Annotated in this window: 62 protein-coding genes (2 of these 62 running past the window's edge); 53 read left to right on the top strand and 9 right to left on the bottom strand. The window is 29.6% G+C overall.

Annotated features, from left to right (window positions below):
• The 5 genes from CQA69_RS01135 to CQA69_RS01115 all read left to right on the top strand — a co-directional run.
• Positions 1-267: the 3' end of a lysophospholipid acyltransferase family protein gene (locus tag CQA69_RS01135; protein ID WP_137620005.1), read on the top strand. The gene continues 438 nt to the left of window position 1, outside the view; 267 of the gene's 705 nt are visible here — the last part of the coding sequence; the start codon falls outside the window, past its left edge; its stop codon occupies positions 265-267.
• A complete protein-coding gene (gene crcB, locus CQA69_RS01130) occupies positions 255-623 on the top strand; it encodes a fluoride efflux transporter CrcB (RefSeq protein ID WP_137620004.1) in 369 nt (122 codons plus the stop codon). The genes CQA69_RS01135 and crcB overlap by 13 nt, the downstream gene beginning before the upstream one ends.
• A gap of 62 nt (positions 624-685) precedes the next feature.
• Positions 686-2,515: a molecular chaperone HtpG gene (gene htpG / locus CQA69_RS01125; RefSeq protein WP_137620003.1), complete on the top strand. Its 1,830-nt coding sequence runs from the start codon at positions 686-688 to the stop codon at positions 2,513-2,515.
• The gene (locus CQA69_RS01120) at positions 2,512-2,829 is read left to right on the top strand and encodes a rhodanese-like domain-containing protein (RefSeq protein WP_137620002.1); all 318 of its coding nucleotides are present in this window, start codon (positions 2,512-2,514) and stop codon (positions 2,827-2,829) included. Before htpG ends, CQA69_RS01120 begins: the two co-directional genes overlap by 4 nt.
• Entirely contained in the window at positions 2,829-3,269 is a 441-nt protein-coding gene (locus tag CQA69_RS01115; protein ID WP_137620001.1) for a hypothetical protein, read from the top strand. The genes CQA69_RS01120 and CQA69_RS01115 overlap by 1 nt, the downstream gene beginning before the upstream one ends.
• Before the next feature lie 15 nt (positions 3,270-3,284).
• Here CQA69_RS01115 and CQA69_RS01110 read toward each other — a convergent pair whose 3' ends face one another.
• The 5 genes from CQA69_RS01110 to mltG form a co-directional block, all read right to left on the bottom strand.
• A complete protein-coding gene (locus CQA69_RS01110) occupies positions 3,285-5,087 on the bottom strand; it encodes a peptidoglycan D,D-transpeptidase FtsI family protein (protein WP_137620000.1) in 1,803 nt (600 codons plus the stop codon).
• A 5-nt stretch (positions 5,088-5,092) separates the two neighbouring features.
• Positions 5,093-5,392, bottom strand: coding sequence for a flagellar hook-basal body complex protein FliE (fliE, locus tag CQA69_RS01105; RefSeq protein WP_137619999.1), 300 nt, complete (start codon positions 5,390-5,392; stop codon positions 5,093-5,095).
• 6 nt (positions 5,393-5,398) lie between these two features.
• Positions 5,399-5,893 carry a flagellar basal body rod protein FlgC gene (gene flgC, locus CQA69_RS01100; protein ID WP_137619998.1) on the bottom strand — a complete coding sequence of 165 codons (495 nt, stop codon included), beginning with the start codon at positions 5,891-5,893 and terminating at the stop codon, positions 5,399-5,401.
• A 9-nt stretch (positions 5,894-5,902) separates the two neighbouring features.
• Positions 5,903-6,334, bottom strand: coding sequence for a flagellar basal body rod protein FlgB (gene flgB / locus CQA69_RS01095; protein ID WP_137619997.1), 432 nt, complete (start codon positions 6,332-6,334; stop codon positions 5,903-5,905).
• 67 nt (positions 6,335-6,401) lie between these two features.
• Positions 6,402-7,400, bottom strand: coding sequence for an endolytic transglycosylase MltG (mltG, locus tag CQA69_RS01090; protein WP_137619996.1), 999 nt, complete (start codon positions 7,398-7,400; stop codon positions 6,402-6,404).
• Between mltG and CQA69_RS01085 the strand changes: the two genes are divergently transcribed.
• From CQA69_RS01085 to CQA69_RS00970, 24 genes are all read left to right on the top strand, one after another.
• Positions 7,315-9,888 carry a YhdP family protein gene (locus CQA69_RS01085; protein WP_137619995.1) on the top strand — a complete coding sequence of 858 codons (2,574 nt, stop codon included), beginning with the start codon at positions 7,315-7,317 and terminating at the stop codon, positions 9,886-9,888. The two genes, mltG and CQA69_RS01085, sit on opposite strands and share 86 nt — an antisense overlap.
• A gap of 116 nt (positions 9,889-10,004) precedes the next feature.
• Complete coding sequence (locus tag CQA69_RS01080; RefSeq protein WP_137619994.1) at positions 10,005-12,209, top strand: NADP-dependent isocitrate dehydrogenase; 2,205 nt, start codon at positions 10,005-10,007, stop codon at positions 12,207-12,209.
• On the top strand, positions 12,206-13,114 hold the full coding sequence (locus CQA69_RS01075) for a malate dehydrogenase (protein WP_137619993.1): 909 nt from the start codon (positions 12,206-12,208) through the stop codon (positions 13,112-13,114). Before CQA69_RS01080 ends, CQA69_RS01075 begins: the two co-directional genes overlap by 4 nt.
• Positions 13,115-13,193: 79 nt before the next feature.
• The gene (locus CQA69_RS01070) at positions 13,194-13,505 is read left to right on the top strand and encodes a 4Fe-4S binding protein (RefSeq protein WP_137619992.1); all 312 of its coding nucleotides are present in this window, start codon (positions 13,194-13,196) and stop codon (positions 13,503-13,505) included.
• Positions 13,506-13,514: 9 nt separating this feature from the next.
• Positions 13,515-14,639, top strand: a complete 1,125-nt coding sequence (locus tag CQA69_RS01065) for a 2-oxoglutarate synthase subunit alpha (protein WP_137619991.1) — start codon at positions 13,515-13,517, stop codon at positions 14,637-14,639.
• Position 14,640: 1 nt separating this feature from the next.
• Positions 14,641-15,486, top strand: coding sequence for a 2-oxoglutarate ferredoxin oxidoreductase subunit beta (locus CQA69_RS01060; protein ID WP_137619990.1), 846 nt, complete (start codon positions 14,641-14,643; stop codon positions 15,484-15,486).
• Entirely contained in the window at positions 15,483-16,043 is a 561-nt protein-coding gene (locus CQA69_RS01055; protein ID WP_137619989.1) for a 2-oxoacid:acceptor oxidoreductase family protein, read from the top strand. Before CQA69_RS01060 ends, CQA69_RS01055 begins: the two co-directional genes overlap by 4 nt.
• A 104-nt stretch (positions 16,044-16,147) precedes the next feature.
• Positions 16,148-16,411 carry a DUF2018 family protein gene (locus CQA69_RS01050; RefSeq protein ID WP_137619988.1) on the top strand — a complete coding sequence of 88 codons (264 nt, stop codon included), beginning with the start codon at positions 16,148-16,150 and terminating at the stop codon, positions 16,409-16,411.
• On the top strand, positions 16,411-16,932 hold the full coding sequence (locus tag CQA69_RS01045) for an exporting protein (protein WP_137619987.1): 522 nt from the start codon (positions 16,411-16,413) through the stop codon (positions 16,930-16,932). Before CQA69_RS01050 ends, CQA69_RS01045 begins: the two co-directional genes overlap by 1 nt.
• A 17-nt stretch (positions 16,933-16,949) precedes the next feature.
• A complete protein-coding gene (locus CQA69_RS01040) occupies positions 16,950-17,843 on the top strand; it encodes a polyprenyl synthetase family protein (protein WP_137619986.1) in 894 nt (297 codons plus the stop codon).
• Positions 17,843-19,138: a glutamyl-tRNA reductase gene (gene hemA, locus CQA69_RS01035; RefSeq protein ID WP_137619985.1), complete on the top strand. Its 1,296-nt coding sequence runs from the start codon at positions 17,843-17,845 to the stop codon at positions 19,136-19,138. The genes CQA69_RS01040 and hemA overlap by 1 nt, the downstream gene beginning before the upstream one ends.
• The gene (locus CQA69_RS01030) at positions 19,128-20,834 is read left to right on the top strand and encodes a proline--tRNA ligase (RefSeq protein WP_407924061.1); all 1,707 of its coding nucleotides are present in this window, start codon (positions 19,128-19,130) and stop codon (positions 20,832-20,834) included. The genes hemA and CQA69_RS01030 overlap by 11 nt, the downstream gene beginning before the upstream one ends.
• Positions 20,831-21,220, top strand: a complete 390-nt coding sequence (locus tag CQA69_RS01025) for an FxsA family protein (protein WP_137619984.1) — start codon at positions 20,831-20,833, stop codon at positions 21,218-21,220. The genes CQA69_RS01030 and CQA69_RS01025 overlap by 4 nt, the downstream gene beginning before the upstream one ends.
• Entirely contained in the window at positions 21,217-22,143 is a 927-nt protein-coding gene (hemC, locus tag CQA69_RS01020; RefSeq protein ID WP_137619983.1) for a hydroxymethylbilane synthase, read from the top strand. Before CQA69_RS01025 ends, hemC begins: the two co-directional genes overlap by 4 nt.
• Positions 22,140-23,945, top strand: a complete 1,806-nt coding sequence (locus tag CQA69_RS01015) for a menaquinone biosynthesis decarboxylase (protein ID WP_137619982.1) — start codon at positions 22,140-22,142, stop codon at positions 23,943-23,945. The genes hemC and CQA69_RS01015 overlap by 4 nt, the downstream gene beginning before the upstream one ends.
• Positions 23,946-24,086: 141 nt before the next feature.
• Positions 24,087-24,443 carry a FlaG family protein gene (locus CQA69_RS01010; protein ID WP_137619981.1) on the top strand — a complete coding sequence of 119 codons (357 nt, stop codon included), beginning with the start codon at positions 24,087-24,089 and terminating at the stop codon, positions 24,441-24,443.
• A gap of 2 nt (positions 24,444-24,445) precedes the next feature.
• Positions 24,446-26,395, top strand: a complete 1,950-nt coding sequence (fliD, locus tag CQA69_RS01005; protein WP_137619980.1) for a flagellar filament capping protein FliD — start codon at positions 24,446-24,448, stop codon at positions 26,393-26,395.
• A gap of 11 nt (positions 26,396-26,406) precedes the next feature.
• Positions 26,407-26,790 (top strand): flagellar export chaperone FliS, encoded by a 384-nt coding sequence (gene fliS / locus CQA69_RS01000; RefSeq protein WP_137619979.1) that lies wholly within the window; start codon positions 26,407-26,409, stop codon positions 26,788-26,790.
• Positions 26,774-27,049: a hypothetical protein gene (locus tag CQA69_RS00995; protein WP_137619978.1), complete on the top strand. Its 276-nt coding sequence runs from the start codon at positions 26,774-26,776 to the stop codon at positions 27,047-27,049. Before fliS ends, CQA69_RS00995 begins: the two co-directional genes overlap by 17 nt.
• 161 nt (positions 27,050-27,210) lie before the next feature.
• Positions 27,211-27,891, top strand: coding sequence for a F0F1 ATP synthase subunit A (locus CQA69_RS00990; protein WP_137619977.1), 681 nt, complete (start codon positions 27,211-27,213; stop codon positions 27,889-27,891).
• A complete protein-coding gene (locus CQA69_RS00985; protein ID WP_137619976.1) occupies positions 27,888-28,070 on the top strand; it encodes a hypothetical protein in 183 nt (60 codons plus the stop codon). Before CQA69_RS00990 ends, CQA69_RS00985 begins: the two co-directional genes overlap by 4 nt.
• A 121-nt stretch (positions 28,071-28,191) precedes the next feature.
• Positions 28,192-29,610 carry an Asp-tRNA(Asn)/Glu-tRNA(Gln) amidotransferase subunit GatB gene (gene gatB / locus CQA69_RS00980; RefSeq protein WP_137619975.1) on the top strand — a complete coding sequence of 473 codons (1,419 nt, stop codon included), beginning with the start codon at positions 28,192-28,194 and terminating at the stop codon, positions 29,608-29,610.
• Positions 29,610-30,506 (top strand): NAD(P)H-dependent glycerol-3-phosphate dehydrogenase, encoded by an 897-nt coding sequence (locus tag CQA69_RS00975; protein WP_137619974.1) that lies wholly within the window; start codon positions 29,610-29,612, stop codon positions 30,504-30,506. Before gatB ends, CQA69_RS00975 begins: the two co-directional genes overlap by 1 nt.
• Positions 30,507-30,514: 8 nt before the next feature.
• Positions 30,515-31,687, top strand: coding sequence for a metal-dependent hydrolase (locus CQA69_RS00970; RefSeq protein WP_137619973.1), 1,173 nt, complete (start codon positions 30,515-30,517; stop codon positions 31,685-31,687).
• A 309-nt stretch (positions 31,688-31,996) separates the two neighbouring features.
• Here CQA69_RS00970 and CQA69_RS00965 read toward each other — a convergent pair whose 3' ends face one another.
• On the bottom strand, positions 31,997-33,523 hold the full coding sequence (locus CQA69_RS00965) for an inorganic phosphate transporter (protein ID WP_137619972.1): 1,527 nt from the start codon (positions 33,521-33,523) through the stop codon (positions 31,997-31,999).
• Positions 33,524-33,664: 141 nt separating this feature from the next.
• Between CQA69_RS00965 and CQA69_RS00960 the strand changes: the two genes are divergently transcribed.
• Positions 33,665-34,468, top strand: coding sequence for an inverse autotransporter beta domain-containing protein (locus CQA69_RS00960; protein WP_137619971.1), 804 nt, complete (start codon positions 33,665-33,667; stop codon positions 34,466-34,468).
• On the opposite strand, the gene CQA69_RS00955 is transcribed toward CQA69_RS00960, so the two are convergent.
• Complete coding sequence (locus CQA69_RS00955) at positions 34,465-35,841, bottom strand: cation:dicarboxylate symporter family transporter (protein ID WP_137619970.1); 1,377 nt, start codon at positions 35,839-35,841, stop codon at positions 34,465-34,467. The two genes, CQA69_RS00960 and CQA69_RS00955, sit on opposite strands and share 4 nt — an antisense overlap.
• Positions 35,842-36,098: 257 nt before the next feature.
• Between CQA69_RS00955 and cetC the strand changes: the two genes are divergently transcribed.
• The 16 genes from cetC (at position 36,099) to argS (ending at position 52,274) form a co-directional block, all read left to right on the top strand.
• Positions 36,099-36,593, top strand: coding sequence for an energy taxis response protein CetC (cetC, locus tag CQA69_RS00950; protein ID WP_137619969.1), 495 nt, complete (start codon positions 36,099-36,101; stop codon positions 36,591-36,593).
• Positions 36,594-36,742: 149 nt separating this feature from the next.
• The gene (gene cetA / locus CQA69_RS00945) at positions 36,743-38,119 is read left to right on the top strand and encodes a bipartate energy taxis response protein CetA (protein WP_137619968.1); all 1,377 of its coding nucleotides are present in this window, start codon (positions 36,743-36,745) and stop codon (positions 38,117-38,119) included.
• Positions 38,120-38,131: 12 nt separating this feature from the next.
• Positions 38,132-38,626: a bipartate energy taxis response protein CetB gene (gene cetB / locus CQA69_RS00940; RefSeq protein WP_137619967.1), complete on the top strand. Its 495-nt coding sequence runs from the start codon at positions 38,132-38,134 to the stop codon at positions 38,624-38,626.
• Between the two features lie 84 nt (positions 38,627-38,710).
• Positions 38,711-40,570 carry a tRNA uridine-5-carboxymethylaminomethyl(34) synthesis enzyme MnmG gene (mnmG, locus tag CQA69_RS00935; RefSeq protein ID WP_137619966.1) on the top strand — a complete coding sequence of 620 codons (1,860 nt, stop codon included), beginning with the start codon at positions 38,711-38,713 and terminating at the stop codon, positions 40,568-40,570.
• Positions 40,571-41,839 (top strand): arsenic transporter, encoded by a 1,269-nt coding sequence (locus CQA69_RS00930; RefSeq protein ID WP_137619965.1) that lies wholly within the window; start codon positions 40,571-40,573, stop codon positions 41,837-41,839.
• Positions 41,840-41,928: 89 nt separating this feature from the next.
• Positions 41,929-42,429: a ubiquinol-cytochrome c reductase iron-sulfur subunit gene (gene petA / locus CQA69_RS00925; RefSeq protein ID WP_137619964.1), complete on the top strand. Its 501-nt coding sequence runs from the start codon at positions 41,929-41,931 to the stop codon at positions 42,427-42,429.
• Between the two features lies 1 nt (position 42,430).
• A complete protein-coding gene (locus CQA69_RS00920) occupies positions 42,431-43,678 on the top strand; it encodes a cytochrome b (RefSeq protein ID WP_137619963.1) in 1,248 nt (415 codons plus the stop codon).
• A complete protein-coding gene (locus tag CQA69_RS00915; protein ID WP_137619962.1) occupies positions 43,678-44,790 on the top strand; it encodes a c-type cytochrome in 1,113 nt (370 codons plus the stop codon). The genes CQA69_RS00920 and CQA69_RS00915 overlap by 1 nt, the downstream gene beginning before the upstream one ends.
• Before the next feature lie 188 nt (positions 44,791-44,978).
• Complete coding sequence (gene rpsB / locus CQA69_RS00910; RefSeq protein WP_137619961.1) at positions 44,979-45,770, top strand: 30S ribosomal protein S2; 792 nt, start codon at positions 44,979-44,981, stop codon at positions 45,768-45,770.
• Positions 45,770-46,843 (top strand): translation elongation factor Ts, encoded by a 1,074-nt coding sequence (tsf, locus tag CQA69_RS00905; RefSeq protein WP_137619960.1) that lies wholly within the window; start codon positions 45,770-45,772, stop codon positions 46,841-46,843. Before rpsB ends, tsf begins: the two co-directional genes overlap by 1 nt.
• An 11-nt stretch (positions 46,844-46,854) precedes the next feature.
• A complete protein-coding gene (locus CQA69_RS00900) occupies positions 46,855-47,490 on the top strand; it encodes an ABC transporter ATP-binding protein (protein ID WP_137619959.1) in 636 nt (211 codons plus the stop codon).
• Positions 47,477-48,244: a flagellar biosynthetic protein FliR gene (gene fliR, locus CQA69_RS00895; RefSeq protein WP_137619958.1), complete on the top strand. Its 768-nt coding sequence runs from the start codon at positions 47,477-47,479 to the stop codon at positions 48,242-48,244. The genes CQA69_RS00900 and fliR overlap by 14 nt, the downstream gene beginning before the upstream one ends.
• A 55-nt stretch (positions 48,245-48,299) precedes the next feature.
• On the top strand, positions 48,300-49,814 hold the full coding sequence (locus tag CQA69_RS00890; RefSeq protein ID WP_137619957.1) for a hypothetical protein: 1,515 nt from the start codon (positions 48,300-48,302) through the stop codon (positions 49,812-49,814).
• Positions 49,815-49,817: 3 nt separating this feature from the next.
• Positions 49,818-50,435, top strand: coding sequence for a guanylate kinase (gene gmk / locus CQA69_RS00885; protein ID WP_137619956.1), 618 nt, complete (start codon positions 49,818-49,820; stop codon positions 50,433-50,435).
• A 4-nt stretch (positions 50,436-50,439) separates the two neighbouring features.
• Positions 50,440-50,673, top strand: a complete 234-nt coding sequence (locus tag CQA69_RS00880) for a Sec-independent protein translocase subunit TatA/TatB (protein WP_137619955.1) — start codon at positions 50,440-50,442, stop codon at positions 50,671-50,673.
• An 8-nt stretch (positions 50,674-50,681) separates the two neighbouring features.
• A complete protein-coding gene (argS, locus tag CQA69_RS00875; protein ID WP_137619954.1) occupies positions 50,682-52,274 on the top strand; it encodes an arginine--tRNA ligase in 1,593 nt (530 codons plus the stop codon).
• Between the two features lie 18 nt (positions 52,275-52,292).
• Here the strand turns inward: argS and CQA69_RS00870 are convergent, their stop codons facing one another.
• Positions 52,293-52,607 carry a DMT family transporter gene (locus CQA69_RS00870; protein ID WP_137619953.1) on the bottom strand — a complete coding sequence of 105 codons (315 nt, stop codon included), beginning with the start codon at positions 52,605-52,607 and terminating at the stop codon, positions 52,293-52,295.
• Positions 52,604-52,945 (bottom strand): DMT family transporter, encoded by a 342-nt coding sequence (locus tag CQA69_RS00865; RefSeq protein ID WP_137620031.1) that lies wholly within the window; start codon positions 52,943-52,945, stop codon positions 52,604-52,606. Before CQA69_RS00865 ends, CQA69_RS00870 begins: the two co-directional genes overlap by 4 nt.
• Positions 52,946-53,060: 115 nt before the next feature.
• Between CQA69_RS00865 and CQA69_RS00860 the strand changes: the two genes are divergently transcribed.
• The 7 genes from CQA69_RS00860 to CQA69_RS00830 form a co-directional block, all read left to right on the top strand.
• Positions 53,061-53,768, top strand: coding sequence for a YebC/PmpR family DNA-binding transcriptional regulator (locus CQA69_RS00860; RefSeq protein WP_137619952.1), 708 nt, complete (start codon positions 53,061-53,063; stop codon positions 53,766-53,768).
• Between the two features lie 8 nt (positions 53,769-53,776).
• Positions 53,777-54,262 carry a peptidylprolyl isomerase gene (locus tag CQA69_RS00855; protein ID WP_137619951.1) on the top strand — a complete coding sequence of 162 codons (486 nt, stop codon included), beginning with the start codon at positions 53,777-53,779 and terminating at the stop codon, positions 54,260-54,262.
• 106 nt (positions 54,263-54,368) lie between these two features.
• Entirely contained in the window at positions 54,369-55,784 is a 1,416-nt protein-coding gene (gene omp50 / locus CQA69_RS00850; protein WP_137619950.1) for an outer membrane tyrosine kinase, read from the top strand.
• Positions 55,785-55,796: 12 nt separating this feature from the next.
• Positions 55,797-56,024, top strand: coding sequence for a hypothetical protein (locus CQA69_RS00845; RefSeq protein WP_137619949.1), 228 nt, complete (start codon positions 55,797-55,799; stop codon positions 56,022-56,024).
• A 129-nt stretch (positions 56,025-56,153) separates the two neighbouring features.
• Positions 56,154-56,930, top strand: a complete 777-nt coding sequence (locus CQA69_RS00840) for a threonine/serine exporter family protein (protein WP_137619948.1) — start codon at positions 56,154-56,156, stop codon at positions 56,928-56,930.
• Positions 56,927-57,421, top strand: coding sequence for a threonine/serine exporter family protein (locus CQA69_RS00835; protein ID WP_137619947.1), 495 nt, complete (start codon positions 56,927-56,929; stop codon positions 57,419-57,421). Before CQA69_RS00840 ends, CQA69_RS00835 begins: the two co-directional genes overlap by 4 nt.
• 86 nt (positions 57,422-57,507) lie before the next feature.
• Positions 57,508-57,671, top strand: partial view of a cation diffusion facilitator family transporter gene (locus CQA69_RS00830; RefSeq protein WP_137619946.1) — the 5' end (the start) only. The gene runs 778 nt beyond the window's last position; the window shows 164 of its 942 coding nt (coding positions 1-164); its start codon is at positions 57,508-57,510; the stop codon falls past the right edge of the window.

The following is a 57,671-nucleotide window of genomic DNA, read 5'->3' as shown; positions in this document are numbered from 1 at the left end:
ACGCGTTCAAAAACAGCAAAAATGCTTAAATTTCAAAGCGGGGCTAAAGTTTTGGCTGAAAAATTGAATTTAAAAGTTCAGCCTATTTTAATTGTAGATTCTGCTAACATTTTAGATACAAAAAGTTTTAGCGTGGGAAGTGGTGGAATTTTAAGGATTATTTGCATGGATTTAGTAGATACTAGCGATGAGAGATGGCTTGAAAGTACTAGAAAAAAAATGCAAGAAATACTAGATCAAGAAAGAATAAAATTATGCTCAATATGATTTTAATTGTGGGCATAGGTGGTTTTTTAGGTTCTGTATTTAGAATGTTAAGCATTAATTTTATCAATAAAATTTTTCCACATTCCATTGGCTTTGGTACTCTTTTTGTAAATATTTTAGGCTCGTTTGCCATAGGGCTTTGTTTTTCTTATGCACAAAATAAAGGTTTATCTTTAAATATTAAAAATTTTATTAATACTGGATTTTTAGGGGCTTTTACAACTTTCTCTACTTTTTCTTATGAAAATTTAATGCTTTTGCAAAATGGAAATTATTTTTATCTTTTTCTTAATATTGTTTTTAATGTCATTTTGTGTTTATTGGCAGTTTGGTTTGGTTTTGTAATTTTTAAATAAATTTTTTAGAATTTTGTATTTTTTGCTAAAATAACGCATTTGAAAAATACAAAGGAGAAAAAATGCAATTTCAAACTGAAGTTAATCAACTTTTACAATTGATGATTCATTCTTTATATTCAAACAAGGAAATTTTTTTAAGAGAGCTTATTTCTAATGCTAGCGATGCTTTAGATAAATTGAATTTTTTAAGCGTCAGTGATGATTCTTATAAGAGCTTAAAATTTGATCCTAAAATAGAAATTACAATAGACAAAGATAAAAAAACTCTAACCATTGGTGATAATGGTATAGGTATGAATAAAGAAGATTTGGTAAATAATTTAGGAACTATTGCAAAGAGTGGTACAAAAAGCTTTTTGGAGAATTTAAGTGGCGATGCTAAGAAAGATTCTCAACTTATAGGGCAATTTGGCGTTGGATTTTATTCTGCTTTTATGGTAGCCGACAAGATTGAAGTTTTAAGTAAAAAAGCTTTGGATGATAAAGCTTATCTTTGGACTTCTGATGCTAATGGCTATGAAATTGAGGATGCTAAAAAAGAAGATCAAGGAACTACAATCACTCTTTATTTAAAAGATGATGAATTTGTTAATTCTTATAAAATTGAAAGTATTGTAGAAAAATATTCAAATCATATACAATTTCCAATTTTTATGGAAAAAGAAGAATATATTCCTGCTAAAGAGGGCAAAACAGAAGGAAAGAGTGAGGTAAAAATCACTCAAATTAATAAAGCCAATGCTCTTTGGAGAATGCAAAAATCAAGCTTAAAAACTGGAGATTATGAAAAATTTTATGAACAAAATTTCCACGATTCTAATAAACCTTTGTTATATCTTCATACTAAAAGTGAAGGAAAATTAGAATACAACTCCTTATTTTTTATCCCAAAAAATGCCCCTTTTGATCTTTTTAGAGTGGATTATCAAAGCGGACTTAAACTTTATGTAAAGCGTGTTTTTATCAGTGATGATGACAAAGAACTTTTGCCAACTTATTTGCGTTTTGTTAGAGGGATTATCGATGTTGAAGATTTACCGCTGAATGTAAGTCGTGAAATTTTACAAGAAAATCAAATTTTGAAAGCAGTAAAAGAAGCTAGCGTTAAAAAAATACTTAGCGAGCTTGAAAAATTAAAAAATAAAAATAAAGATAAATATTTGGATTTTTTTAAAACCTTTGGAAAAGTTTTAAAAGAAGGGCTTTATGGTTTTGGAACAGAAAAAGAAAATTTACTAAAACTTATGTTTTATAAAAGCACCAAAGATGAAAATTTACGTTCTTTAGAAGAATACAAAAATGATTTGCAAAAAGATCAAAAAGAAATTTTTTATATTACAGGAAGTAATGAAAGTTTGCTTAGAAATTCGCCTTTATTGGAAGAATATAAACAAAAAAATGTAGAAGTATTGTTAATGGATGATGAGATTGATTCTTTAGTAACCCCTATGCTTGGAGAATATGAAGGATTAAAATTTGTAGCTATCAATCAAGTTGAAGATAAAAACGAATTTAGCGATGAAGAGAAAAAAGAATATGCTCCACTTGTAGCTAAATTTAAAGAGCTTTTAAAAGATGAGGTTGAAGATGTAAGATTAACCAGTCGTTTGAAAGATAGCCCAAGTTGTATTGTTTTTGATAAAAATAAACCTGATTTTGCTATGCAGCAACTTTTAAAACAAATGGGACAAGAACAAAATATAAAACCTATTTTGGAGATCAATCCAAAACATGCTATTTTTTCAGGACTCAAAAATAATGAAACATTCTATAGCGATATTGCAATTTTAGTATTAAATATGGCTAAACTTAGTGAGGGTATGGGTATTGAGAATGCTTCTGAATTTAATGCAAGTTTGGCTAAAATCATTACAAAGGCATTTTCATGATAGAAAATATTCCGGCTAATATTTGGACAAAACAAGATTTAAGCGAATATCAAATTTTTGATGTTCGCACTCCTTTGGAATGGGAAGAAGGGGTTTTGGCTAATGTAGAGTGTATTTGGTTGTATGACAATAAAGGCTTTTTGAATGAAAATTTTTTAGATGAATTCCAAACTAAAAGAAATAAAGATAAAAAAATAGCTTTTATTTGTCGTAGTGGATATAGGAGTATGATGGCTGCCCAACTTGTACAAGAACGATTAAATTTAGATAGTGCTAATTTAGATGGTGGAATGTTAGCGTTTCAAGGAAATTGATGATAGGAATATACTTATTAATAACTGCTTTGTCTTTTTTATTTCTTTATTTTGCTGTTAAAAAAATAACTTCAAATATTGATGAAAGAGTATTATTTGAACCTATAAAAGCAGATATTTATCCCAAATTTTGTGATTTAATCGATGAGAAAATTAGAGAATTTAAAGATCGTGTTCAAAATCAGAATTTAATATTAAAAATTCAAGAAAAACAAGATGAATTTTTAGAAAAACTTGGAGATTTAAGCAGAGAGCTTACCTTTATCCAAACAATGAATTTGAGCAATAAAAGCGATGATATTTGGCAAAATGAGCTTTTTAATTTTTTAAAAAAATTAGAAAATGTTTTACTTGAGTTTTTAAAAAATGGCGAAGAAGAAGCTGAAAATTTAAGAGATTTTTTAATGAATGAATTTGAAAAACTGAAGGTAAATAATTAGATGCTTTATTTTGAGTTATTTTTTAGTTTGATTATTGTCCGTAATTGGTTTTAAAAAATCCTCATTGATTAAAATGTCAACTACATCTTTAAACATAGGCAAAGCACTTTGAGCTGCATAATAGCTGTAAGGTTTGGTTGGATTTCTTACTAAAACCCCTACGGTGTAAGCGTGCGATGCGTCATTAGCAAAGCCAAAAAAAGAAGCATTATAGCGATTTGAAGTGTAGCCTTGTCTTTCGGCAATCCTAGCTGTTCCTGTTTTGCCTCCTAAAATAACTCCTTTTGTGAAAGCTTTTCTTCCTGTTCCTTTTTCTATAACATCGATCAATATTCTTTGCATAAGTCGAGCCGATTGAGAGCTTAAAATAGTTTCTTTTCTTATATTGTTATCTAAATTTACAAAACGTCCATCTTGATAATATTTTTCAGCCAAACGAGGCGTAATATAAACTCCATTATTATTAAAAACATTATATGCAGCAAGTAATTGCATAAAAGTAGTTTTAAGTCCATATCCATAACTTAGAACAGATTTTTCTATTTCTCTTAAGTGTTTAGGATTAGGTATTTCTCCTTTTTGTTCATAGGGAAGATCAATACCACTTTTATCTCCAAAATTAAAAATTTTTAAACCCGTGATTATTTCTATATTGCTTAATCTTTGAGCAATTTGTATCATTCCTATATTAGAAGAATATCTTATAACCTCTTCGGCAGTCATTTTGCTCATTTTATGATCATCTCTAATGGTAAAGCGACCAAGTTTATATGAGCCTCCATAGGTATTGATTATTTCATCAAGCGTTGTTTTTCCAAGTTTTAATGCGGTGATAAAAATAAAAGGTTTGATAACAGAACCTGCTTCGTATCCGTATTCAATAGCACTTGCATTTAATACAGATAAATCTTTACCGCGATTTTCAGGATCATAACGTCTAGAACTTGCTAGAGCTAAAATTTTACCAGTTCTACTATCCATAACCCCAACAATGATTTCATTAGCTTTCAAATCTTCATTACGTTCATCAATAGCTCTTTCAATACTTTTTTGAAGTTTTAAAGAGACGCTAAGGTATAAGTCGCAACCATTTATTTTTTTTTGTTGCAACGAATTTAGATTTAAAATAATATTTCCACCTATATCTTTTAAACCCTGAATTCTTTCATTTTGTAAAGGACTTAGACATTGATCATAATATTTTTCTAAACCTTTAACTCCAACATTTTTTAAAATTTCGCTTTCTGAGTCTAAAACAACTTTTGTATAGCCTATAGCCGGAGTAAAAGAATCGTGCGACATATAAATTCTATCTTCTTCATGTTCTATAATATTTAAACCTCTAGTTTCGACTTTACCAATGCTATTTGTAAACGCTTTAAAAAATCCTTGTATGTATAATTTTTTAGCAAGGTCTTTAAGATAACTTGCCTGTTTGGAGTCCAAATTTTGAGAAAGGATAAAATTATAAGAATGTTTTTTTTGATTTTGAATTCTTTTTTTAATTGTTATTATTTCTTTATCACTAACTCCACTATAAATTTGAAAAAGCTTTAAAAAAAGATCAAATTTATCCTTATTGATACTTCTTAAATCAATTTCTGCACGATATATTTGCTTTGAAGTAGAAATTGTAAAATTATCTTTTGTTATAATATTTCCGCGTAAGGCTAAGGAATATTGATCTTTTTCCGTATTAGGAATATGACGTTTAGATGTGAGAAAAAAAGTTGAACTAAGAAAAATAATCATAAACAAAAGCGCCATGCAGTAAGCAAAAGCAACTTTTGAAACACGATTTTTTTTATACTCTTGCATAGAGTTTAGATTTGTGTTCTTGTAATTTCTTTATAGGCGTTAAGAGCTTTATTTCTAACCTCTAGCATAAATTTCATACTGCTTTCAGCTTTTGTGATAGCAATAGCTGCTTGATGTAAATCTTTAACTTGTCCTGTAGCAATATCTGTCATTGCAGCTTCACCAGTTTTTTGAGCTTTATTTAAATCATCAATTTCATTTTTAAGCATTTTTGCAAATTCTTCGCCGATTCCGTTTTGCGAATTTTGACTCACGTTTGTTTTCGAAACGTTGTTATTTAGTCTTAAATCATTAATATTGTTCATTTTTTATTATCCTCTTAATAAATCGATTGCACTTTGTGCAATAGTTTTAGCACTTGTAAAAGCACTAACGTTTGCTTGATAAGCTCTTGTAGCTTCAATTAAATCCGCCATTTCTATTACAGGATTAACATTAGGATAAGCAACATAACCTTCAGCGTTTGCATCTGGATTGCTTGGATCGTATTTCATTCTAAAATCCTTATCATCTCTTACAACTTTATCCACAACAACACTTTGAATAGCTGGTTTAGCTTCTTCAGGTGAGCTTGGATCGTTTAAAGGATTTTCATATTTTAGAAAATTATTATCCTTGCTAATTTGCTCATTTAAAAGCTTATCAAAATCAGTTGCCTTAAAGATCACTTCGCGTCTTCTGTAAGGTCCGCCTTCTGCTGTTCTAGTTGTGTTTGCATTAGCTATATTAGAGCTAATAACATTCATTCTAAAACGTTGAGCACTTAAACCGTATCCGCTAATATCAAAATCACTTAAGTATGCCATAATTTACCTTTAACTTAATTTAGAGCTTGCATCAATTATAGAACTAAATATATTACTTTGTTTTCTTAAAACTCCGTCAAGAGCTGTAATCATAACTGTATTTTTGCTCATTTCCGTTGTTTCAACATCTAAATCTACAGTGTTTCCATCGTTTCTTGCTAAATGTCCATCTCTTAAATAAATTGTTGATTTATTAGGATCTGGAAATTTCCAAGGCTCTTGATGTCCCTTTTCTGTAATTGCTAATTCTAATTCTTTATTATCGTTTTCCCTAAAAATTTCATTAGCACGATGTACTAAAGCAGTTTCAAATTCTATATCTCTTGCTTTATAAAAAGGAGTATCAACGTTTGCAAGATTAGCATTGATAAGTTGATTTCTAAGATTTCTACCCGCTAAAGCGCTAGTAACAAGTTCTTTCGATTTAAATGGGTCGATCATTTTCTATCCTTTTTATTTATAATTTTCAATTTAACAAGCAAATAGTGTTCCAACTTTTATAAATTTTTTAGTTTTTTTGTAAATTAATAGCTTTATTGTGATCATTTAAATTTGTAGTAAAAATATGAACTCCAGTATTTTTATCACGTACAAAATATAAATAATCAGTCTTTGCTGGAAAAATCGCTGCACGAATAGCAGCTAAAGATACATTACAAACTGCTTCCTTTGGCAAACCTTCAAATTTATAAGTATTATAAAAACTATTGTCTTCTCTTATTCTTTGAGGTGTGATTTTTTCATGAGAATAAATCCCATAGTTTAAGGTTCCATCCATTTGAAGTCTCATTCCTTTTTTAATGCGATTATAAATTACACTTGCAACTACAGGCATTTCGGCTTCATTGGCGGCCTCTTTTTGAATAATAGAAGCTGTTATGATGTATTGATGCCATTTTTTAGGGTTGTATTCTCCAAAAATTTTTTCAGAAGTTTTTTGATTTGATTTTTCTGAATAGTTGAGTAAAATTTGTATTAATAAATTTTCAGTTATTCCTTTTGGAATTTTATAAGTTTCTGGTAAAAAAACTCCTTCAGAGTAAGGAGATTGTTTTTGAAATTCAAATAAAAGTAAATTTTTATCAAGTTTTAATTTCTTAGCAGTTTGTTCTAAAAAAACGATACTAGTTTCTCCTGGAATTAAAGTGATTGTTTCAAGTGCAGCTTTAGCTACAGTTAATTTATGTAAAAATTCTATTCTATTTAGTTTTTGCGTACCTATATTAATCCAACCAGATTGAGGATGTCCTAGAAAAAATAAAATATATTTATCAATCGGACTCATTTCATATTTATTTTGTTTTAGATGTGATATAATTTGACCAATAGAACCTTGTGGTAAAAAAACAACAGGATTGCTTTTTAAAGGTTGAATAAGATAATAAAAAATTCCCAAAATAAATATTAATAAGAAATTACGAATGAAGAAAAAAATTTTATACACATTTGCAGTATTATTTGCATTATTGTTGATTACATTTTTAGCATTAAAGAATGGGTTGTTCATCTCTAGTATCCAATTTGATTTTTTAAAACTTGAACAATTATATATTAAATTAGATAAAAAACTTATTTTACGAGCGAAAAATATTACTATAAAAACAGATGAATCTTCACGCAATGAAGCTAATTTTGGTTCTAAAGAATTTTTAGATATTGTTAAAAATTTAAAATATTTTTATGCTTTTTTCGAAGAGGTTGATATTCAAAGTTTTAATGTAAAAGATAATCAAGCACGTTTATTATTTAAAAATAATGAATTTTTTATGGACAATGATTTATTATTTGTCAAACTTTCTTTATTTGAACAAAATAAAAATATCAATGCTGAAATTAAAAAAGTATTATTTAAAGATTATAATTTAAGTATTGTTGGAAATTTAAGTATTAATACCAAAAGTGAATTTTATAATTTTAATGGTATAGCAAGAAGTGATTTTATCGATTTTAATGTTAGTATTTCTTATAAAAATAAAAATTTAGCTTACAAGATAGAGGATGTTAATATTAAAGATTTTATTGGCATTATGAGCAAGATAAAAAGAAAGGTAGTTTTGCCAAAAAGTGTAGATCTTTGGATAACACATAATGCTGTAGGCGGTTTTTATCATTTTGATTTTATACAAGGTTTTATCGATTTTGCTAGAAATAATTATTATTTTGATAATATCAGTGCTTTTGGTTATGTAAATAATGTAAAAGTTCGTTTAGATAATTATATGAATGCTATTGAATTTCCAAGGCTTGATTTAAATTTAAGTAATCAAAAATTAGATTTTCAATTTCAAAAAGCTTCATATAATGGAGCAGATTTAAGTCAAAGTAAAGTTTATTTATTCGATTTATTTGATGAAAAAAAAATTGGAATTTATTTGCGTATAAAATCAGATAATTTAAAATTTGATCAAAAACTTGCACGAGCTTTGCAAAATTATCATTTCAAATTGCCTTTTTATCAAACAAGTGGAAATCTTAAAGGAGATTTAGAGCTTAAGGTTTATTTTCATGAAAAAGGTCAAGTCATCCATAACGGTATATTTTTTTTAGAAGATGCTAATTTATCTTTAGAAAATACCAATTTATCTTTATTCGATTTTAACATTTCTAAAGCTTTAATTAGGCTTAATCAAAATGATTTAAATATAGAAAATGCCAACATAAAAAATGATTTTTTACAAGCTAATTTCAATGCTAAAATAGATTTACAAAATCATAAAGGAGTGTTTGATACTCAAATTTCAAGATTTTATTTTGATGATGGAAAGCTATTGGATATGAAAAATCAAAATATTATCATTAATTTGGATTATTCTCAAAATTTACAATTAGATATACCAAATTGGAATTCAACATTAAATTTCAAGGATAAAATAGAGGTAAATTTAAATAATCCTAATGTTTTTATTACCCATTCTCCCATACTTAAAAAATTTGGTTTTTTAGATGCTAAGAATATTTATTTTAATGGGGAGAATTTTCAAAATTTTAATTTGCAAGCACAAGATATTTCTTTTGATGGTAATTTATTAACTAAAGATCAAGTTCCTTACAGAGATAGTTTGAGTATAATGAAACAAAAAGATACTATTAATATTAATACCCAAAGTGATTTAATAAGTGCTGTAATTACCCCGCTAAAAAAAGAAATTCAAGTTAAGAATTTAACCTATATTTACAAAAAAGATACAAATTCTTCCGACTCTATTTTTGATATTAATAAAAATAAACAAAATATTGTTTTTGGCGGTGCCAATTTTTCTTTAGTATTGGGAGATTTAAATAAAACTTTGGCTTTTGATAAAATAGAAGTTAAGTTAAATGAAAATGTTTTAAGTGCTAGAGGTTCAAGAGGCAATACAAATTTAAGTTTTTATTATAGTCCAAATGATTTGAAATTCTTTGCTAAAAACATAGATGATCAATATTTGAATGAATTTTTACAAAAGCAAGCTGTACAAGATGGTATTTTTAATTTAAGCATAGTCGGAAGCGGAGTTGATTATTTTGATGGAGAATTTGATTTCAAAAACACTTTTATTAAGGATTTAAAAGGAATTAATCAATTGATTTCTTTTATAGATACAGTTCCTAGCCTATTAATGTTTAAAACCCCAACCTTTAACCAAAAGGGTTTAAATTTTCAAGATGGAAGAATTATTTTTAACCGAAAAAAAGATTTATTAAGCTTTAGTGCGATTAAAATAAATGGGGATAGTGTTGATATTTATGGATTAGGAAGTGCAAACTTACGTCTTTATACTATAGATTTAGATTTGGAATTAAGGACATTAAAATCAGCTTCTGAAACGATTTCAAAAGTTCCAATTTTAAATTATGTAATTTTAGGAAAAAATCAGCAAATCAGCACAAATATTAAAGTTGATGGAACACTTGATAATCCGAGCTTTCATACTCAAATTTTAAGCGATACTTTAAAAACTCCATTTAATTTAATTAAAAATATTATACAACTTCCTGCAAATTTATTTAATTAAAAAAGTAATAAAATTTTGCTAAAACTAAAATAAACTTTAAAATTACTCTTGCATTTTTTTATAATTGTAATATACTTAAGTTATATAAAAAATTAGCACTTTAAGAAGGATAAAAAATGCAAATTACTTACACTTTAACAGATGAATCTCCCGCATTGGCTACTTATTCGTTCTTGCCAATAGTAAAAGCTTTTTTAAGTAGAGCACATATAGGGGTTAAAACCTCTGATATTTCTTTATCTGGAAGAATTTTAGCAACCTTTAATGACTATTTAAAAGATGAACAAAAATGTGAAGATGCCTTAGTGTTTTTAGGAGAACTTGTAAAAAAACCGGATGCAAATATAATCAAAACTCCTAATATTTCAGCTTCTATTCCTCAGCTGAAATCAGCCATTAAAGAATTACAGGATAAAGGTTATATGTTACCAAATTACCCAGATGAGCCAAAAAATGATGAAGAAATTCAAATAAAAGCAAAATATCAAAAAGTTTTAGGCTCAGCGGTTAATCCTGTTCTTAGGCAAGGTAATTCAGATCGTCGTTCTACCAAGGCTGTAAAAGATTATGCTAAAAATAATCCTTATCGTATTAGCGATTTTGATCCAAAATCTAAAACTTGTGTTTCTTATATGAAAGAAGGAGATTTTTTCTCAAACGAGAAAGCTGTTTTGGTTGAACAAGATTGTATAGCCAGTATTGAATTTTTATCAAGAGATGGAAAGAATGAAGTTTTAAAAAAAGATTTAAAGCTTGAGAAGAATGAAATTTTAGATGCTACTTTTATGGATGTAAAAAAACTAGAGAAATTTTTTGCTAAAGAAATTCAAGTAAGCAAAGATAACGATGTACTTTTTTCACTTCATTTAAAAGCAACTATGATGAAAGTTAGTGATCCTATACTTTTTGGTTATGCTCTTAAAATATTTTTTAAAGAATTATTTGATGAATTTAGTGAAGAATTTGAAAAAATAGGAATAAATCCGAATAATGGTTTAAGTGAGCTTTTGGTAAAAATTGAAAATTCTGCTAAAAAAGAAGCCATTTTAAAGAAATATAATGAAATTTTGTCTCAATCTGCTGAAATTTCTATGGTTAATTCTGATAAAGGTATTACAAATTTACATGTTCCAAGCGATGTGATTGTAGATGCTTCTATGCCGGCAATGCTTAAAAATGGAGCAAAATTATGGGATAAAGAAGGTAAATTAAAAGATACCAATGCGGTTATTCCTGATCAAACCTATGCAACTATTTATGAGGCAGTACTTGAAGATTTGTGCAAAAATGGCACTTTAAATCCTGCAAAACTAGGTAGTGTTTCCAATGTAGGTTTGATGGCAAAAAAGGCACAAGAATATGGCTCACACGATAAAACTTTTGTCGCTAAAGAAGACGGAATTTTTAAAATTGTTTTTAATGGCAAAATTTTACTTGAGCATAAGGTAAAAAAAGGGGATATTTATAGAGTAAATCAGGCAAAATTTGATGCCGTACTTAATTGGATAGATTTAGGTATTGAAAGAGCTGAATTAACTGGAAATGAAGCAATTTTTTGGCTAGATTCTAAAAGAGCAAGTAATAAAATTATGATAGATTTGGTTCAAAATCGCTTAAAAGAGAAGGGTAAAGTTATAGCTATTATGTCTCCAAAAGAAGCATGTTTGAGAAGTTTAGAACTTATTCGATCCGGCAAAGATGTTATTTCTATTACGGGTAATGTTTTAAGGGATTATTTAACTGATCTTTTTCCTATTTTAGAACTTGGAACAAGTGCTAAAATGCTTTCAGTTGTACCTATGTTAAACGGGGGTGCTATGTTTGAAACAGGAGCAGGTGGATCAGCACCTAAGCAAGTAGAACAATTGGTTAAGGAAAATCATTTACGCTGGGATAGTTTGGGTGAATTTTTAGCTTTGCAAGCGAGTTTGGAATTTTATGCCAATAAATGCAACAACCATAAAGCTAAAGTTTTAGCAGAATGTTTAGATGAAGCTATTGGAGATTGGCTTGAAAATAACAAAACTCCTTCAAGAAAAGTTAAAGAAGATGATAATCGCACTAGTCATTTTTATTTGGCTATGTATTTTTCAAATCATTTAGCAAGACAAGCAAATGATATAGAACTTCAAACTTTTTTTAAAGATATTGCTTTAGAATTCTCTTCTAATGAAGAAAAAATTAGATCTGAATTTAATAATACTCAAGGAATCGAGATTGATTTAGGCGGATATTATAAATTTGATGATAAAAAAGCAGAGAAAATTATGCGTCCAAGTGTAACTTTTAATGCTATTATACAGAAAATAGAGCAAAGATGAAAATTACAATTATAGGTGCAGGTAATATCGGATCAAGTCTTTCTTATGGCTTGATTTTGCGCGAGTTAGTAAGTCAGATTGTTTTGATTGATATTAATGAAGAATTATTGATTGCAAAAGAATTGGAACTTGCTCAAAGTATAGCTGCTTTGAATTTAGACATTGATTTAATTTGCACTCAAGATTATAAATATACTCAAAATTCCGATATAGTTGTTTTTGGTGCAGGTTTTACGAGAAAAGACGGGCAAAGCAGAGAAGAACTTTTGCAATTAAATGCAAGTATTTTATTAGATTGTGCAAAAAAAATTAAAGAGTTTATCCCTGATCCACTTTTTATTGTTCTAACTAATCCTGTAGATTTTTTGCTTAATACCTTATATGAAAGTAGGCTTTTTTCGTCTAAAAAAATTGTTGCAATGGCTGGAATTTTAGATAACGCGCGTTTTAAATACGAAGTTGCTAAAAAATTAAATGTCAAAGTATCAAGAGTAGATACTAGACTTATAGGCTTTCACAATGATGATATGGTTTTGGTGAAATCTTATGCAAAGGTTAATAATAAAAGCATAGATGATTTTTTAAGTGAAGAAGAGTTTGAAGATTTGGAAAATGAAGTTAAAACAGGTGGCGCTAAAGTTATAAAATACTTAAAAAATTCAGCTTATTTAGCACCTGCTAGTGCTTGCATTAGGATGATAGAATCAATTAGAAGCGGAGAATTTCTACCTATGAGTGTTATTTTGCATGGAGATTTTGGTGTTAAGAATAAAGCTTTAGGAGTTATGGCAAGATTGGGATTTGAAGGCGTTATTGAAATTATGAAAATGGAACTCAGTGTACAAGAAAAACAAAAGTTGGAACAATCTTTAAGTAAATATCAATATAAAGGAGATAAAGAATAATGATTGAGAAAAAGAATTTTAAATATAATTTAAAAAAATAATTATATGATATAAAAAATTAATTTAACAAAGGAAATATATGAGTGTAGTAGCTCCAAAAAATATCCCAGTTTGGGTAGATGAATTTCGGTGTAAGGCTTGTAATATTTGCGTAAGCTATTGTCCAGCAGGAGTTTTAGCTATGCGTGATGATGTACATGCAGTTTTGGGACAAATGATAGAAGTTGTGCATCCAGAATCTTGCATAGGTTGTACTGAATGTGAAACACATTGTCCAGATTTTGCAATTATGGTGGCAAAAAGAGATGAGTTTAAATTTGCTAAACTTACTCCAGAAGCTAAAGATAGAGCTTTAGCCGTAAAAAACAACAAGTATAAAAAATTGGCATAGGAAAAAATAATGAGAGAAGTTATAGCAACAGGTAATGTTTTAATTGCACAAGCAGCAATTGATTGTGGATGTAAATTTTTTGGTGGTTATCCTATTACTCCAAGTAGCGAAATTGCACACGAATTAAGTCACATGCTTCCTGCAAATGATGGGACTTTTATACAAATGGAAGATGAGATTTCAGGAATTAGCGTAGCAATCGGTGCAGCAATGAGCGGAGTAAAGGCTATGACAGCAAGTAGCGGTCCAGGAATTTCTTTAAAAGCAGAGCAAATTGGACTTGCGTTTATTGCCGAAATTCCACTTGTGATTGTCAATGTTATGCGTGGAGGCCCATCAACAGGTCTTCCAACAAGAGTAGCACAAGGAGATTTGTTTCAAGCAAAAGCACCTACTCACGGAGATTTTGCAAGTATAGCTATCGCGCCTGCTTCTCTTGAAGAGGCGTATTTAGAGACTATAAGGGCTTTTAATTTGGCTGAAAAATATATGACTCCAGTATTTTTGCTTATGGATGAAACTGTTGGACATATGAATGGAAAAGCAGTATTGCCAGATTTAAAAGATATTAAAATCTATAATCGTAAAAAATTCGAAGGAAATAAAAAAGATTATAAACCTTATGCGGCTAATGAAAATGAACCAGCAACTCTAAATCCTTTCTTTACAGGTTATCGTTATCACGTAACAGGACTTCACCATGGAGATATAGGCTTTCCAACTGAAGATGGTACTATAGTAAAGAAAAATATAGAAAGACTTATAGGTAAGATTAATAACAATCGTGAAGATATTTGCGCCTATGAAGAATATATGCTCGAAGATGCTGAATTTTTAATCATAGCCTATGGAAGTGTGAGTCGTTCTGCAAAAGAGGCTATTATTAGACTTAGAGAAGAAGGTATCAAAGCAGGACTTTTTCGTCCTATTACTCTTTATCCTGTAGCAGAGAAAAAAATTGCCGAAGTGGTAAGTAAATTTAAAAAAGTTATGGTAAGCGAACTTAATATGGGACAATATCTTGAAGAAATTGAGAGAGTGTCTTCACGTCGCGATTTTATTAGCTTACATCGTGCAAATGGTCGTCCTATAACCCCTAGTGAAATCATTGCAAAAGTAAAGGAGAATATATAAAATGGCATTTAATTATGATGAATATTTAAGAACAGATAAACTTCCAACTCAGTGGTGTTGGGGATGCGGCGATGGTGTTGTTTTAAAATGTATTATCCGTGCAATAGAAAAACTTGGTTGGAATATGGATGATGTTTGTCTTGTTTCAGGGATTGGTTGTAGCGGTAGAATGAGTTCTTATGTAAATTGCAATACTGTACATACTACACATGGTAGAGCTATTGCCTATGCAACAGGAATAAAACTAGCAAATCCTACAAAACACGTGATAGTTGTAAGTGGAGATGGTGATACTTTAGCAATTGGTGGAAATCATACTATACATGGTTGTCGTAGAAATATAGATTTAACCCACATAGTGATCAATAATTTTATTTATGGACTTACAAATTCTCAGACTTCTCCAACAACTCCAAAGGGTTTTTACACGGTAACTGCACAATTTGGAAATATCGATCCGAATTTTGATGCTTGTGAATTAACAAAGGCTGCAGGAGCTTCTTTTGTTGCAAGAGGAAATGTTATAGAGGCTAATAAACTTGAGAATTTAATTTATAAGGCTTTAGCTCACAAAGGTTATAGTTTTGTAGATGTTTTTTCAAATTGTCATATCAATCTAGGAAGAAAAAATAAAATGGGAGAAGCAACTGCAATGCTTGATTGGATTAAAAATCGCGTTGTAGATAAGACTAAGTTTGAAAGTATGGATTTTGAAGAAAGAAAAGATAAATTTCCAACAGGAATACTTCACGAGGATAATTCTCAACCAGAATATTGCCAAGCTTATGAAGAAGTGCGTCGTGCAGCTAAGGAAAAAAGAATGGTAGATTTAGGAGCTTTAAAATGAAATATCAATTAAGATTCGGTGGTGAAGGTGGTCAAGGAGTGATCACTGCGGGAGAAATTTTAGCTGAAGCAGCCATTAAAGAAGGACGTCAAGCTTTTAAAGCCTCTACTTACACTTCTCAAGTGCGAGGAGGTCCTACAAAAGTAGATATTATCATAGATGATAAAGAAATTCTTTTTCCTTATGCTATAGAAGGAGAAGTTAATTTTATGCTTTCAACTGCTGATAAGGGTTATAAGGGTTTTCGCAGTGGTGTAAAAGAAGGTGGAATTATCGTTGTAGAACCTAATTTAGTACATCCTGAAAATGAAGATTATAAAAGATGGCAGATTTTTGAAATTCCAATCATTACTATAGCCAAAGATGAGGTAGGCAATGTCGCAACTCAATCTGTTGTAGCTTTAGCCATTGCTGCTTATATGAGTCAATGTATTGATTTAGAAGTTTTAAAAGAAACAATGCTTCATATGGTTCCATCAAAAACCCGTGATGCAAATTCAAAAGCCTTTGATTTGGGCATTAAATATGCAAAAGAAACTAAACCGAAGTCTTTGTAATTTTTTGAGGTTTAAAAACCTCAAAATCTTTTCTAGTTTTTTAATTTAGCTACTTTTAACGATTAAAATTTTATAATCAAAAACTTATATTTTCAAGGAAAACAATGGATATTTTTGATGAAATGTTTAACAAAACTCCTAAAGAAAAATTTATAGAAATAATACAGAATGGAAATTTGGGAGCTTTGGAGAAAGTCTTTGAAAATTTTTTCTCTGAGTATATTGCTATGATAGAACTTTTGGAAAAACAAGGTTTAAATGAAATAGATGTTAAAAATTTCATACTTGAAAATGGAGATTTTATAGAACAAAGACAAAATGATATTTATATAGAATTGGGTGTAAAAATTTTAGGACACGAAGGCTAATGCAAAAATTTTTGAGTAATTTTTTTATATCATTATTTTTTTTAAGCAATTTGAATGCAGCTCCTACTTTTGAATATACTTATAAATTTGTTCTAAAAAAAGACGAAAGGGCAAGTGTTCAAATTAAAGAAATTGGTTATGAAGATAAGATTCAAAATTTTGATTTTTATTGGACTTTATTTGATAATACAAATATAATTGTACATTCTAAATTTCGAAAATATCCACGTCAATTTGTAATGAGTTTGCGTAGAAATTTAGACTGGGTAACACAAACTTTAATTCCTGATTATACTAATCCAAATATAGATAGAGCAAGACTTATTTTAGAATTTAGTGGTTATAATAAAGGTTTAGCAACTTTTACAGTTTATATTGAAGATAAGGAGTCTCGTGTGATGGTGGAATTTTTAGATCCAAGAAAAAAACCACTTACAAATCCGCCAAAAAATAATCAAGTCGTTCCTATGATTGATTTAAATAAACCGCAAGTGAAACCACTTACAAATTGGGAAAAATAGTAAATAAGGGATTAAATATGGAAGCAATTGATGATTTAATAAAACAATTTTTAAAAGAACTTAATTATGAGCCTATTTTAGAAATGCTTTCTAATGTTAGATCGGGTAAAAAATTGCGTTCAAAATTACTTTTAGCTATTGCAGGAGAAAGCAAAGAGTCTTTAAAAATTTGTGCAGCAATCGAGCTTATACATTTAGCCAGTTTGTTACATGATGATATTATCGATGAAAGTAATCTTAGAAGAGGTTCAAAATCTGTAAATTATGAATTTGGGACTAAAAATGCTTTAATGCTAGGGGATATTTTGTATTCTAAAGCTTTTTATGAACTAAGCCAGATGAATGCTCGATTTGCAAGTATTATTTCTGATGCGGTTGTAAAACTTGCTATAGGTGAGCTTATGGATGTAAATTTAAGCAAAAATTTTAATACAGATAAAGAAAAATATCTTACAATGATTTATAATAAGACAGCAGTTTTGATCGAGGCAAGTGCAAAATGTGGAGCTATCTTAGCAGGTTATGATGAGAGTTCCTTTGGAGAATATGGAAAGAATTTAGGACTTGCTTTTCAGATGGTTGATGATATTTTAGACATTAAGGGTGATGATAAAACCTTAGGTAAGCCTGCTATGGCTGATTTTAAAGAAGGAAAAACTACCTTGCCTTATATTTATCTTTTTGAAAATCTAGATAAGGAAGAAAAGGTTAAATTAAAAAATTTATTTCGAAAAGATCTAAATGAAGAAGAAAATTTGTGGATAAAAACTCGATTTAAAGAAAAAGAAATTTTAGAAAAATCAGTTTTAGAAGTCAAAAAATATACTAAAAATGCAATAGATGCTATAGATAAATATTCTAATCAAAAGTTAAAAGATATTGTTAAAGCAATAACAGATAGGGATTTTTAATGTATTATTGTATTTCTTTTACCCATAAAAATACAGACATTGCTTTAAGAGAAAGATTAAGTTTTTCAGATGAAGCAAAAAAATATGAATTTTTGCGTATGTTAAAAACTTATGAAAATATTGAAGAATGTTTAGTCATTAGTACCTGTAATCGTGTTGAAATTATAGCTTTTGTTAAAAAATCTTGTGTAAATTTTATTATAAAATCTTTAGCTTTATTGTGTGATGTCGATCAAGATGAATTATTTAAAAAAGCCGATATTTTTGAAGATAGCGGAGCCATACACCATCTTTTTTCAGTGGCAAGTTCTTTAGATAGCCTTGTTATTGGAGAAACTCAAATTGTAGGTCAAATTAAAGATGCTTTTTCTTTTTCCATAAAAAATGAATTTTGCAAAACCCATCTTTCAAGAGCTGTGCATTATGCTTTTAAATGTGCTGCTAAGATTCGCAATGAAACTCAAATTTCAAAAAATCCTATTTCTGTGGCGAGTGTAGCTGTGGCTAATGCAAAAGAGCTTTTAGATTTAGCACAAAAACAAGCTATAGTTATAGGTGCAGGAGAAATGGCAGAACTTACGGCAAAACATTTAATTGCTAGTGGTGCTAGAGTTATTATTTTAAATCGTGATATTCAAAAAGCGAGCCAACTTTGCGAAAAATTAGGAAATTCAAGTAAATATGATAGCTTAGATAATTTAAAAAATTATTTAGATAGTTATGAACTTTTTTTCTCAGCCACTAATGCACCTGATGCCATTATAACCAATTCATTGATTGATGAGGTTCAACATAAACGATATTTTTTTGATATTGCCGTTCCTCGTGATATTGATATAGATAAAAATGATAAAATAATTGTTTTTGCAGTTGATGATCTTCAAGAAGTTGTACAAAAAAATATGACTTTAAGAGAAAATGAAGCTCGTATGGCATATAGCATTATAGGCCAAGAAACAGCAAATTTTTTTAAATATTTAAATGATTTAGCACTTAGTCCTATTATTAAAGCAATTCGTTTGCAAGCTAAAGAATGTGCAGAAGTGCAACTTAATATCGCATTAAAAAAGGGATATTTAAAATATTCTGATGAAAACGAAGCACGAAAGCTTATTCATCAGGTGTTTAAAGCTTTTTTACATACACCAACTATAAATTTGAAACATCTTCAAGGAAAAATTCAAAGCGATACAGTAATTAATGCTATGCGTTATGTTTTTGACTTAAATAATGATCTTGAAGGTTTAAACCAATATAAATGTGAATTTGATATGGAGAATGATAATGAAATTTAGCCAGCTATATGCACCAAGCACAAAAGAAACCCCAAAAGATGCAAGTTTGCCAAGTCATATATTTTTAATGCGTGCAGGGTTTATAGAGCAAATTGGTAGTGGACTTTATAATTTTTTGCCTTTAGGAAAAAGAGTTTTAGATAAAATTCGTATCATTGTTAAAGAAGAAATGGATAAAGTTGGTGCACAAGAAGTAAATTTAAGTTTTGTTACGCCGGCTAATTTGTGGCAAGAAAGTGGGCGTTATAATGTTTTTGGAAAAGAGCTTTTGCGTTTTAAAGATAGAAAGGAAAATGATTTTGTTTTAGGACCAACTCATGAAGAGGCTATGCTTTCTTTGGTTAAAAATAAAATTACAAGCTATAAACAACTTCCTTTGCATTTATATCAAATTGGTTGGAAATTTAGAGATGAAGCACGTCCGCGTTTTGGGCTTTTAAGATGTAGAGAATTCTTAATGAAGGATGGCTATAGCTTTCATAAAAATGAAGAAGATTTAACGCGTGAATTTGATCTGATGTTTGAAACATATTCTCGTATTTTAACAAGAATGGGGCTTGAATTTAGAGCCGTTGAAGCTGATAGTGGAGCAATTGGTGGGAGCGGATCTAAAGAATTTATGGTTTTGGCAAAAAATGGAGAAGATGATATTTTACTTTGTGAAAATTGTGATTATGCGGCAAATATTGAAGCGGCGAAAAGAGCTAAACAAACTTGTAAAAATGAACGCCCAGAAGCTAGCTATGCGAGTAAATTTCATACGCCTGATGTTAAAAGCATTAAAGAATTGGCCGATTTTTTCAAGATTGATGAATTTTACACTATCAAAGCTGTTGCAAAAAAAGCTATCTATGAGAATGAAAGCAAATTGGTCGTATTTTTTATACGTGGATGTGATGATTTGCAAGAAGTTAAAGCACAAAACGCTTGTAAGGCTTTAGAGCTTATTGATGCAGATGAAAGCGAACTGATTGATGCGGGATTAATTCCTGGTTTTATCGGATTTGTAGGGCTTAAAAATGTAGATTTTTATCTCGATCAAGAGCTTGAAAATGAAAAACAAATGATTGTTGGTGCAAATGAAAAAGATTATCATTTAATAGGAATTGATGTTGTTAATTTAAACAAAGATCGCTTTAAAGATTTAGTAGAGGTTAAAGAAAACGATTGTTGTGTAAAATGTGGCGGAAAACTAAAAAAGAGTAAAGGCATAGAAGTAGGGCATATTTTTAAACTCGGTCAAAAATATTCTAATGCTATGAATGCATATTTTTTAGATGAAAATGGTAAAAGTCAAGCTTTTCATATGGGATGCTATGGAATAGGAGTTTCACGTTTAGTTGCTGTTGCAGTTGAAGCGAGTCACGATGAAAAGGGTTGTATTTGGAATCAAACTCTAGCTCCTTTTGTGGTTGATATTATAATTTCAAATATCAAAGATGAAGAAGCTTGTAAATTTGCAAACGAGCTTTATATGCAATTGAAAGATTTAGGTATAGAAGCATTACTTGATGATAGAAATGAACGTTTTGGTGTAAAAATGAATGATTTTGAACTAATGGGTTTTCCTTATGCGTTGATAATTGGTAAAGGTTTACAAAATAATGAAATAGAACTAATTCAAAGAGAAAATTTAAATAAAGAACTTGTTAAAACAGAACATATCATAGAAATTTTAAAGAAGAAAATATTATGAATTATAAACTTAAATTAAGTCCTTTATTTATTTTAGAAATCGTTTGTAGTTTTTTATTTATTATGTTTTTTGGCTTTGGAAATTTCTTAATTTTTATTTTATTAAGCCTGATATTTGGTGTTATACTTTTAGGAATTTTTTGGAAAAATATGCTTGAATTTCAAATGACAAGTTTTAAAAATATGTTAACACAATTTTCCTTTGTGGTTGCAGGGTTTTTATTTATTTTTCCAGGAGTGATTACGAGTATTTTTGGATTTTTAGTTTTTTTATTTGGTCTTTTTTTAGAAATTATGACAAAAACAAAATATAAATATACGCATAAAAAAAGCCAAAATTCTAACGAAGAAATCATTGATGTTGAAATCATAGAGGAAGAAAAATGAATCAATTAATTATAGCTACAAGAAAAAGTGCATTAGCTCTTTGGCAAAGCGAGTATATAGCTCAAATTTTAAAAAATGAACATAATATAGAAGTTATTTTAGAGGGATTTAAAACAAAAGGAGATGTTTTACTTGATTCTCCTTTGGCTAAAATTGGTGGCAAGGGGCTTTTTACAAAAGAACTTGAAGAAAGTATGCTTCGTAATGAAGCTCATTTGGCAGTGCATAGTTTAAAAGATGTTCCAAGCTTTTTTCCAAAAGGTTTAGTCTTAGCAGCTGTAAGTAAAAGAGAAAAAAGTAATGATGCAATGCTTAGTCAAAAATATCAAGATTTTTCTTCATTACCCAAAGGAGCAAAAATAGGCACAACAAGTTTAAGACGTAAAATGCAACTTTTATTATTAAGACCTGATTTAGAGATTATTTCTTTACGCGGAAATGTAAATTCTCGTATAGAAAAATTAAAAAATGGTGATTTTGATGCTATTATACTTGCTATAGCAGGTATTAAACGTTTAGGCTTAGATAAGGAAGTTAATTTTATTTATGAATTTAGCAAAGATGAATTAATTCCCGCTGCATCTCAAGGAGCTTTAGGTATAGAAAGTATTGAAGATGTGAAAATTTTAGATTTGCTAAAATGCTTAAATGATGAAAATACTTTAATAGAAACTACCATAGAAAGAGAATTTATCGCCACTTTAGAGGGTGGATGTCAAGTTCCTATAGGGATTAATGCAGAACTTAAAGAAGATACAATTTGTATTCGTGCTATACTTGGCTTACCTGACGCAAGTCAAATTTTAAAAGATAAAAAAATAATCAAAAAAAATGATTTTAAAGGTTTTGGAAAAATTTTAGCAAGAGAATTTATAAATAAAGGCGCTAAAGAACTTTTAAAAAAAGCAGAGGGTATGATATGAAAGATTTTATCCAGATTTTAAAGGAGAATAATTTATTAAAAATTATAGAAGATCCTGTAGATGTAAATCTTGAAATTCCACATTTAGCTTATATAGAAGCAAAAAAAATGGAAGAGGGAAAAGCTTTACTTTTTAAAAATCCCATAGATAAAAAGTTGGAAAAAAAATATAAATTTCCAGTTTTAATGAATACTTTTTGTAATAAAAAAGCTTTAAATTTAGCTTTTGGAAGAGATTTTAATGAGGTGGCTAATGAAATTTCAAAATTAACCAAACTTCATATTCCTACAAATTTTAAAGCGAAAATGGATTTTTTCTTAAATTTGTTAAGCCTTAAAAATGTTCCGCCTAAAAGATTAAAAGACGATAAAGCTTTATATAATTATGAAATTTTAACTTCTCTTAAAGAACTTCCTATACTCAAAACTTGGGCAGATGATGCTGGAAAATTTATTACAATGGGGCAAGTTTATACTCATAATTTAGATAAAACTCAAAATAATCTTGGAATGTATCGTTTGCAAGTAAGTGGAGAAAATGAACTTTTGATGCATTGGCAAATCCATAAAGACGGTGCTAATTTTTATCATGAGTATAAAAAGGCAGGTTTTAAAAAAATGCCTGTTAGTGTAGCTATTGGAGGAGATCCACTTTATATTTGGTGTTCTCAAGCTCCATTGCCAAAAGGAATTTTTGAACTTTTGCTCTATGGTTTTATCAAAAAAAATCCCGCCAAGCTCACACCTTGTGAAAATGGTGTTTTTGTTCCTTTTGATAGTGATATAGTTATAGAGGGTTATGTAGACTTGGAAGAATTTAAGATAGAAGGACCTTTTGGAGATCATACAGGTTTTTATACCCCTGCAGAGCTTTTTCCTGTAATGAAGGTTGAAAAAATTTATGCTAAAAAAGATGCCATCTATCAAGCAACTGTTGTAGGAAAACCTCCTTTAGAGGACAGGATTATGGGGCTTGGAACTGAGCGCATTTTCTTACCTCTTTTGCAAACTTCTGTTCCGGATCTGATTGATTATAAAATGCCTGAAAATGGAGTTTTTCATAATCTTATTTTAGCTAAAATCGATGCAAAATATCCCGCACACGCACAACAGATTATGCATGCTTTTTGGGGAGTGGGGCAAATGAGTTTTGTTAAACATGCAATTTTTGTTGATAAAAATGCACCAAATTTAGACGATTATGATACATTAATCCCTTATATACTCAATCGTTTTTGTGTAGAAAAACTCCTTATTAGCGAAGGAATTTGTGATCAACTTGACCACGCTTCGCCTAATTCTTGTTTTGGTGGAAAAGCAGGACTTGATGCTTGTGATAAAAATGAGATAGAAGAGCTTGAAATTTTAGAAGACGAAAAATTGCTAGAACTTTTTAGAACCGAAGTGGAACTTATCGGTTTAAAACAATTTTATAAAGAATGTAAGAGTCCTATAGTTTGCATTTTACTTGATAAAAAAGAAAGAAATTCTCAAGTTTTTGAAAAACTATTGAAATTTAAAAAGCATTTTAGAATTTTAGTGTTTTTAGATGCAAATAATAAATTAGAAAATCCTTATATGCTTATATGGCGTGTAGTTAATAATATAGATGCAAAAAGAGATTTGTTTATACAAGAGTGCAGATTAGCTATAGATGCAAGCACTAAAGGCGAAATCGAAGGTTATGCTAGAACTTGGCCTAAACAGACTGATTGTAATGAAAGTGTAATAAAAGATCTTATTTTGCGAAATATCTTAGAAAACGATGCGCAATTGTTTAAAAAGTTTGAAATTGTAGGTTAAAAATTTATTGGCACACTTTTTGCTTGTAAAAAATATATAAAAATTTTTGAAATTTTTATTAAAAGAGTGTTTATAAATTTATTTTTTTGCCGATATAGACTTTAACTAGCAATAAATTAAAATTTTAAAAAGGATTTTAAAATGGAAATTTCGAAGGCAAATGAACAAAGGGACGTGGTTTTGACTAATGCTAGTCAAAGGACAGAGAAGGCACAAAAAGCTAATTCAGACATTCAAATTGAAAAGCAAGGTAATGATGGTAATGAGCAAAATTTGAATGATCAATTAGCGGATATTGCAAAAAAATTAAATGAACAAATGGATTCATTAGATACCAATATTCGTTTTGGTTATAGTGATAAACTTGATTCATTATACATCAGTGTAACTGAGAAAAGCACAGGTAGAGAAATTCGTAAGATTCCTAGCGAGGAAGCTATGAGATTGCGTGAATATTTTAAAGATGTAATCGGTATGATTTTTGATAAGGAGAGTTAAAAATGGCATTAGGTACTTTATCGAGTTTGGGTTTTGGTTCCGGAGTTTTAACACAAGAGACTTTAGATAAGTTAAAAGAAGCAGAAGAAAAACAACGTGTAGATTCTTATACGACAAAAATAGAAGAAAATACGACAAAACAAAAAGATTTAACTGAGATAAAAACAAAATTACTTGCGTTTCAAACAGCAGTTTCTTCTTTAGGAGATGCAACCGTTTTTGCAAAAAGAAAAGTGAATGCGAGCGTAAGTACAAATCCTCCAGCAAGTTTAACAGCTAGTAGTGGTGTTTCTTTACAGAGTATGAAGGTTAATGTTACTCAACTTGCACAAAAAGATGTTTATCAAAGTAAGGGTTTAAAAAATGATAGTGGTTATATTAATGCGAGTTTAAAAGAAGCAACAAATTTAACTTTTTTTTCCAATGGTAAAGAATATACCGTAACCATTGATAAAAATACAACCTATAAAGATTTAGCACAAAAAATTAATGATGCGAGTGGTGGTGAGATCGTTGCAAAGATTGTAAATACTGGAGAAAAAGACACTCCATATCGTTTGACTTTAACAAGCAAAGAAACTGGAGAAGATCACGCGATCAGTTTTTATCCTGGAAAAAAGGATGCTGATGGAAAATACCAAATTGATGAGAATGCAAAAAATGTTTTTGAAAATCTTGGTTGGAAATTAGATGATAAAGCTTTAGTAGAAGAAGGTTATGATCCTTCTAAAAGCAAAAATGGTGTTGGAATTATAGATAATGAAGAAAATCCTTTACATATTCAAAAGGCACAAAATGCAGAATTTACCCTCGATGGAATCAAAATGTCAAGATCAAGCAATACAATCGATGATTTAGGCGTAGGTATTACCTTAACTTTAAATTCAACTGGAGAAATTAATTTTGATATCCAACAAGATAATGAAGCTGTAACTAAAACAATGCAAGAATTAGTAGATGCTTACAATGATTTAGTAACTCAATTAAATGCTGCTACAGATTATAATACTGAAACTGGGACTAAAGGAACTTTACAAGGGGTTAATGAGGTAAGTTCTATTCGTTCAAGTATTATTTCAGCTTTATTCGATTCTCAATCTGTAAGCGGAACTGTTGAGGACGATAATGGTAATAAAGTCAGCGCTAATGTTATGCTTTCTATGCAAGATTTTGGTTTGAGTTTGGATAAAAATGGAAATTTGAGTTTTGATTCTTCTAAATTTGAAAGCAAGGTAAAAGAAGATCCAGATCTTGCAGAAAGTTTTTTTGCTGGAATTACAAAATATGAAGATATTAACCATACTGGAGATTTAATAAAAACAGGCAGTCTAGATAAATATTTAAGTAAAGATGAAAGTGATGATAAGGGAATAACTTTTGAAACAGGTCAATTTACTATAGTTTTCAATAATGAAACTTATGACCTTTCAAAAACTGTAGATGGAACCAAGTTTAAGCTTACAGGTAGCACAGAAGAGGAAATGTTACAAAAATTAGCTAGTCATATCAATAGTCTTGGTATCGAAGGGCTGGATGTTAAGGTTGAAAGTTATGATAAAAATGGGGAACAGGGTTTTAAGCTAAAATTTAGCGGTGATGGTAGTTCAGATTTTGCGATCAAAGGAGATAAAGATTTTCTTAAACAATTTGGTTTGAGTGAAACGACGATTGCTGCAAAACCTATAGAAGGTAAAGGTATTTTTGCTCAACTTAAATCAACACTTCAAGGGATAACAGGAACGAATGGTTCATTAACTAAATATGATGAAAGTTTAACTAATGATACTAAAGCTTTAAAAGAATCAAAAGAATCGGCTCAAGAGCTGATTGATACAAAATATGATACTATGGCAAATCAATGGTTGCAATATGAGAGTATTTTAAATAAATTAAATCAGCAATTAACCACTGTTACAAACATGATTAATGCTGCAAATAATTCAAATAATTAAGGATATATTCGATGCAAAATAGTTTAGCTTATAATGCTTATTCTCAAAGTCAAGTTGGAATAGAATCTCCACAAAAACTTATCGAAATGCTTTATGAAGGAATCTTGCGTTTTTGTGCTAGGGCTAAAGTGGCAATAAAAAATGAAGATATAGAGCAAAGAGTTTATTTTGTAAAGCGAAGCACTGCTATTTTTATTGAGTTGATTAACAATTTAGATTATGAAAAAGGCGGAGATGTTGCCCACTATCTTAGTGGGCTTTATACTAGAGAAATTCAACTTTTATCTTTAGCAAATTTGGAAAATAATGAAGCAAGAATAGATGAAGTGATTAATGTAACTAAGGGCTTGTTAGAAGCTTGGAGAGATGTGCATAATAATGAAGAAATGGCTTGAAGATTTTAAACTCGCTTTGATACAAGAAGACGTAAATACATTGGAAAGTCTTTTAGATGATTTAAATCTTAAAGACTTTGCCATCAATACTGCTCAAAAATCAAATAATGATGAAGAGCTTAGAGAAAATATAAATGATGCTCTAGTTCAAATTCAAGCTTTATTACAAGAAGCTTTAAAATTAATTGCAGCAAAAAAAGATAATAAAGCTAATGAGATTCGAAAATTTCAAAAAGCCTTGAAGTATTTTAATTCTTAAAAAAATAAAACTTTTTCTATATATTTTTTAAATTAATTATAATTACTATTGTGATATATTAGTAAAGAATTTAGTTTTTGTATTTATTGGATAAGTTTTCATTAAATTATAAGCAAGTCAGTGTTAGAATTAAAAAATTTTATAAAATTCTTGAGGAAACAATGAAAGATTTATTTTTATTCAGTTCTTTGCTAGATCCTAGTCATACTTTTTCTTATTTTTTTCATTTGGCTTTAGTGATTTTTATTGCTGTAGTTATTGCTATAATGGCTACTCGTTCTATGCAACTTGTACCTCGTGGTATGCAAAATTTAGGAGAGGCTTTTTTAGAGGGTGTTCTTTCTATGGGAAAAGATACCTTAGGAAATGAAAAAGATGCTAGAAAATATCTTCCTTTGGTAGCAACTTTGGGTATTATTATATTTTTTAGTAATATTATAGGAATCATTCCAGGTTTTCATTCACCTACCGCAAGTTTAAATTTAACCTTATCTTTAGCTCTTATAGTTTTTATTTATTATCACTTTGAAGGTATTAGAACTCAAGGAGTTGTTAAATATTTTTCTCATTTTATGGGCCCTATTAAATTTCTTGCTCCGCTTATGTTTCCTATAGAGATCGTTTCGCACTTTTCTCGCGTGATTTCTTTATCTTTTCGTCTTTTTGGAAATATAAAAGGCGATGATTTATTTTTAATGGTTATCTTAGCCCTTGTTCCATATGTAGCACCACTTCCTGCATATGTGCTTTTAACTTTTATGGCATTTTTACAAGCTTTTATTTTTATGATTTTAACCTATGTATATTTAGCAGGAGCTGTTAAAATAGAGGAAGATCATTGATCTACATTTTAGAATTTTTCAAAGGTGCATCTTTAGCTTTAATGGTTTTTGGTGCATTTTTGATGTTTTTTAGATTCGATTCTTATTTTTATTTATGTTTAGGACTTTTACCAGGTTTGCTTTTGGTTTTAATTTTTGCTTTGCTTATAGAAAATTATGAACTTAAAATGAAATTATAAAACACTTTTTGTTGATTTTTAGGATAATTTTTTCTTTATCTTTAATATTTTTAAAGTCGTTTTGAAAGAAAATAATGTTAAAATAATATTATGAAGATTATTTAGCAACCAAGGAAAATTAATGTTCGAAGTAGTTATAGGTCTTGAAGTTCATACTCAACTTAATACCAAAACAAAAATCTTTTGTTCTTGTGCAACTTCTTTTGGAGAAGAACCTAATGTAAATGTTTGTCCAACTTGCTTAGCTTTACCTGGTGCTTTACCTGTTTTGAATGAAGAAGCGGTTAAAAAGGCTATAGCTTTTGGAAAAGCAATTAATGCCACTATTAATAAAAAAAGTATTTTTAATCGTAAAAATTATTTCTATCCTGATTTACCAAAAGCTTATCAAATTTCGCAATTTGACATTCCTATAGTAGAAAAGGGTGAGCTTTTTATTAATGTGAATGGTGAAAATAAACGTATAGGTATTACTAGAGCACATTTGGAAGAAGATGCGGGTAAAAATATCCATGAAAGTAATTTTTCAAAAGTAGACTTAAATCGTGCAGGAACCCCTTTGCTCGAGATAGTTAGTGAGCCTGAGCTTAGAAGTAGCGATGAAGCAGTGGCTTATCTTAAAAAACTGCATTCTATTATACGCTTTTTAGATATTTCAGATGCGAATATGCAAGAGGGAAGTTTTAGATGTGATGCCAATGTAAGCATACGCCCTAAAGGAAATACTAAACTCTATACAAGAGTTGAAATTAAAAATCTTAATTCTTTTCGCTTTATACAAAAAGCGATTGATTATGAGATAAAGCGTCAAAGTGAAGCTTGGGAAGATGGTACTTATGAAAAAGAAGTAGTACAAGAAACTAGACTTTTTGATACAAGCAGTTTGACTACTCGTTCTATGAGAGGAAAAGAAGAAGCTGCAGAGTATCGTTATTTTCCTGATCCTGATCTTTTGCCGGTTTTGCTTAAGGATGAATTTTTAGAGCTTAAAATTCCTGAATTACCTGATGACAAAAAGGCACGTTATATGAAAGACTTAGGCATAAAAGAAAGCGATGCCGAAGTAATCATTAGTTCGCTTGAAATGAGTCGTTTTTTTGAAAATTTAATCTCTCAAAATTTAAACGCAAAACTTTGCGTTAATTGGTTAAATACTGAATTAATGGGTCTTTTAAAAGGAGAATTAACTATAGAAAATTCCCCAGTAAATGCACAAAAACTCGGGAATTTAGTAAAACGTATAGAAGAAGGCGTGATCAGTGCGAAAGCGGGCAAAGAAGTTTTAGCTTATGTTTTTGAAAACACTCAAGTAAGTATTGATGAAGCTATAGATAAATTAGGTTTAAAACAAGTGAGTGATGATTCAGCAATTGAAGTGGTTGTCGAGAAAATTTTAAATACAAATGAAGATAAAGTTTTAGAATACAAAAGTGGCAAAGATAAGCTTTTTGGTTTTTTTGTAGGTCAGGTTATGAAAGAAGGTAAAGGGGCTTTTAATCCTTCTAAGGTAAATGAGATTTTAAAAGCAAAGCTTGGCTGATGAGTAAAATTGCAGTTATTGGAGCTGGAAAGTGGGGTAGTGCTCTATACTATGCTTTTAGTTTTAATAATAATTGCTTAATTACTTCTCGTTCGAAACGAGATTTAGTTAATTTTGTTGATTTAGAAAGTGCATTAAAATGTGATTATCTTGTTTTCGCTTTGAGTTCTCAAGGAATTCATACTTGGCTTAAAAAACACTTCAAAAATCTAGGTCAAAAGATTTTAATTGCTTCTAAAGGAATAGAAACTTCGACTTGTAAATTTTTAGATGAAATTTTTTTAGAATTTGTAAATCAAGATCAGGTTTGTGTTTTAAGTGGCCCTTCATTTGCAGCTGAAGTAATAGAAAAACTTCCTTGTGCTTTGGTAATTAGCGGATTTAATCATAAAATTTGTCAAGAATTTGCAAATTTTTTTCCCAGCTTCATAAAAACATATTTAAGCGATGATGTAAGAGGGGCAGAAATTTGTGGAGCTTATAAAAATGTTTTAGCTATTGCTAGCGGGATTAGTGATGGTTTAAATTTGGGCAATAATGCAAGAGCATCTCTTATTTCAAGAGGTCTTGTAGAAATGCATCGTTTCGGAAATTTTTTTGGAGCAAAAGAAGAAACTTTTTTAGGGCTTAGTGGTGCGGGTGATTTGTTTTTAACAGCTTCAAGTCAGCTTTCTAGAAATTATCGCGTAGGTTTGGCATTGGCAAAAAATCGAAAATTAGAGGATATTTTAAAGGATCTAGGCGAGGTGGCAGAAGGAGTAAAAACGGCTTATGCTATTGAAAAGATAGCTTTAAAAAATCAAATTTATACACCAATAGTGCGTGAAGTGGTGCAAATTTTAAAAGGAAAAGATGCAAAAGAGGCGGTGCAAGAACTATTACAAGCTAAAAAATAGGAGTTAAAATGCTTATTAAAAATGCAAAAATTTATGGCGAAGAATTGCAAGATGTTTTAATTCAAAATGGAAAAATTGTAAAAATAGGAACTAATTTAGAAAATGATGAAATTTTAGATGCCAAAGGAATGACCCTTCTGCCTTCCTTTGTAGATTTAAATGTTAGTTTAAAAGACGATAAATTTTCTTTAGATAATTTAGAGTTTTTGGAGCGTGAATGTTTAGAAAATGGTTTTAGTGCTATTCTTTTGCGTGATTGTATGGATTTTAATGAAGAAACTTTTTCGCTTTTTTTGCAGAATTTAAAAGATAGAGAATTAAAGATTTTACCAAGCATACGTGCTTTAGATTCTCAAGGAAAAATTAAAAATTTAGCCACACTTTTAAATCAAGGTGCTTACGCTTTAGAACTTCAAAGTTCTAGTAATGCAAATATTTTACGTGTAGTTATGCAATATGCTCTTATGAAAGAAAAAACTATTTTTATTCGATGTAATGATAAGGATTTTGATGATAATGGTGTAATGAATGATTGTGAGATGGGTTTTAAGTTAGGACTCATAGGAATGAGTGCAGTTGCAGAAACTAGTGAGGTTGCTAAAATAAAAGAAATAGCTAGATTTTATGATATAAAGGTGATTTTTGACTCACTTAGCCTTAGGAGATCTTTAGAAATTTTAGATGAAAATGATTTTAAACTTGTAAGTATACATCATTTGATTAAGGATGATAGTGCTTGTGAAAATTTTAACACAGCAGCGAAATTAAATCCACCTTTAAGAAGTATAGAAGATAGACAAGCTTTAAGAGAATTTTTAAAAAAAGGAAAAATTCAATTTTTGAGTTCTATGCATAGCCCAAAATCTCCTTTTTTAAAAGATTCAGCTTTTGATGAAGCGGCTTTTGGAATCGATGGAATATCTGATTTTATAAGTCTCTGTTATACCTTTTTTATTAAAGATGGTTTTTTAACTTGGAAGGAACTTTGTAATTTTACGAGTAAAAATCCTAATGAATTTTTAAATTTAAATGGCGGCATTATTGAAATAGATAAGGATGCAAATTTAATACTTGTTGATGAAAACGAAGAAAATTCTAAACCAAAAAGTTTACTTTATGCAAATGATAAGCTTTTTGGAAAAGTCAAAAAGCATATAATTAAAGGCAAAATAATTTATTAGTTTATTTTCTTTGCATTTTTATCAAGGCTTTTTTCTAGTTTTTATGTTTAGAAAATCTCCAAAATTAGATTTTAAAAAAATCTTTTTATTTTCACTTTTATCTATAAAATCTTTGTCATTTCTATCCATTAAGCTTTTTTAGGTTTGGTTTGGGTAGAATTAAAATGATTTATATTTGCACACCAGCCTTCTGGTCCCCTGATTCGTATCAGCAGATTGGGGTAGGCAGGCACTCCTTCCACCCCTAAATTCTTATTTTTGCATGAAAGTCTTTCTATATTCTTTTTTATTACCCGATGTATAACATTTTTAAATTACCAAAACAAATTTAAAGCTTAAAAATACAAGTGCTGCCATAATTCCTGCAGCAGGTAAGGTGATAATCCAAGCTAAACCTATTGGTTTCATTAGCGCCCAATTTGCGTTTTTATTATACACCCCAATACCTAAAACTGCACCAATTAAAATATGAGTAGAGCTTACTGGAATTCCAAATTGAGTTGCTAAAAGTATTACAATACTAGCTCCAAGTTCCGCACTAAAACCTGTTGTAGGTTTAATAGTAGCTAATTTTGATCCTACCGTGGTAATCACTTCTTTTCCTAGAAACCAAAGTCCTGCAACTAAAGCAACTCCAAACATAGCCATTGCTGCAAAAGGAACTGGAGAGCTTGCATTGATTGTTGTATTTTTAAGAACATCTAAGATTGCTGCAAAAGGGCCAATAGCATTGGCTATATCATTAGCTCCATGAGAAAAAGCAAAGCTTGAAGCAGTAAAAATTTGAAACCAAGAAAAAAGTCTATCTGTAGTTTTATTAAGTTCATTTTTTTTCACAATTTTAACAATAGCAAAAGTTATAATATAGCTAATGATTCCCAAAATTCCTATAATCCAAAAATTTTGTAAAATATCCAAAGTGCTAACATTATTTAAGCCTTTAAATAAAAACATTGAAGCTATAATCGCTGCACTAATGCACGCAACGATTGGCATATGTGTTTTTAAGACAGAATAAATATCGATATCTTTTTCTTTTTCTTTAAATTCTTTTATTTTATTTTTATAAAAACTACTTTCTTGCTCTTCATCGTCTAAAGCTATAGCTGAAAGTTCTTTAATCTGTTCCTCGGTAGATTTTGTTTTTAGATTTAAGAAATACTCTTCTTTAAATTTCTTTTTATCTTTTTTTATATTTTTTAATTCTTTGCTTAACCTTTCAGAGGGTTTTAGTATTTTCTTGTCTATATAAGAATAAATAAGATAAGCTACAATACCTCCTAAAAGTGGAGAAGCAACCCAAGAAATAACAATTCTTATAATTTCACTCCATTTAACCATAGAAAAGGTTTGCACTCCATCAAATTTTAAAATTCCCATCATAATACTGGCACCAACAATACCTCCTACTATGCTATGAGTAGTAGATACAGGTAACCCCTTTTTTGTAGCTATAAATATCCAAATACCAGAACTAAGAAGAGCTGCCAACATAATAGAAACAAAAAGCATAGGATTAAATTCTTTAGGAAAAGCGACAATCCCACTGCGTATAGTTTGCGTAACTTCAGCTCCCGCAAAAATCGCTCCGCTTAATTCAAAAATCGCGGCTATAATAAGTGCTTGTTTTATGGTTACCGTTTTAGCTCCAACGCTTGTTCCAAAAGAATTAGCTACATCGTTACCACCTATATTGAAAGCCATAAATATACCAAAAATTGAAGCGAGTATAAAAAGCATAAATTGATGTTGGGATATATATCCAAATCCCCAAATAGTAAAGGCAACAACGCTTATAATAAACATAATGAATGCTACAACATTATCTTTTTGCATAAAGAATAATCCTTTTTTGTAATATTTAGCCTAATTATACTATAACAGTTTAAAAAATAAATATTTATTTTATTAAAATTTTATTTTTCTTGTAATAAAATTCTGTAATCTCTAATACAGAATTTTAGGAAAGCAAGTTTAATGAAAATATTTTTATATTTATCAATTTTATTTTCTTTGTTAAGCTCTAATATTCTAGAAAATACCTCAATAAACAATCAGCAAACTTGGCATAAATTTGATTTTTTGTCGATTAAAGTACCGCCAAAAATTCAAGAAAAAAATTTAGATATTACAAGTGCTTTAAATAAGTTATTTTCTCGTACTTTAGAAAATGAAAATGGTATTGATGTAACTGATGGAGTTTTGGATCTTCAAAATGAAAACATACGGCTTAAAAATTTAAGTTCAATTTATGAAGCCGAAAATGATTCCTTACTTTTCCAAAAAGAGCTTTTTATAGCGCAAGAAGGCTATAATTATTCTAGTGGATTAATTAATCGCTATAAGAAAAATGCCTTTTTGTTTGGTATAAATGGATTTATTGATAAACAAGAAGAACAAAAGGATGCTAGAAGTTTTGGTGCAGAATTAGGCTATAGTAGTTTTGTTAAAGCTTACGCTAATTATTATATTTTAGATGAAACTGAAAAAAGTTTTCAATTAGGCGTTAGTTTTATTGATCCTACGTATAGTGTTTTTACTCTTGATGTGATTAGAGATGAAGAAAAAACTAACTATCAGTTGATTTATTCTCCTTATAGTATTCTTAATTTTAGCTTAACACAACGTGTTTTTAATGCTAATATAGATGCTAATAATGATATAGTGGTGCAGTTAGGATTTAATTTTAATTTTAGAAAAAGTTTTTTAAAGCAACTTCATAAACAAGATAATATTTTCCAAGAAATCAATCGTTATGATTTCTTGGAAAGAATTTATTAATGCATTCCTGCGTTATGGAATTTTTCAGGATTATCCATAGCATAACGGAATTTTTCCCAATCAATTTGTTTATCCCAAATTGAAACAATTAAAGCCGCAACGCTATTTCCACAAAGATTTCCTACAGCTCTCATTTCTGACATAAATTTATCAACTCCTAAAAGAACACCTATGGCAGCTACTGGTAATACCTGTGCTAAAGTAGCATTTGCTTCTGAAATTTCCATATTTCCTAAAGCTGCTAGAGTACTACCTAAAACTATAAATCCCGATCCAGTAACACCTACAGCACCTTTTGAAGCTATCATAAGAACGATTAAAATGCTAATTTCGTGCGCGAAGCTTAAATTTACGTTAAAAGCTTGTGCTAGAAAAATTAAACTCATTGCTAGATAAATATTTGTACAATCAAGATTGAAGCTATATCCTGTTGGCAATACTAGTCCTACAGTAGTTTTAGAGAGTCCAGCTTTTTCTAATTTTCTCATCAAAGGTGCAAGTGCTGATTCGCTTGAACTTGTAGCAAAAACAATCAAAACTTCTCTAGAAATAAATCTCATAAATTTAAATATATTAACTTTAGCAAAATAGCAAATAAGTCCTAAAATACCAAAAATAAAAACAAGACAAGAAATTAACATAACTAAAAGTAAATATGCAAGATTGATTAATGAGCTAATTCCATATTGAGCAATTAAAACAGCCATAGCTGAAAATGCAGCTATAGGGCTAAAATACATTATAATTTGTAGAATTTTAAAAACAAAATTTTGTAGAACTTCTAAAACTTTTTGTATGGCTTGCTTATCTTCATTTCTCATTAAAGAAATAATTAAAGCTGTCACAATAGCAATAACTAAAACCTGTATAGTTTTACCTTCAGTAAAAGGAGTAATAATATCTGTTGGCATAGCATCTTTTAAAATATGCATAATTTCAGAACCTGCACTAATCTCAGTAGTTTGAGAGATGTACTTTTGAACGCTTTTGGTATCTAGTTGGCTAGGATCAAGATTCATTCCATTTCCTGGTTGCATTACATTTGCCATAAAAATACCTATAGCTAAAGCTAATGTACTCACTACTTCAAAATAAATAACAGCTTTAGCACCTATACTTCCAACTTTTTTTAAACTTTCAAGACTAATAATACCCAGAACTAAAGTTACAAAAATAATTGGACCTATGAGAACCTTTAAAGATTTGATGAAATAATCTACTCCAGGTTTACTTGCTAAAGCCAGTTCTTTATCTACATAACCCAATACAACACCTGCAATAATACCTGCAATCACCCAAAAGCCTAAGCTTTTAAATATTCGCTTATATAATGGAGGTTTGATTTCAGCGAAAGTTTGACTTAAGGTTTCCAAAAAAGCTCCTTGATAAATATTTTAAAATATATCCTAAACTAAAATTTAATTTAAATTGGTTTTTAAGTACAATATTAGCAAAAAATAATAAAATATAAACTAAAAATTAAGATTAAATTTTGACAAAAAATTAATTTTTTAATTATAATGTTACAAAAGTTCTCAATTTAATATAATAAAATTATCTTATTGAAATTCTATTTTTAGAATTACTATGATTATTTAAATTTTTTATGAAAGGATTTTTATATAGATTTATGGAAGAAATAATATTGGATAATAATGCTTTGATTACTTCAAAGACAGATCTTAAGGGAAATATTATTTATGCAAATAACGATTTTTCTAAATATGCAGGTTATACGATTGATGAATTATTACATAAGCCACATAATATTATAAGACACGAAGATATGCCTAGAACTGTTTTTAAATGTTTATGGGATTATATACAAAGAGGAGATGAAATTTTTGCTTTTGTAAAAAATAAAGCTAAAGATGGAAGATATTATTGGGTTTTTGCAAATATAACAGCATCTTTTGATATAAGTGGCAATATTGTTAATTATTACTCTGTTCGTCGTGCTCCAAACCGAAAAGCTTTACCTATTATAGAAGAAGTTTATAAGATTTTAAGAGACAAGGAAAAGCAAGGTGGGATTAAAGTTGGACTTGAGGCTTTAGCTGAAGTCGTGAATTCTTACAAAATGACTTATAATCAACTTGTTTTTAATTTGCAAAAAAATCGTTAAAGCTAAAATTAAAATTATTTTTATTATAATCCTACGGTTTTAAGTTTTATTTATTTTTTTTGTATCAGCAGTAGGCTGCAAAATTAAAAAGGGTAATTCATAAATACTAATTAAAATAGATTTTTTAGCTTGAAAAGGAGTTTTAACTAATGAAAAATGGATTGTTTTTAACTATTTTTCTAGGTATTTTAGGGTTTTTTGGATCGATTTTTATCCACACTTATATTGGAGTGGCGATATTTTCACTAATTATGGTTTTATGTGCTTATCTTTATAGCTACCACAAAGATGAACAAGAAATGATAGATAAATTATATGATCTTTGCAAAGAGCTTAAAGAAGGGAATTTTGATAATAGAATCGTATATACTAAAACAAAAAGTAAAAAATTTGCAGAAATTGCAGATAATTTAAATAATACCATCGATAATCTTGAAGCTTATTTAAGAGAAATTAATACTTCTATAGCTTGTTCTCAGCAAGGTGAATTTTATCGTAAAGCTTTGCCTGAAGGATTAAGAGGTATATTTGCACATAATATCGAATTCATAAACAAAGCTTTAAATAATATTGAAAATACTGCAAAATCTACTTTTAAAAATGCTTTATCAAGAACTTTAATGGATTTAAGTCTTGGAAATCAAAATGAAGATATGTTCCAAATTTCTACTTCGCTAAATCAAGATATCAATGTTATGAGAAATGTCCATGAGGCTGTTGATTCTATTACTCATACTGCTACAGAAAATGGTAACGAGGTTGATTCTTTGCAAAATTCTATGGCTTCTTTGATGGAGGTAGTTAATTCTAGTAAAGAAACTGTTCAAACCTTTGTAGCTAATTCTCAAAATATTACTTCTGTAGTTGAGGTGATTAGAGATATTGCAGATCAAACTAATTTGCTTGCACTTAATGCTGCTATTGAAGCTGCGCGTGCTGGAGAACACGGAAGAGGGTTTGCTGTTGTTGCGGATGAAGTTAGAAAGTTAGCTGAGAGAACTCAAAGATCTACAAGTGAAATTTCTATTGCAATTCAAACTATGCAACAAGATTTTGTTAATATTCAAAATGGTAGTGAGCAAGTTTTTGATATAGTAAGTAAATCTGAGGAAAGAATTCATAAATTTTCTCAAGCCTTTAAAGGACTAGAAGAAAACAGTTCTATTCTAGGAAAAGATTTTGCTGAGTTAGCTAATAGATTAATTTTATCTGCAATTAAAATTGATCACATTCTTTACAAATCTAATATTTATTTAAATCTTAATGGTGCTCAAGAATTTGATCTCTCAAGTGCAGATCCAATTTCTAATCTTTGCTTGGATGAGAAGATTAAAATGCAAATTAATCAATTTGTATCAGAACAAGAATTAGATTCGGTTAAAGAAGCAATTAAAGAGAATGCACAAAAGGCTATAAAGGAATCTCGAGTAGAATATATTGATCAAAAAATTTATAATTTAATTGTAAATAATATTGAAAAATTAGAACAAACAAGTGGTGAAATTTTAGATAAATTAAAAATTTAAAGGAAACTATAAATGTCAAAAGAAATTTTTTTAAAAGAAGATACTTTAATAACTTCAAAAACAGATTTAAAAGGTTTAATAGTTTATGCTAATAATGACTTCTTAAAATATGCGGATTTTTCAATGAAAGACGTGTTGCATAAACCCCATAATATAGTAAGACATCAAGATATGCCTAAAACTGTTTTTAAATTTTTATGGGATTATATGAAAGAAGGCAAAGAAATTTTTGCTTATGTTAAAAATAAAACTAAAAATAATGATTATTATTGGGTTTTTGCTAATGTAACACCTTCAATGGATACGAATAATAATATTATTGGCTATTATTCTGTTAGACGTATGCCAAATAGAAAGGCTATAGAAACTATAGAAAAACTTTATAGTGATTTATTAAAAGCTGAACAGCAAGGAATAAACAAAGGCGTAGAAGCGTTAAAGGATTTCTGTAAAAGCACAGGAAAAACTTATAATGAATTAATCTTTTCTCTTCAAAATTCTAAATAAACTTTAGTGAGGCTTGAAACAGAGTTTGTTTTAAGTCTCAGTATTATATAATCCCACTTTAATATTATTTCTTAGGAAAAAAATATGTTCGATATTATCGTCATTGGTGGTGGGCATGCAGGTATTGAAGCAAGTGCAGTAGCTGCTAAAATGGGTAAAAAAACCTTACTTTTAACTACACTTATAGAGCAAATTGGTGCAGCAAGTTGTAATCCTGCTATTGGAGGACTTGCTAAAGGGCATTTGGTTAAAGAACTAGATGCCATGGGTGGTTTAATGGGAGAAATCACCGACCTTACGGGCATACAATTTCGTATTTTAAATGAAAGTAAAGGTGTAGCAGTTCGTGGAAGTAGGGCGCAAATTGATATGGATAAATATCGCATTGTTGCACGTAATAAACTTTTAAAGCTTGAAAATTTAGAAATTTCACAAGAGCAAGTTTGTGAGTTAATATTTGAAAAAGATAAGGTTATTGGAGTAAAAACGAATTTAAATAATGAATACAAAGCTCAAAAAATTATTTTAACAACAGGGACTTTTTTAAATGGACTTATTCATATAGGAGAAAATAAACTTGAAGCAGGACGTGTTGGGGAATATGCGTCTATTGATTTGGGTAAAAATTTATTAGAGACTAATTTAAAAATGGGACGTTTAAAAACAGGAACTTGTCCTAGGGTAGATGCAAAAACTATCGATTTTGATGCTCTTGAAATTCAATACGGAGATGAAAATCCTAAGGCTTTTAGTTTTAAAACTAGAGATTTTAATCCCACTCAATTGCCATGTTATATAGCAAGAACCAATTTAAAAACCCATGAAATCATTAGGAATAATTTTTACCGTGCCCCGCTTTTTACAGGACAAATTGAAGGGGTGGGGCCAAGATATTGCCCCTCTATAGAAGATAAAATCAATCGTTTTGCAGATAAAGAGAGTCACCATCTTTTTATAGAACCTCAAACTATTGAAGCTACAGAATATTACATTAACGGCTTTTCAACTTCTTTACCCTATGAAGTACAAAAAGAAATGCTTAGATCTATAAATGGATTTGAAAAAGCTAAGATTACGCGTTTTGGATATGCAATTGAGTATGATTATATAGATCCAACTGAGCTTTACCATACTCTTGAAACAAAAAAAATTAAAAATCTTTATTGTGCTGGTCAGATTAATGGAACAACTGGTTATGAAGAGGCTGCGGCACAAGGGTTTATGGCAGGAATAAATGCAGTTTTAGCACTTGAAGGTAATGAACCTTTTATTTTGCATAGAGATGAAGCTTATATAGGTGTTTTAATAGATGATTTAGTTACAAAAGGTACAAAAGAGCCTTATAGAATGTTTACTTCAAGAGCAGAATTTAGATTATTATTAAGAGAAGAAAATGCAATTATCAGGCTTGGAAAATATGGAAAACAATTTGGGCTTTTAGAAGATGAAGATTATAAATTTATAGAAAATATTAAAGCAAATTTAGACAAAGGTTTAAATTTTCTTTTAGAAAAAGAACTAACGCCCAATAATGAAAATAATCAATTTTTGGCTAATTTGGGTGAAGAAAAAATTACCTCTATAGTGAATTTGCAAAAAATAGTTGCACGTTCTAGTTTTAATATAGAAAAATTAAGAAAACTAGATGCAATTTTTGAAACGTTGGACGAATATTCTTTAAGAGAAATTTTAAATGAAGCTAAATATTATCATTATATCATCATGCAAAAAGCACAAGTTGAAAAAATGAAAAGTTTAATTGATATGAAAATTCCAGAAGATTTTGATTTTAAAAGTGTGAGCAGTTTAAGCAATGAAGTTATAGAAAAACTTGAATTACACAGACCTTTAACTCTTTTTTCTGCAAGTCAAATTAGTGGAATTACTCCAGCAGCTTTGGATATTTTACAGATTTGTATAAAGTTGCAAAAGAAAAAAAATTGAATGTTTTTTACTAGTATAATTTTTTTTATCACTTTGATCTTTATTTTTTGGCACCCTTGGAATTTACCTTTATGGATTATTTCTATTTTTGGCGCTTTTTTTGTTTTTGTATTCCAATTTGTAAACTTAGAAGACATTTTTTTTATTTCAAAACTTGTTTGGGATAGCTCTTTAACTTTAGTTGGATTAATCATACTTTCTTTTAGTTTAGAGACTTTAGGTTTTTTTAATTTTATTGCTAAGGAAATTTTACGCTTTTCAAAAAATCAAAATAATTGTAAGATTAATACAAAAAAATTAATGTTTTTATTGCTTGTTTTTGTATTTTTACTCACTGCTTTTTTAGGAAATGATGGTGCTATTTTGGTGATTACTCCAGTTATCATTGCCCTTTTTTCTACTCTTAAAGATATTAAAAAAAATGCAATTTTAAATTTATTTTTACTCAGTGTTTCTTTTTTATGCGATGTAAGTTCTAATACGTTTATTGTTTCTAATTTAACCAATATTATTACAGCTAATTACTTTAGTCTTAATTTTTTAGAATTTGCAAAAAAGATGTTTTTACCGAACTTGCTCGTTTTATTTTCCACTCTTTTCATAGTTTGTTTTATTTTTTTAAAGTCTTTGCCTAAAGAAATTGAAATTTATATTTATGAAGAAAAATTTATTTCCAATAAACTTTTTATTTTTTGTATTTTTTATTTAGTATTTTTTATTGTAAGTTTTTTTGTGGCTGAATTTTTTAATTTAAATGTTAGTTTATTTGTCTTATTTGAGGCTCTTATTTTTTGGTTTTTTGTTTATTTCATTAAAAAAAGAAAAGCTTTAAATGCAATAAAAAAAGCCCCATGGGGTATTTTTGTTTTTAGTTTTGGACTTTATATGATAGTATTTGCTCTTCATAAGTCAGGAGTAAGTAATATATTGTATTTTTTGTATGATTTTTTATCTCAAAATAGGTTAAGCGCTATTTTTGGAACTGGTTTTGTTTCGGCTTTTTTATCTTCGATTTTTAATAATTTACCTATGACTTTAATTGGGAATTTGGCTTTAAAAAATTTTCCAATGGATATGATTTACGCACATCTTTTAGGTGTTAATATAGGTTCAAAACTTACTCCTATAGGATCTTTGGCTACTTTATTATGGTTGGAACTTTTGGCAAAGAAAGGAATCCAAATTTCTTTTTGGCAATATTGCAAATTTAGTTTTTTTATAACAATACCTGTTCTTATATGCTCTTTTTTAGGGATTGTCTTTCATTAAGCAAATAAAAGATTAATAAGCAAAGAAAAAATTTATTTTATTTTGGATAAACTAATATTTTGTTTAAATAAATAATGAAAGGATTAGTTATGGCTACATCTGAAAGCAGACGAAGCTTTATGGGTATTGCATTTGGGACAGTAGCTGCTGTGGGTGGTGTTTTTTCACTTGTGGCAATGAAAAAAACTTGGGATCCGCTTCCAAGTGTTAAAGCTGCAGGTTTTACTACAGTAGATTTATCAGGAATGCAAGCTGGTGAGCTTAGAACAATAGAGTGGAGAAAAAAGCCTATTTTTATTTTAAAAAAAGATGCAAATATGGCAAAAGATGCGAAACGTGATGTTGTAGTTGATAATGTTGCATATACTGTTGTTATAGGACTTTGTACGCATTTAGGCTGTATTCCAGCATATCAACCAAGTAACCAAATTTTTAAATGCGCTTGTCATGGTGGCGAATTTGATACAAGCGGAAAAAATATTTTTGGACCTCCTCCAAGACCTCTTGATATCCCTCCTTTTAAGATAGAAGGAACAAAACTTGTTTTAGGCGAAGAGGGACCAGAATATAAAAAAATGATGGAGGCTTAATATGGCACATATTAGAAAAGCAAATGGGCTTATAGATTGGCTTGATCAAAGATTAGCGGTTCATAAGCTACTTGATGTATTGATGGTAAAATATTGGATTCCAAAGCAAATTAATTTTCTTTGGGCTATGGGAGTTATTTTAACGACTCTTTTTACTGTGCTTTTTGTTACAGGTCTTTTGCTTGTAATGTATTACAAACCAGATACTGCACTTGCTTTTGATAGTGTAAATAAAACGATTATGCAAGAAGTGGATTATGGTTGGCTTTGGCGTCATATGCATGGTGTAGCGGCTTCTGTTATCTTTTTAATCATTTATATTCATATGCTTACTGGAATTTATTACGGTTCTTATAAGCATGGTAGAGAGATGATTTGGGTAAGTGGTATGCTTCTTTTTGTAATATTTTCAGCTGAAGCTTTTAGTGGATATATGCTTCCTTGGGGACAAATGAGTTATTGGGCTGCTCAGGTTATTACCAATCTTTTTGGAGGAATTCCTTTTATAGGTCCTGAACTTGTAATTTGGATTCGTGGAGATTATGCCGTATCAGATCCAACTTTAACAAGATTTTTTATGCTTCATGTTTGTTTGCTTCCTATAGTGATTATTTCAATCATTGCATTTCACTTTTATTCTTTAAGAATTCCACATGTAAATAATGAAATTTCAGAAGAATTAGATTTTGATTTAGAAGCAGAAAAATATATGGCAGGTGATACTAAAAATTCAAAAGTAATTCCTTTTTGGCCAGGATTTTTGTCAAAAGATTTTATGTATATTTGCTTATTTATGATTTTCTTCTTTTATCTAGTTTGTTTTAAATTTGATTTTGCAATGGATCCTATTAATTTTGATCCAGCAAACGCACTTAAAACTCCAGCACATATTTATCCTGAATGGTATTTTTTATGGAGTTATGAAGTGTTAAGAGGATTTTTCTTTGATATTGCAGGTATTAAAGCATTTAATATAGGTTTAGCAGCTTTTGGTATTGCTCAAATAATTTTCTTCTTGTTGCCTTGGCTTGATAGAAGTGATGTGGTTAAGCCAGCTCATGAGAGACCTTTATTTTTTATTTGGTTTTGGGTTTTACTCGTTGATATGATTGTCTTAACTATTTATGGAAAGTTACCTCCAACAGGTGTAAATGCTTGGGTAGGTTTTTATGCTTCTATAGTATTTTTACTACTACTCCTAGTTATTTTACCTATAATCACTATTATGGAAAGAAAAGGAGCTAAATAATGAGAGAGCTAAAAATATTTTTAGTTGTAGCGGTATTTACTGCCCTTGTATATTGGGGAGTTGAACCTTATGCACATTCTATAATGAAACCGCATGTTGCTCCTGCAAATTTTGATTTTTCTATCGAAGATACGACTTATGCTAAAAGCATAGTAGAGCAAAAAGAACTTGCTTTAACTGAGGCTAAAAAAGCTAATGATGCTAAAAGAATAGAAAGTGCTCAAAAAGATCTTGATAAAGCAAAAGAAGATTTAAATCAAGTCGCAACTCTTTGGGATAATGTTGCAAAAATAGATTTGACTAAAGGTGATGTAGCTAAAGGTAAAGAATTTTTTAACACCAATTGTGTTTCTTGTCATGGTATTAAACAAGATAATATACCAGCACCGGTTACTGATTCTTCTACTTTTGGAGTTATTCCTCCTGATTTGAGTTCAGCTGGAGCTATTTTTGATGAGAAATTTTTGGCAGCTTTAATTATGAATCCTTCAGTAGCGTTAAAAGTTTATCATAAATTCGGAGATGCTTTTATAATGCCTCCATATATAGATACTCCAGAGGTTATGAATGCAAATATAGCTAATGTGATTGCTTATCTTAAAGATGTAAGTTCTAAATTTGAGGCTAGTGAAGACGCTATCATCAAAAAAGAAGTAGAGGCTAGATATAAAAAATTAGAAAACAGTCCTCAAAAAACAGCTTTGATTGAAAAAGATATCGCATTTGCTAAAGATAAAGCCACTTTTATAGAAGCTTGCGGTCGTTGCCATGATATTAAATACGATAAATTTTTTACAGCTTCAAATCATAATGATTTAAAAGGATATTTAGGTTCCATACCACCTGATCTTTCAATGATGATTAGATCTCGTGGAGAGCAATATTTACATGATTTTATTAACGATACTCAAAAACTTCTTCCTGGAACTGCTATGCCAAGAGTTGGTTTAACAGAATCTGCTCAAGCTAAAGTTGTTTCTTATATTGAGAAAGTTGGCGATAGTAAAAAAGCAGAAAGAGAAAGCACAGGAATTTATATTATGATTTTCTTTGTGATCTTAAGTGTATTTGCTATAGGCTGGAAACGTTCAGTTTGGTCTAAACTTCATTAGAAATTTTGCCACTAAGTGGCAAAATTTCCTTTACCTTTCAAATATTTTAATACCTAAATTATAATTTATAAGTGAAAACTAAAATTCATTTTGCTATAATATAGTTTCATTTCACACGCATCAATCCTTTTAGCTTGTATTATTTTAAGGGGTGCGGAGGAATAAAGCTAAATTATAAGGAGAAAATTATGGTTAGTATGAGAGATTTATTAGAATGTGGTGTGCATTTTGGACACCAAACAAGACGTTGGAATCCAAAAATGAAAAAATTTATTTTTGGTGAAAGAAAAGGTATTTATGTAATTGACTTGCAAAAAACCTTAAGATATTTTAGATATACTTATAATATCGTTCGTGACGCTGCTGCAGAAGGTAAAACAATACTTTTTGTTGGAACAAAAAAACAAGCAGGTGGAGCGATAAAAGAATATGCTGAAAAATGTGGAATGCCTTATGTAAATCATAGATGGTTAGGCGGAATGATGACCAATTTTGGTACCATTCGTCAATCAATTAGAAAATTAGAAGTTATAGAAAAAATGGAAGAAGATGGAAGTATCAAACTTTTAACCAAAAAAGAAGCTTTGATGCTTACAAGAAAAAAAGAAAAACTACTTGCTTATCTTGGCGGAATTCGCCATTTAAAAACTCAACCAGATATGATTTTTGTTATCGATACGGTTAAAGAAAAAATTGCAGTACAAGAAGCAAATAGGTTAAAGATTCCTGTTGTGGCTCCATTGGATACAAATTGTGATCCTGATCTTGTAACTTATCCTATACCAGGTAATGATGATGCTATAAGATCTGTACAGCTTTTCTGTCAAGAAATGGCCGAAGCGATTAATGAAGGCAAGGCTTTAAGAGAACAGGATGGCGAAGTATTGCCAGAACAAGAAAAAGAAATTACAGATGAAGAGAAAAAAGAAGTTTTAGATGAAATGATGAGTGAAGAAGATTTTAACGAGGAGCAAGAATAATGGCTGAAATTACTGCTGCAATGGTAAAAGAACTCCGTGAAAGTACAGGTGCGGGGATGATGGATTGTAAAAATGCTTTAAGCGAGACTGATGGGGATTTTGATAAAGCGGTACAACTTTTAAGAGAAAAAGGGTTAGGCAAGGCTGCAAAAAAAGCCGATAGACTTGCTGCTGAGGGTTTAGTTAGTGTAAAAGTAAATGATGATTTCACAAGTGCAACTGTTAGCGAGATTAATTCCGAAACAGATTTTGTAGCTAAAAATGACCAATTTATTGCTTTAACAAAGGATACAACGGCTCATATTCAGTGCAATAACTTACAAAGCGTTGAGGAGCTTCACTCAAGCGTGATTAATGGAGTGAAATTTGAAGAATATTTAAAGAGTCAAATTGCAACTATAGGGGAAAATTTAGTTGTAAGAAGATTTGCAACTTTAAAATCAAGTGCAAATGGTGTAGTTAATGGCTATATTCACACAAATGGTCGTGTAGGAGTTATAATTGCTGCTGCTTGTGATAATGCCGAAATGGCATCAAAATCAAGAGATTTTTTAAAACAGCTTTGTATGCATATAGCCGCTATGAAACCTAGTTATTTAAGTTATGAAGAATTAGATCTTTCTTTCGTAGAAAATGAATATAAAGCTTTAGTTGCTGAGCTTGAAAAAGAGAATGAAGAAAGAAGAAGACTAAAAGATCCAAATAAGCCAGAACTTAAAATTCCTAAATTTGCTAGTCGTAAGCAATTGAATGATCAAATTTTAAAACAGGCTGAAGAGGATATAAAAGCAGAACTTAAAGCTCAAGGTAAGCCTGAAAAAATTTGGGATAATATCATTCCTGGAAAAATGAATAGCTTTATAGCAGATAATTCTCAACTCGATAGTAAGTTAACTTTAATGGGTCAGTTTTATGTAATGGACGATAAAAAAACTGTAGAGCAAATTATAACCGAAAAGGAAAAAGAATTAGGCGGAAAAATAAAAATCGTAGAATTTGTTCGTTTTGAAGTTGGTGAGGGTTTGGAGAAAAAAACTGAAGATTTTGCTGCTGAAGTAGCTGCTCAGCTTTAAAGTGGTTTTAAATGGAATTATTAAGAGCGGAAAATTTAAATCATAGTTTTGATTATCCACTCTTTAAGGATTTAAATTTAAGTTTAAATACGCAAGACTGTATTGCTATTCAAGGTAGTAGCGGTTGCGGAAAATCAACCCTATTACACATACTTTCTTCTTTGCTTTGTCCAAAACAGGGTAATGTTTTTTATAAAAATAAAAATCTTTATCAGTTAAATGAGAACGAAAGGCTTAATATTCGCCGTTATGATTTTGGTATTATATTTCAAACTCATTATCTTTTTAAAGGCTTTTCAGCCTTAGAAAATATAGAGCTTGCTAGTGTTTTATCTCATCAAAAATTGGATGAAAAAATTTTAGAAAAATTAGGCATTGACAAACTTTTAGGCCACAAAATAGGAAAATTAAGTGGTGGACAGCAACAACGTGTCAGTATAGCTAGAGTACTTTGCAAGAAGCCAAAAATTATTTTCGCAGATGAAGCTACTGGAAATTTAGACTTTGAAAATGCAAAAAATGTCATAGAACTTTTAATTAGTTATGTTAAAGAGAATCAAGCCGCTTTATTTTTTGTAACTCACGATAATAAACTTGTAAATTTTTGTGATAAAACTTATATTTTAAACTCCAATGGAATTTGTTAACTATTTGGGCGATAAAAATGTAGCAACTTTTATGTTATTGTTTGCTAGAATGAGCGGGCTTATAGTTTTTTTTCCTTTTTTTTCTCACAATTCTATCCCTATAATCATTAAAACAACTATAGCATTATTTTTGACTATGTATTTATATCCTTTGGCAAGACTTGAAAATTTACATTTAGATAGCTTTTTCATTCTTCAGCTTTTAAGTGAAGTTATGTTTGGAATGATAGCGGGATTAATGCTTCAAATTATTTTTGCTATTATTATGATGGCAGGAGAACAAATAGCTTTTATTATGGGATTTACTATGGCAAGTGTGCTAGATCCAAGTTCTGGGACAAATATGCCTATCACATCTCAAATTTTGCATTTGATTGCTTTGATTTTTTTTCTAGCATTTAATGGACATTATCTTATACTTTTATTTTTAAGTCATTCTTTAGAATATATTAGCTTAGGAGGTTTTTATCCACATGAAAATTTAATGCAGTATCTAAATTCAGGTATTTTAAATATATTTATTATAGGATTTACTATGAGCTTTCCTATACTTGGAATTTCGCTTTTAGCAGATACTATTTTTGGGCTTTTAATGAAAACGATGCCTCAGTTTAATCTTTTGGTAATTGGTTACCCAATCAAAATCGCTTTAGGTTTTATAGTTTTAATAGCCATTTTACTTGTAATGATGCAGTATTTTAAAGATTTGATTTTGGAAGTTTTTACTCATATGCAAACTCTCTTTTTTGTCTAAGCAAAGGATAAAAGAAAATTTTGTAGAATAGTAATTATTTTTAAGGATTGAAGCGATGAAAATTTTACTTTTAAATGAGAATTCGGTTGTATCAAAACTTATAAGCCTTAGTGCTAAGAAAATGTCTTATGACTTTGAAGAGCTTGATGCTTATGATGAAAATTTAGGACATTATGATGTTATTGTTGTAGATAGTGACACTCCAGCGCCTTTAAAGATTTTACAAGAAAAATGTGATAAATTAATATTTTTAGCTCCACGTAATCAAACTATAGATATTGATGCACAAGTTTTATATAAGCCATTTTTACCTACGGATTTTTTAAATTTACTCAATGGAGAGAATTTAAAAATTGATGATACTATCACTACTTTACCAATTGAAGATACTACTGATAATTTAAATAATGATAATTCTAACGCACAAGACTTAAGCTTAAAAGATGTTTCAGATAATCAAATTGATAGTGAGCTTAATGAGGACGATCTTTCTTTGGATGAAGAATTAGAAATTCCATCATTAGATAGCGAAGAAGAGGTTAAAAATGATGAAAATATAGATGATGTAAATTTAGATATAAATTTCGAAGATGAAGAATCAAAAAATGAAAATTTAGATACTTTGGAAAGTGATAATCAAAAGGATACAGACAATTCTAATAGTGAAATAGAAGAAAGTAATATTCAAGAGCAAGAATTTGAAGAAAGCAAACAAATAGAACAAGAAGATCAAGGTGAGTTAGAAATCAATGAAGAATCCGTTGTAGAAGAAAATAATGATATAAATCAAATAAATGAAGAAGAAATAACAAAAGACGAGCTTCCTGGAGAAAATTCTAGCGAGATATTAGAGGAACAAAATGAAGAAATTTTGCAAGAAAATGAAATTTTAGATGATAAAAATATAGAACAAGCAGATGTTAATAAAACCTTAGATGAAGAATTACCTATAGTTGAAGAACAAGAAAAAGAAGTTGATTTTAATGATATTCCACAAGATGCTGAATTTTTAGGCGAAACAAAAGAGGAAAATCAAGAATTAGAACAAGATTTTTTACCTATTGTTGAAAGCGAAGAGGAGTCATCTTTAGGTGAAGATAATGATTTTGGAAATTTAAGTACCCAAGATCAAATAAAAGAAGAATTAGAACAACTTGATGAACTTGAGCACGAAATAGATGAAAATGATAGTCCTCAAATTTTAGAAGATTTTAAAGATGAACCAGTTTTTGACACAAAAGATTTGCAAGTTGATGAAGAAGAAGTGGTTATTCCTAATTTATCAGTTAGCGAATTTGATAGTCTTAAAGAAAGTGAAATACAGCGAGCTTTAGGAGAAGAAGTAACGACTGAAACAATCGAAGAGCCTGAAGAAGAAATAGAATCTTTAGAAGAGCTATCTACAAAGGTATCTGCAAATAAAGATGTAAGTGAAGAAGAGATTGTCAATGAGTTAAGTCAAAGCATTGCAGGAGCGATTACCTCAAGCATTAAAGACGATACATTAAAAGCTGCCCTTAAAGGTATGAATATGAATATTAATATTAATGTAAGCTTCAATGAGGAATAATTTTTGAATAGCTTTATTTTGGTTATTTCAGGTCCTAGTGGAGCAGGTAAATCTACCCTTTTAAAAAAACTTTTTGAAGAATTTGAGGCGGAGCTTTATTTTTCTGTTTCATCTACGACCCGTTTGCCAAGAGAGAATGAAAAACACGGAATACATTATTATTTTATTAGCAATGATGAATTTCAAGAAGATATAAAAAACAATTATTTTTTAGAATGGGCTAAGGTTCATGAAAATTTTTATGGAACTTCTCTTAAACATACAGAAAAAGCATTAAATAGCGGAAAAATAGTTATTCTTGATATAGATGTGCAAGGGTATAAAATAGCCAAAAAAAAATTACAAGATAAAATTGTTTCTATTTTTATCACAACAAAAAATAAAGAAGAGCTAAAGAAAAGACTTATTAAGCGAAATACTGATACAATAACACAACTAGAAAAAAGATTAGAAAATGCAAGTGATGAAATGAAAGAGCTTTGCGAATATGATTATTTAATTATAAATGATGAATTAGAGCGAAGTTATGAAGCATTGCGAGCAATTTTAGTTGCCCATAGATTAAAGACAAAAGGGCAAGATTTAGATCAAATTCAAAATATTTGGAATAAAGGAGAGTAAAAATATGGGTGGTTGGTCAAGTCCTAGTCATTGGTTGATTATTTTATTGATTGTTGTATTACTTTTTGGAGCGAAGAAAATTCCGGAACTTGCTAAAGGTTTAGGTAAGGGTATAAAAACCTTTAAAGATGAAATGAATAGCGATGATGAAGTAGTCAAAAATACTCAAAAAATTGAAGAAAAACAAAATAATAGCACAAATATAGATGCGAATATAGACGAAACTAAAAAAGCTTAAGGTTTTTCTTGAAAAATATTATTTTTGGTGAAATTAAAAAAGTTTTAGGATGTGATTTTATCCTTGAGAATCCTAAGGATAAGAATTTGGCACATTTTGCCACACCTTTAGCTTTTTCTTTAGCTAAAGAGTTAAAAAAATCTCCTATGATTATAGCAGATGAATTAGCACAAAAATTTCAAACCCATAGTTATTTTGAGAAAGTTGAAGCTATTAATGGCTATCTTAATTTTAGAATTTCAAAAAATTTTTTAAATGAGCTTGTGACTCAAGCTTTAAAAAATCCAAGTAATTTTGCTAAAGATGAAGGTAAAACTCAAACTTTTTTACTTGAGTATGTAAGTGCAAATCCTACAGGTCCTTTGCATATAGGCCATGCAAGAGGAGCTATCTTTGGAGATACTTTAGCAAGAGTAGCAAGGCATTTGGGTTATAAATTTGATACAGAATATTATGTTAATGATGCAGGAAATCAAATTTATCTTTTAGGACTTTCTGTTTTATTAAGTGTAAAAGAGAAAATTTTAAAAGAAGAAGTAGAATATCCAGAGCAGTACTATAAGGGCGATTATATTAGTGATTTAGCTAAAGAAGCTTATAGAGAATTTGGAAAAGAGTTTTTTAGAGAAGAAAATATCCCTTCTTTATCGGATTGGGCAAAAGATAAAATGCTTGTTTTAATCAAGCAAAATTTAGATCAAGCAAAAATAAAAATCAATAATTATGTGAGTGAAAAATCTTATTATAACGCTTTAAATGCAACTTTAGAAGCATTAAAACAGCATCAGGGTGCTTATGAAAAAGAGGGAAAAATTTGGTTAGCTTCCTCTTTAAAGGGAGATGAAAAAGATCGTGTAATCATCCGTGAAGATGGTCGTGGAACTTATTTGGCCGCTGATATAGTTTATCATAGGGATAAAATGAGTCGAGGATATGATAAGTGTATCAATATTTGGGGAGCTGATCATCACGGATATATTTCTAGAATGAAAGCGGCTATGGATTATTTAGGTTTTAATCCTGATAATCTTGAAGTTATTTTAGCGCAAATGGTTTCTTTGCTTAAAGATGGAGAACCTTACAAGATGAGCAAAAGAGCGGGAAATTTCATTTTAATGAGTGATGTTGTAAATGAAATAGGTTCAGACGCATTGCGTTATATATTTTTAAGTAAAAAATGTGATACTCATTTGGAATTTGATGTGAGTGATTTACAAAAAGAAGATAACTCTAATCCCGTTTTTTATATTAACTATGCTCATGCAAGAATTTATCAGGTTTTTTCAAAGGCAAATAAAAGCGTTGCAGATGTGATTGAGGCCGACTTAGAAAATTTAAATCAAGATGGAGTCAATTTGCTTTTTGAAGCTTTAAATTTAAAAGCTACTTTAAATGACGCTTTTGATAGTAGATCCTTGCAAAAAATTCCAGATTATTTAAAAAATTTAGCGGCAAGTTTTCATAAATTTTACAATGAAAATAAGGTAGTTGGCACTGAAAATGAAGATAGTTTGTTAAAATTGTTTGCAATGGTTGCATTAAGCATTAAAACAGCTTTTGCTCTGATGGGAATTGAAGCTAAAAATAGAATGAATAATTAGTCTGTATAGTATTATAATTTATAAATTGAGTAAAATAACAGCTATTATGGTTAAAAAAATGCCAAGAATTCCTATTTTATTCAGTTTTTCCTTATATAAAATCCAACCACCAGCACAAGTTCCAATAATACCTATGGCGCCCCAAGTCGAATAAGCAATACTTAAAGGCACATGTTTTAAAGCAAAAGAGAGTAGAAAAAAGGCAAGTATAGCGCTAACAATGGCACAGATTCCTGATATTTTATTTTGAAAGCCGTTTGATTTTTTAAGTAATAGATTTGCTACTATATCTAAAAATGCGGATAAAATGATGATTAATAAATAAAATTTCACTCTTTAACTTCTCCGATATTAATCATAATAATACCTACAATAGAACAAATAATACCTAAAATTTGAGCTAGGGTTAAATTTTCTTTAAAAACGATCAAAGAAACTAAGAGAATAAGAATCACGCCTAGTAATTCCCATACTGCATAAGCAATTCCAATTTGAATTTTTTTGATAGTTTTACTTAGAAAAAAATAAGAAAATGCAATAAATATGGCCATAAAAAAATAAGCTAAAAATAAATTTTCTATTTTTAAAAAGCTCGTTCCTAAAACTTCAAAAATAATAGCACTTATTAAAAAAAACCAAGCTTTCAAAAGTTCTTTTTTTTCTACAATCACCACACAAAAACCTCTTTTTTTGAAATTAACGCTGAAATCATATCATTTAAAGCTTTAATCAGCCTTTTTATTTTATACTTTTAAATGTAAAAATCTTTAAGAAAGTGAGAAACTTATGGGACGAGCGTTCGAATACCGAAGAGCTTCTAAAGAGGCTAGATGGGATAAAATGAGTAAACTTTTTCCTAAGCTTGCTAAAGCTATACAAGTAGCAGCTAAAGAGGGTGGGCCTGATCCTGATATGAATCCAAAATTAAGAAGTGCTATAGCAACTGCCAAAGCAAATAATATGCCTAAAGATAACATCGATGCTGCGATTAAACGTGCAAGCGGTAAAGATAGTGTAGATATAAAAAATATCCATTATGAAGGAAAGGCGGCGCACGGGGTTTTGGTGATCGTTGAGTGTATGACAGATAATCCTACTAGAACTGTTGCAAATGTAAAAGCAATTTTCAGCAAAAATGGCGGAGAAATTTTACAAAATGGATCTTTAGGTTTTATGTTTAATAGAAAAGCGGTTTTTCATCTTGAGAAATTCGAAGGTGATCTAGAGGAATTAGAACTTGATTTGATTGATGCTGGTCTTGAAGAATTAGAACAAAATGAAGAAGAATTAGTCATCAGTGGAGATTATACAGCATTTGGAGAATTAAGTTCAGCCATAGAGGCTAAGGGCTTGATACTTAAAAAGGCAGGACTTGAATACATTGCTAATAATCCCTTAAATTTTAGTGAAGATCAACTTAACGATATAGAAAATCTTTTAGATAAGCTTGAAGAAGATGACGATGTTCAAGCTGTTTATACAAATATAGAATAAGGAAAAAAATGCTTAAGCAAATCGATACTACTGATGCAAACAAATACAAATTTGCCTTAATCAAAACAGAAAAGGGCACAATGAAAGTTGAGCTTTTTGCAGATGAAGCCCCTCAAACGGTTTGTAATTTTGCTAATTTAGCCAATGAAGGATTTTATAAAGATTTAACCTTTCATAGAGTCATTCCAAATTTTGTTATACAAGGAGGTTGCCCTTATGGCAATGGCACAGGTGGCCCTGGTTATGAAATTCCTTGCGAGTGTGATGATCAAAAACATCAGCATTTACGCGGAACCTTATCGATGGCACATGCAGGGAGAGATACTGGAGGATCACAATTTTTTATTTGCCATAGTCCGCAGCCTCATTTAGATGGAATGCATACTATTTTTGGACAGATTGATTTAGAAGATAAAGAAAGTTTAAAAGTCCTTGATTCAATCCGTCAAGGAGATAAAATTTTAAACATTGAAATTCAAGAATTAAAAGAATAATCTATAGTTTTATCTATCAAATAATAGTTAATATAATCTAAATTAAAGCTTTTTTTCTTTAAAATAACCCTTTTATTTCAATGAAATATTTACAAGGAGTTATATTATGAAAACTAAGTTTTCAATTGTTTTGAGTGCTTGTATTCTTTCATCATCACTTTTTGCACAAACTACAGATGATGAAATTACTAAGCTTCAAAAACAGCTTGCGAAAATTCAAGCTGAATTAAAAGAAATTAGAAAGGAAAGGGAAGCACAAGCAAAACACAATAAAGAAGTTAATGCTGAGCTTGCTGATCTTAATGATAGAGCAGATGATAATGAATTTCAAGCTGCTTTAAGTAAAGTTAAATTTGGACTTGAATTTTCAAATGCTGTTTCAAATACAAACTACAAACTTCCTGCTACAAGCTATCATGCTAACAACAAGTGGATGATGGAACTTCACTTAAATATGAATGCAGATATTAATGAAAAAACTAAGTTCTATGGTCGCTTGTCTATGGCTAAAAACTGGTCTCAAATGGGATGGAGTGGAGATCCACTTGAGCTAGATGCAGGAAGAAACACAAGAACAAGTGGTCCTATCCTTTATGTAGATAGAGCTTATCTTGATTATTACATCACACCTGAGTGGATTGCAACTATAGGAAGACAACCTGGAACAGATGGTCCTGGAAGCAACCTTAGAAACAATGCTTTAAGACAATCAACTTATCCAGCTTTAGCGATCAACACTTTGGGAGATGCTGCAGTTATCACTTATAAACCTGAAAGTTTACAAGATCATAAGGTTGCTATCCGTGCTGCTTATGGTAAGGCTTATCAATGGGATGAAGAAAGTGGTAAAGTGAGAGATTGGATGAGCGATCAAGAAGATGCAGATGCAAATCTTTACTATGCAGCAGTAGAGGGAGAACTTCCTTTGGGTAGTATGGGTAGCAACTTAATTATTTTTAATATAGCTCATATGACAGATTTTTCATTGCCAATTGATGCTGGTGCAACTATAAATCCATTCATAGGTGGAGCAGGTGTTAAAAATTTAGGTGATGCAACTATTGCTAATATCCATTTTGAAAACTACAATACCTTTGGAACGAATTTTAATTGGTTTACATCTTTGGGATATTACAATGGAAGCAATGCAGAAACCTTGTCTGTGATACCTCAAATCCAAAAGGCTTTACAGTTTAATGAAGAAGATGGTTATGCTGTGCATATAGGTGGACGCTATGACTTTACAAAAGCTTTAAAAGTAGGATATGAGTTTTTCTGGGGTAGTAGATACTGGTATACTATGTCTCGTCCAAACATCAACGATCCACTTAATATAAGAATGACTAGAGGTATAGCGAATGATTTTTATGTGATTTATCAGCTTGATAGATATCAATTCCTAAGATTAAGCTATACAAATATCCAAAACAAATGGGGAAATCGTGGATTGCCATTAATGGGTGCTAAGAAAGAAAAATCGAGAGCCGATAATGTTATGCTAATGTATAATGTAAAATTTTAAGGAGTAAGTGATATGAAAAAATTACTTTTTTTGAGTTTATTACCTATCATTGCTTTAGCTGATTGTGCTAGCTTAATGGCAAAATATGAAGCTCCAGAACCAGAATCAAAAACAATGAAACAAATTGAGCGTTGGGTAAATAAAAAAGTTAAAGATGCTAAAGATGCTGCAGTTTTAAAAGAGTGTATGGTTGCTCGTGCAGCGGATAATCCAAATCAAGTTTCAGTTGCTGGTAAATAATAAAAGCGGTTTAAAGCCGCTTTTATCTTTCTTTTATCTTCTTTAAATTTTAGAATTTTTCTTACAATTTATATTTTTTATTTTAAAAATTTGTTATAATAGATCAATTTTAATCATAAAGACATAGTAATGCAAAAGCCTGATATACAAAGTTTAACTAACTTTCTTATAGTCTACACTAAAACTTTATTAGGAGCTGGAACTTATACATCTAGGGTAGCTAAATGTGTAGGAAGGATCGCTGAAGTGTATGGCTATGAGATCAATATCAATTTCTTTTTTCATCATATCACTTTAAATATTGTTGATAAAAATGATAATTCTATACATAGAACCTATGTAATCCCAAATGATTATGCCTCTATTAATTTTAAAATTATTTTAGATTTGAGTGCTTTAAGTTGGGCTATATATGATCACAAATATGATCTTGAAAAGGCAAAAGCAATTTTTGAACAAACAACTCATCAAGAAAAACATTCTTTTATAGTAACTCTTCTTTTTGTTTCTATCGCAAATTCTGCATTTTGTAGACTTTTTGGTGGAGATTTTGGTTCGGGAGTTTTGGTATGTTTTGGAACATTTTTAGGTTTAATTTTAAGATTTGTTTTGACAAAAATTAAAATAGACTTAAGAATCCAATATATCATTTGTTCTTTTGTTTCTTCGGGTTTTGTTTTTTTGGGTCTTGATATGGGCTATACTAACACTTCAGATGTGGCTTTAGGATCTAGTATTTTATATCTTATTCCTGGAGTCTTTTTTATAAATTCAGTTATAGATATACTTAAAAATCATATTTTAATGGGAATTAGTCGCATTGTTAGTGTTGGAATTTTAATTTCTTGTATCGCACTTGGAATTTATATGACACTTAGTTTGTCAGATTTTGGAATTTTACAATGATAGAATTTATTTTAAAAGATATGTTTTTTGCAGCTTTGGCTGGTTTTGGATTTGCTTACGCTTGCAACCCTCCTTTAAAAACGCTTATAGCTTCTGCGTGTTTGGCTGCTATAGCACATGGATTTCGTTTTACTTTAATGGAATATTTTCATTTTCAAACCTTGGCGATTGCAACTTTTATGGCTTCTTTTTGTATAGGTTGTTTAGGTATTGTTTTAGCTAAGGTTATGAAAACTCCCGCAGAAATTATTGCATTTCCAGCACTTATACCCATGATACCTGGAATTTACGCTTATAAAGCAATTTTATATCTTATTTCTTTTATACGTAGTGAAAATATAAATGCAAAATCTGATTTTTTAGTGCAATTTTTTGATTATTTTTTAACTACGGTTTCTGTAACTTTAGCTTTAGCTATAGGAGTGAGTGTTACTTTGTTAATATTTTTTGAACAAAGCTTTATGATGACAAGACATGCAAAAAAAGATTAAAGTTTTGAGCTTAATTTTTTTCTTTTCTTTTTAAAATTTTATCCTTTTGTTAATTTAATATTCTACAATAATAAAAAAGGATAAAAATGCAAAAATATTTATTACATAAACCTCTTATAGAAAAATGCCATCATAATCATTCTCATAAGCATCATACGTATGATCATTCAGATGCTCGCAACATGGATAAAAAAATTTTAAAAATATCTTTAATTATGACTTTTTTAATGATGCTTGTGCAATTTGTATA

The sequence above is a fragment of the Campylobacter estrildidarum genome (assembly GCF_005406205.1).
Classification (GTDB): Bacteria; Campylobacterota; Campylobacteria; order Campylobacterales; family Campylobacteraceae; genus Campylobacter_D; species Campylobacter_D estrildidarum.
The sequence above is the reverse complement of the archived record's forward strand: the minus strand, read 5'-3'. Positions and strand labels throughout refer to the sequence as shown.

What these genes read in the sequence shown, in the direction of transcription:
- crcB (WP_137620004.1), top strand. Translation starts at nt 255, where the DNA reads ATGCTCAATATGATTTTAATTGTGGGCATAGGTGGTTTTTTAGGTTCT.
- htpG (WP_137620003.1), top strand. Translation starts at nt 686, where the DNA reads ATGCAATTTCAAACTGAAGTTAATCAACTTTTACAATTGATGATTCAT.
- CQA69_RS01120 (WP_137620002.1), top strand. Translation starts at nt 2,512, where the DNA reads ATGATAGAAAATATTCCGGCTAATATTTGGACAAAACAAGATTTAAGC.
- CQA69_RS01115 (WP_137620001.1), top strand. Translation starts at nt 2,829, where the DNA reads ATGATAGGAATATACTTATTAATAACTGCTTTGTCTTTTTTATTTCTT.
- CQA69_RS01110 (WP_137620000.1), bottom strand. Translation starts at nt 5,087, where the DNA reads ATGCAAGAGTATAAAAAAAATCGTGTTTCAAAAGTTGCTTTTGCTTAC.
- fliE (WP_137619999.1), bottom strand. Translation starts at nt 5,392, where the DNA reads ATGAACAATATTAATGATTTAAGACTAAATAACAACGTTTCGAAAACA.
- flgC (WP_137619998.1), bottom strand. Translation starts at nt 5,893, where the DNA reads ATGGCATACTTAAGTGATTTTGATATTAGCGGATACGGTTTAAGTGCT.
- flgB (WP_137619997.1), bottom strand. Translation starts at nt 6,334, where the DNA reads ATGATCGACCCATTTAAATCGAAAGAACTTGTTACTAGCGCTTTAGCG.
- CQA69_RS01085 (WP_137619995.1), top strand. Translation starts at nt 7,315, where the DNA reads ATGAAGAAAAAAATTTTATACACATTTGCAGTATTATTTGCATTATTG.
- mltG (WP_137619996.1), bottom strand. Translation starts at nt 7,400, where the DNA reads ATGAACAACCCATTCTTTAATGCTAAAAATGTAATCAACAATAATGCA.
- CQA69_RS01080 (WP_137619994.1), top strand. Translation starts at nt 10,005, where the DNA reads ATGCAAATTACTTACACTTTAACAGATGAATCTCCCGCATTGGCTACT.
- CQA69_RS01075 (WP_137619993.1), top strand. Translation starts at nt 12,206, where the DNA reads ATGAAAATTACAATTATAGGTGCAGGTAATATCGGATCAAGTCTTTCT.
- CQA69_RS01070 (WP_137619992.1), top strand. Translation starts at nt 13,194, where the DNA reads ATGAGTGTAGTAGCTCCAAAAAATATCCCAGTTTGGGTAGATGAATTT.
- CQA69_RS01065 (WP_137619991.1), top strand. Translation starts at nt 13,515, where the DNA reads ATGAGAGAAGTTATAGCAACAGGTAATGTTTTAATTGCACAAGCAGCA.
- CQA69_RS01060 (WP_137619990.1), top strand. Translation starts at nt 14,641, where the DNA reads ATGGCATTTAATTATGATGAATATTTAAGAACAGATAAACTTCCAACT.
- CQA69_RS01055 (WP_137619989.1), top strand. Translation starts at nt 15,483, where the DNA reads ATGAAATATCAATTAAGATTCGGTGGTGAAGGTGGTCAAGGAGTGATC.
- CQA69_RS01050 (WP_137619988.1), top strand. Translation starts at nt 16,148, where the DNA reads ATGGATATTTTTGATGAAATGTTTAACAAAACTCCTAAAGAAAAATTT.
- CQA69_RS01045 (WP_137619987.1), top strand. Translation starts at nt 16,411, where the DNA reads ATGCAAAAATTTTTGAGTAATTTTTTTATATCATTATTTTTTTTAAGC.
- CQA69_RS01040 (WP_137619986.1), top strand. Translation starts at nt 16,950, where the DNA reads ATGGAAGCAATTGATGATTTAATAAAACAATTTTTAAAAGAACTTAAT.
- hemA (WP_137619985.1), top strand. Translation starts at nt 17,843, where the DNA reads ATGTATTATTGTATTTCTTTTACCCATAAAAATACAGACATTGCTTTA.
- CQA69_RS01030 (WP_407924061.1), top strand. Translation starts at nt 19,128, where the DNA reads ATGAAATTTAGCCAGCTATATGCACCAAGCACAAAAGAAACCCCAAAA.
- CQA69_RS01025 (WP_137619984.1), top strand. Translation starts at nt 20,831, where the DNA reads ATGAATTATAAACTTAAATTAAGTCCTTTATTTATTTTAGAAATCGTT.
- hemC (WP_137619983.1), top strand. Translation starts at nt 21,217, where the DNA reads ATGAATCAATTAATTATAGCTACAAGAAAAAGTGCATTAGCTCTTTGG.
- CQA69_RS01015 (WP_137619982.1), top strand. Translation starts at nt 22,140, where the DNA reads ATGAAAGATTTTATCCAGATTTTAAAGGAGAATAATTTATTAAAAATT.
- CQA69_RS01010 (WP_137619981.1), top strand. Translation starts at nt 24,087, where the DNA reads ATGGAAATTTCGAAGGCAAATGAACAAAGGGACGTGGTTTTGACTAAT.
- fliD (WP_137619980.1), top strand. Translation starts at nt 24,446, where the DNA reads ATGGCATTAGGTACTTTATCGAGTTTGGGTTTTGGTTCCGGAGTTTTA.
- fliS (WP_137619979.1), top strand. Translation starts at nt 26,407, where the DNA reads ATGCAAAATAGTTTAGCTTATAATGCTTATTCTCAAAGTCAAGTTGGA.
- CQA69_RS00995 (WP_137619978.1), top strand. Translation starts at nt 26,774, where the DNA reads ATGAAGAAATGGCTTGAAGATTTTAAACTCGCTTTGATACAAGAAGAC.
- CQA69_RS00990 (WP_137619977.1), top strand. Translation starts at nt 27,211, where the DNA reads ATGAAAGATTTATTTTTATTCAGTTCTTTGCTAGATCCTAGTCATACT.
- gatB (WP_137619975.1), top strand. Translation starts at nt 28,192, where the DNA reads ATGTTCGAAGTAGTTATAGGTCTTGAAGTTCATACTCAACTTAATACC.
- CQA69_RS00975 (WP_137619974.1), top strand. Translation starts at nt 29,610, where the DNA reads ATGAGTAAAATTGCAGTTATTGGAGCTGGAAAGTGGGGTAGTGCTCTA.
- CQA69_RS00970 (WP_137619973.1), top strand. Translation starts at nt 30,515, where the DNA reads ATGCTTATTAAAAATGCAAAAATTTATGGCGAAGAATTGCAAGATGTT.
- CQA69_RS00965 (WP_137619972.1), bottom strand. Translation starts at nt 33,523, where the DNA reads ATGCAAAAAGATAATGTTGTAGCATTCATTATGTTTATTATAAGCGTT.
- CQA69_RS00960 (WP_137619971.1), top strand. Translation starts at nt 33,665, where the DNA reads ATGAAAATATTTTTATATTTATCAATTTTATTTTCTTTGTTAAGCTCT.
- cetC (WP_137619969.1), top strand. Translation starts at nt 36,099, where the DNA reads ATGGAAGAAATAATATTGGATAATAATGCTTTGATTACTTCAAAGACA.
- cetA (WP_137619968.1), top strand. Translation starts at nt 36,743, where the DNA reads ATGAAAAATGGATTGTTTTTAACTATTTTTCTAGGTATTTTAGGGTTT.
- cetB (WP_137619967.1), top strand. Translation starts at nt 38,132, where the DNA reads ATGTCAAAAGAAATTTTTTTAAAAGAAGATACTTTAATAACTTCAAAA.
- mnmG (WP_137619966.1), top strand. Translation starts at nt 38,711, where the DNA reads ATGTTCGATATTATCGTCATTGGTGGTGGGCATGCAGGTATTGAAGCA.
- CQA69_RS00930 (WP_137619965.1), top strand. Translation starts at nt 40,571, where the DNA reads ATGTTTTTTACTAGTATAATTTTTTTTATCACTTTGATCTTTATTTTT.
- petA (WP_137619964.1), top strand. Translation starts at nt 41,929, where the DNA reads ATGGCTACATCTGAAAGCAGACGAAGCTTTATGGGTATTGCATTTGGG.
- CQA69_RS00920 (WP_137619963.1), top strand. Translation starts at nt 42,431, where the DNA reads ATGGCACATATTAGAAAAGCAAATGGGCTTATAGATTGGCTTGATCAA.
- CQA69_RS00915 (WP_137619962.1), top strand. Translation starts at nt 43,678, where the DNA reads ATGAGAGAGCTAAAAATATTTTTAGTTGTAGCGGTATTTACTGCCCTT.
- rpsB (WP_137619961.1), top strand. Translation starts at nt 44,979, where the DNA reads ATGGTTAGTATGAGAGATTTATTAGAATGTGGTGTGCATTTTGGACAC.
- tsf (WP_137619960.1), top strand. Translation starts at nt 45,770, where the DNA reads ATGGCTGAAATTACTGCTGCAATGGTAAAAGAACTCCGTGAAAGTACA.
- CQA69_RS00900 (WP_137619959.1), top strand. Translation starts at nt 46,855, where the DNA reads ATGGAATTATTAAGAGCGGAAAATTTAAATCATAGTTTTGATTATCCA.
- fliR (WP_137619958.1), top strand. Translation starts at nt 47,477, where the DNA reads ATGGAATTTGTTAACTATTTGGGCGATAAAAATGTAGCAACTTTTATG.
- CQA69_RS00890 (WP_137619957.1), top strand. Translation starts at nt 48,300, where the DNA reads ATGAAAATTTTACTTTTAAATGAGAATTCGGTTGTATCAAAACTTATA.
- CQA69_RS00880 (WP_137619955.1), top strand. Translation starts at nt 50,440, where the DNA reads ATGGGTGGTTGGTCAAGTCCTAGTCATTGGTTGATTATTTTATTGATT.
- CQA69_RS00860 (WP_137619952.1), top strand. Translation starts at nt 53,061, where the DNA reads ATGGGACGAGCGTTCGAATACCGAAGAGCTTCTAAAGAGGCTAGATGG.
- CQA69_RS00855 (WP_137619951.1), top strand. Translation starts at nt 53,777, where the DNA reads ATGCTTAAGCAAATCGATACTACTGATGCAAACAAATACAAATTTGCC.
- omp50 (WP_137619950.1), top strand. Translation starts at nt 54,369, where the DNA reads ATGAAAACTAAGTTTTCAATTGTTTTGAGTGCTTGTATTCTTTCATCA.
- CQA69_RS00845 (WP_137619949.1), top strand. Translation starts at nt 55,797, where the DNA reads ATGAAAAAATTACTTTTTTTGAGTTTATTACCTATCATTGCTTTAGCT.
- CQA69_RS00840 (WP_137619948.1), top strand. Translation starts at nt 56,154, where the DNA reads ATGCAAAAGCCTGATATACAAAGTTTAACTAACTTTCTTATAGTCTAC.
- CQA69_RS00835 (WP_137619947.1), top strand. Translation starts at nt 56,927, where the DNA reads ATGATAGAATTTATTTTAAAAGATATGTTTTTTGCAGCTTTGGCTGGT.